Source organism: Kitasatospora sp. NPDC048722, from assembly GCF_040650235.1.
Classification (GTDB): Bacteria; Actinomycetota; Actinomycetes; order Streptomycetales; family Streptomycetaceae; genus Kitasatospora.
On the sequence record NZ_JBEZGX010000006.1, the window covers coordinates 1 to 56,215 of the forward strand.

Genomic DNA, 56,215 nt, shown 5'->3' on the forward strand with positions numbered 1-56,215 from the left:
GTACCCCCGACTACTCCGCCAGACGAGATTTTTCCCTGTGTGAATGGTTTTCAGCCGTGTCATCGTCCGCTCCGGACCGCCGCGGCGGACCCCTCCGTCGTCGTGCGTCACGTGCGGTGCGGGCGCAGGGCGGCGCGCAGGCGGGGGTCGGCGAGGGCGGCGGGGCCGTTCATGGCGACGGCGGTGAGGAGTTCGCGCTCCTCGTCGTCCCCGAGGCCGTGCTGGCGGGCCGGGCGCACCTCGCGCAGGACCTCCTGGCCGATCGGGGAGGCCCAGCGGGTGTACGGGTAGACGTCGACCCGGGCCATCAGCAGGGTGCCGGAGGTGAGCACCAGCGGCAGCGAGAACCAGGCGAGCGCGGCGAGGGCGTCGCCGTCGGTGAAGGACCCGACGGCGAGGGCGGCGGCGAGCAGGGCGAGGCTCAGCAGCAGCGCGTGCCGCACCTGGCGGACCACGACGACGGTGTTGCGCTGGATCAGCGCCGGGGTGGCCAGCCCGGCCAGCGAGAGCCGGGCGCCGATCTCCAGCACGGTCGGGTGCTCTCCCATCGCCCGGCGCAGCCCGTCGGTGCGGCACTGGCCGTCCGGGCCGACGGTGGCGATGACCGCCCGCTCCAGCCGGCTGCGGCCCTTGGGGTCGACGACGGTGGTCCACCCGGTGTGGGCGAGGTGCAGCCGGCCGCGGCCGGCCATCAGGACGAGGGCGAGCTCGACGACCCGGTCCGGGCCGCCGGCCAGGTACGCCGTCTCGTAGAGCCCGATCCCGACGGCCTCCGGCGGGCGCAGGCCGTCCGGCCCGGCGAGGGCGTCGGCGGTGGCGGTCATCCGGACGAGCCGGAGGCAGGAGAGCACCGCGGCCACGCACGCCGGTATGAGGAACAGCAACCACATGGCCTTGTTGTATGCCGCCGCCGACGACCCGGGGAACGGCTTCCGGTGGCGCGATACCGAACTGTGACGTCAGGAACCGCAGCCGGAACCGCAACTCGACCCGCAGCTGGAGCCGCAGCTGGACGAGGACCCGCAGCTGTGGGACGAGCCGCAGCTGTGCGAGGAGGAGGACCCGCAGCTGTGCGACGAGGACCCGCAGTTGTGCGAGGACGACGACGAACCGCCGCTCGACGACCCGCACCCGGAGGACGTCCCGGTGTCCGAGGAGCCACCGCACCAGGACGCCGGGACGCCGCCGCACGACGACGAGCCCGACGAGCCCGACGAGTCGGAGGCGTACGACGCCGAGCAGGAGGACCCCGAGCCGGACGCGCCGCCGAACGCGCCCCGGGCCGCCGCCTGCTGGGCCGCCGCGCCGATCATCGCCTCCTGGAGCTCCTCGTTCGCCAGCTCCGCCCCCGCGACGGCCAGCCCGCCGAGCGCGAGCGCGCCCAGCACCTCGCCGCCGGTCGTGCGCGGGTACAGGCCGGAGCCGGGCGCCCACGGCGTACCGGTGTTCATGAGCGAGAGCTGGCGCTGCCCGGCCGGGGTGATCCGGCCCTTGGCCGGGCGGGAGGCGAGCAGGGTGACCAGGCCGAGCGCCAGCAGGACCACCGGGACCCACACGGCCGGCCGGTCGCCGCGCCCCTCGTCCAGGCCGGAGAGCACGAAGGAGAGCACGGAGAAGAGCACCACGGCGCCCACCGCGAGCCACAGCAGCCGGCGGGCCTTGCGGGCGTCCCGCAGCCGGTCGGGGTGGCGCAGCAGGCCGCGGTCGGCGAGCTCGTCGCCGAGGGCCTGGACGGCGGGGGAGCGCATCACGTCCGCGCGCAGCGGTCCGAGGTCGCGGCTGCCGGTCGGGCCGACGGCCGTCATGATGGCCTCGTCGACGGCGTCGTACGGCCGGTCGTGGGTGAGGGTGACGGTGCCGCCGCGGCTGACCACCGCGCGCTCGGCCAGGTGCATCCGGACGAGCGCGGTGTCGAAGACCCGGCCCGGTCCGCCGGCCAGGAACGCGGCGCTCAGCAGCGAGAGGCCGCGGCCGGGCAGGCCCTTCGGGTGCGCAACGTGCCGGACGCGCCGCGCGGTGTGGTCCACGTACAGGACGGCGGCCACCAGGAGGATGGCGGGAATGATGAAGTAGCTGTTGTCCCACATGGGCGAATTCCCCCGAGAGTGAAGAGTGTTACCGGCACCGCAGGGCCCGGCGCAGGCGGGCCAGCGGTCCCGGTGGGCGGGCGGGTGCCGGGTGCAGCCACTGCTCCAGGGCGCGGCGGCAGTCGGCGGCCAGCGGGCGCGCCTGGGTGAGCGCCCACGCGGCGAAGGCCCGGGCGTCGGCCCGGTAGCCGGCGGTCTGCGGGTGCGTGCGGGCGTAGGTGAGGAAGAGCGGCCCGTACCGCGGGCCGAGCTGCCGGGGCAGCTCGGGCGCGACGCGGGCGACGGTGTCCCGGCGCTTGGCGGCGAGGCCGGCGGACTGGGCGCGGACCTGCGCCGGGTCGAAGCCCGCCGGGACGGGGCCGCCGGCCACCAGGGCGGCCAGCAGCTCCTCCTGACGCCGGGCGAGCTCCTGCCGCGCCGTGGCTGTCCCGGCCGCGCGCTCGCCGCCGGTCCGCTCGGGTCCGATGTCGACGGTCGTCGCTCCGAGGCCCTCGTTCCTCAGGCCTCCTCGCTCCTCTCTTTCGACATCGGCGCTCCCCTTCGGCTCGGCGCGGTTCCGGTCGGCTGCGAGGCGTTCGGTCATGGTCGGATGCTCCCCTCCAGCACCCGGCGGATGGCGTCCAGTTCACCGGCCAGCTCGCTGGGCGGCGGGAAGGCCGCGTCCCGTTCGAGCAGGACGCCGGGCGGGGCGACCCGCGCGCACAGTTCGGCCAGGACCTCCAGCACCGGTTCGGTGACGGGGTGGGCGTGGGTGTCGTGCCAGACGCCGTCGACCATCGTGCCGCCCGCGACGTGCACGTAGGCGATGGATTCCAGCGGCAGGCGGTCGAGTTCGGCGGCCGGGTCGACGCCGAGGTTCACCCGGTTGGTGTGCAGGTTGGCGACGTCGATCAGCAGCCGCACGCCGGTGCGCTCGACGAGCTCGGCGAGGAACTGGCCCTCGGTCAGCTCGTCGTCCGGCCAGGCCAGCTGGGCGGCGATGTTCTCCAGCGCGAGCGGCACCGGGAGCTGGTCCTGGGCGATCCGCACGTTCTCGGCGATCACCCGCAGCGCGTCCCACGAGTACGGGACGGGCAGCAGGTGACCCGCCTCCAGGCCGCCGGCCCGGACGAACGCCAGGTGCTCGGTGACCAGCGGCGAGTCCAGCGCGGCGGCCGTCCCGGCGAGCCGGGCCAGGCGCTCGGGGTCGGGCCGGTCGGCGCCGCCGAGGCCGAGCGAGACGCCGTGCGGAACGACGGTGACGCCGCGCTCGCGCAGCACCGTCAGCGAGGCGGGCAGGTGGCCGGCGCAGACGTTCTCCGCGACGACCTCGACCCAGTCCAGGCCGGGCTGACGTTCCACCACGGTGTCGATCTCGCTGCGCCAGCCGAGGCCGACGCCCAGCCGGGGCGCAGGTGCCGGGCCGGCCGGGGCGCCGTCGCCGGAGGCCGCCCGTGCGGGCAGGTTCAGTGCAGGGGAAGTCATCGGTACGCCCCCTTCGGAGGGCTGGGGTGAGGGGGCCGTCGGGTGGTGCGGGCGCCGTCGCCGGGACCGCCCGTGGGCCGTGTTGCCGAGGATGTCCCCGGGTGGGGTGGCTGCCAAGCCCCACCCGGTCTTCTCAGAGCATTATTTGAGCTTGTCGATGAGGGACTCCCGCCCCGCTCCGATCCGTCCGGGCAGGTGCGGTGGCCCGTGCGCCGGAAATCCGGAGGCGCGGGACAGGAGTCGCGGATAGCGTGCGCCGTGACTTCGAACGGACCGATGATCCGAGACTTCCGCCCCGCCGACGCCGAGGCGGTGGCGTCCGCCCACCGGGCCGGGCGCGAGCACCTGGTGCGGACCGCCGAGGCCCTGCTCTGGGCGAACGCCCGGCAGAACCCCGGCGAGCACTTCCGCACCATCGTCGCCCCGACGGGGCGGACCGCTACTGGTCCGCGTTCACCGCCTGCCGCCGGGAGTTCCGCGGCCGCGGCCTGAGCAAGCCGGCCGAACTGGAGTCGCTGCGGCTCGCCGCGGCGGCGGGCCACCGGCACGCGTACACCAGCAACGACACGACCAATGCGCCGATGCTCGCGATCAACGCCTGGCTGGGGCACGAGCGCTGCGCGGGGGGCGCAAGGGGATCAAGCGCCTTGGGTAACCATCCGTGCAGGGATCGTGACGCTCCGAATCGGCGCGAGTGGGGTATTTCCGGCCACGGGAGGGGACTTAACCAGGGCGCACAGTTCGTGGTCGAGTCTTCCTCCGGGGGATCAAATGGAGATCCTGCTCCAAGTGCTGATCGCATCGGTCCCGGCCGTGATCGGGTTCCTCGCGGCCCGCTCCCTCGCCCGCGCCCGGCTGTTCCTGCGGTACGGCTTCCTCCGGGGGCTGCTCGCGCCGTACAGCCGGGTCCAGATCATCACCCCGAGCATCGAGGCCGCGGAGTTCGCCTTCGCCCGGGACGGCCTGCGGCTGACCGCGCGGGCGCCGAAGAACGTGCTGTTCATGCCGATGGCGGAGGCCAGGGCGATCGCCCAGCTGATCGACCTGCTCCGCAAGGTCGACCGGAAGGCGACGATCGAGCTGGTCGCGGCCGGCGCGCAGGATCCGCGGATGCCGACCTTCTCGATCGGCGGGCCGAGCGTGAACCCGTACACCGAGGGCGTGCTGGACGCGGTGTTCCCGGACTTCCGCATCGAGTACCCGGAGGCGGCGCGGGCCCGGTGGGGCGGGATGACCTTCGAGGCGCTGTACAACGCGTCCGACGAGCTGATCCGGGACCACGGCTTCGTCTTCGTGACCCGAACGCCCCGGCACGCGCCGTGCGTCGTGCTGTGCGGGGTGTTCGCGTTCGGCTCCGCCATGGCGGTGGAGGCGCTCGCGGGGGCGGGCCGGAAATCGCCGCTGGCGGCGCTCTTCCGCTCGGGGGAGAAAGGATTCGTCGCGGTCGAGGGGCGGGTGATCGGCCTGGAGACGGTGGACGTGACGGTCGAGGTGTGCCGGATCCTCCCGCTGCCCTGACGTGGCTGCCCCGGCGACCGGGCGGAGGGTCGCGGCAGTTCGCGGTGTCCACGTACCGTCCCGCCGGATGAGACGACTGGTCTCGACCAGATGGAACGAATCCGGACGGTTCGGGAGCGTCTGGGGCACGAACTCGCGGCGATCGCACAGGTTTTGCCCCGCTCCTGACATATCGTCGGCATAATCGCGCACATGACGATCAACCGTGCCTCCCTGAGCGCGATCGCCGACGACCTCCACGTGTGGCTTCCCCCGAAGCGGGGCTGGGGACTGGCGAACTGCGGGCTGCTGACCTCCCGGAAGACCGCGCTGTGGATCGACACCCCCTACGACCCGGCGCTGGCCTCGGAGTTCCTCGCCGAGAGCCGCCGGGTGCTGGCCGACGGCGTCACCGTCGACCGGGTGATCGTCACGCACGCCAACGGCGACCACCTCTGGGGCGCCGGCGTCGTCCCGGACGCCGAGGTGATCTCCACCCGCGAGGCGCTGGAGCACATCCACTACGAGCCCACCCCGCAGCAGCAGCACGCGCTCGTCGCGGGCGGCGACCCGGACTCCCCGCTCGGCGGCTACCTGCGCGAGCACTTCGGCGGTTTCGACTGGTCGCAGACCGAGCCGGTGCGCCCGGACACCGTCTTCACCGGCGAGCTCGAACTCACGGTGGGGGAGCACCCGGTGCACGTGACCGCCCTGCCCTCGGCCCACACCGGCGGCGACCTGATCGTCCACCTGCCGCGCCAGCGCACGGTGTTCGCCGGCGACGTCATCTTCGGGTCGACCGCCGAGCAGCCCGGCGACCACCCGTCGCACTGGGCCGGCCCGCTGGAGAACATCGTCGCCGCGTGCGAGCGGATCCTCGACACCGGCGCCGAGACCGTCGTCCCCGGCCACGGGCCGGTGCTCGACCGCGACGGCGTCCGCGCCCACATCGCCTACCTCGCATACGTCCGCGAGCGCACCCACGCGCTGCACGCCGCCGGCATCCCCGCGCTGGACGCCGCGCGCCGGGTGATCGCCGAGCAGCGCCACCCCGAACTCGGCCTGCCCGAGCGGCTGGTGCTCACCGTCGCGGCCGAGTACCGGCACCTGGACGGCGGCGAGGCGCCGAACGTCCTGGAGGCCATGACCCAGGTCGCCGTCGTCGCGCGCGAGATCGCCGAGGACTCCGTCCGCGCCCGGCGCTTCTTCCCCGACATCGGCCACCGGGACTGACCGGGCCCGGCCCGCCACCAGCCAGCAGGAAACCCCCGAGGACACCCATGACGCAGATCGCGCTGATCGCGCTGATCACCACGGTGCTGGCCGCCGCGACGGCGGGCGTGCTGGCCCGCGGCCGGGCCCGGGCCACCACCCGGGCGGCCGTCGCCGAGGAGCGCGCCCACGTCGCCGAGCAGCGCGCCCGCGCCGCCGAGGAGCGGCTCGCCCGCGCCGAGCACCGGCTGCACGAGTCGGCCGCCGCCGCCCGCGAGGCCACCGACGAGGCCGAGGCCCGCTACCGGGCCGCCGAGGAACGCACCCGCGACGCCGAACTGCGCGGCCGCGCCGCCGAGGACGCCGCCCGCGACGCGCGGGAGGCCACCCGCGAGGCCGACGGCCGCACCGCCGCCGCCGACACCAGGGCCGCCGAGGCCGAGCGCCGCCTCGCCGTCGCCGAGGAGCGCGGCGCCGCCCTGCTCGCCGAGGTCCGCCACCTCGCCGACGAGCGCCTGCCCGCCACCGCGGTGCGGCTCAGCCACGTCAACGCGCCCGCCGTCGGCCCGCTGTCCGCGCAGGTCGTTGGCCCGGACGCGACCGACGCCCTCCAGGCCGTCCTGGACGCCGCGGCCGGCGCCATCACCGACGAGCGCGAGCGGGTCGACGCCGCCGCCCGCGCCGCGATGCGCGGCGCCACCTCCAAGATCCAGACGCTGCTCTACCAGATCCAGAGCCTGGTCCAGCAGCTCCAGGACGACAACGACGACCCCCGGCTGCTGGAGGTCGACTTCCGCAACGAGGTCGCCCTGCGCCGGATCCAGACCGTCGCCGTCCTCTGCGAGGCCTGGCCCGGCCTCGCCCGCAGCGACTCCCCGCTCGCCGAGGTCGTCGTCGGCGCGCTCTCCCGGGTGCCCGGCTACGCCCGGATCAAGGTCGCCAACCACCTGCGCGAGAACCGCCTCGCCGTGGTCGCCCGCGCCGCCGAGCCGCTCGCCATCACCGTCGCCGAACTGCTCGCCAACGCCACCGCCTACTCGCACCCGGAGACCGACGTCCCGGTCACCGTCCAGCAGGGCGGCCGCGGCGCGCTGGTGATCATCGACGACAGCGGCATCGGCATGGACGACGACCAGCTGCGCCGCGCCCGCCGCCTGCTGGCCGGCCCGCCCGACGTCCTGCTCACCGAGCTCGGCAACCCGCCCAAGACCGGCTTCGCGGTGATCGGCAAGCTCGCCCGCCAGTACGGCTTCTCCTGCCACATCGAGCCCTCGCCGTACGGCGGCATGCGGACGATCCTGCGCATCCCGGCCGCGCTCGTCACCGTCGTCGACGACGAGCAGCCGCTGTCGGTGCTCACCCCGCTGCCGCTGCGGGCCGGAGCCGGGCCCGCCCCCGCGCCCACCGTCCAGGCCGTCCCGCCGATGCGCGACGCGGGCGAGGACACCGGGCTGCCCCCGCTCGCCGACCGGCACCACCAGCCGGGCCCGCACCCGGCGCCCGCCATGCACGTCGTGCCGTCCGCCGCCGCCGGACGGCCCGTCGCGGGGCGGCCCGACACCGCCCGCCCCGGCGACGACAGCGGCCTGCCCAGCCGGCGCCGGCGCCAGCCGCTCGCGGCCCCCGCGGCCGGGCCCGCCGAGGCCCCCGCCCGTCCCGCCGGGCCCGGCCCGGCCGAGGCCCCCGGGGCGCCGGCCCGCACCCCGGAGCGGGCCGCCCGGCACTGGAGCGCGCTCCAGCAGGGCACCGGCGAGGGCCGCGCCGCCGTGGCCGCCGCCCGCGACGGTGCCGCCCCCGGCAGCGCCGCACCCGACGGCGTCGCCCTGCCCTCGGGCGAACCCCAGTCCACGGGCGAAGCCCCGACCCCCCAAGGAGCCGAGCAGTGAGCAGCACGCCCAGCCCGACCGCCACCGACGAGATCTCGTGGGTGCTCACCCCGCTGCTGGAGCTCCCGGGGGTGCTGCACGCGGTCATCGCCACCGGGGACGGCCTCGTCGAGGGCGCCTCGGACGGCCTCGGCCGCGCCTCCGCCGAGCGGGTCGCCGCGATGACCGCCACCGTCCACGCCGCCGCCCGGGCCTTCACCAGCGCCTTCACCGACACCGCCCAGCCCCGGCTGGCCCAGACCGTCGTCGAGTCCGACCTCGGCTACGCCGTCGTCGTCCCGGCCGGCGAGAACACCTCGCTCGCCGTCTTCACCTCGCCCGAGGCCCAGCTCGGCAACGTGGCCTACCAGATGCAGGTCCAGGTCGCCGCCCTGGGCCGCGCGCTCGCGAGCCCGGCCCGGCAGCCCGACGGCACGCCCCGGTCATGACCGGCGTACCCCGCAGGCGGATGGTGCCCGCCTACCTCGCCACCGGCGGCCGCACCCGCCCCGGCAGCGCCGGCTTCGAGCGGCTGACCGTGCTGTACGCGGCCCGCGCCGAACCGCCGCACGGGCTGGAACACGAACACGAACGGCTCTGGGAGCTGCTGCGCCCCGGCGCGCTGACCGTGGTGGAGGCCGCCGCGCACCTGCGCCTGCCGGTCAGCGCCACCGTCTTCCTCGCGGCCGATCTGGTCGAGGCGGGCTGCCTGAACGCCCGCGCGCCGATCCCGCGCGCCCAGCAGACCGACCGCTCCATCGTCGAGAGGCTCCTCGTTGGACTTCGCACTCTCCGGTAACCCGGCCCCCGGCGGCCCGGCCGACCGGCCCAGCCGGGTGGGCTACCTGCCCGACCCGGACCAGACGCTGATGAAGGTCGTCGTGGCCGGCCCGTTCGGGGTCGGCAAGACGACGCTCATCCGCACCCTCTCGGAGATCGCCACCCTGCACACCGAGGAGGCGATGACCGAGACCGGCCGCCCGGTCGACGACCTCGCCGACCTGCCGGAGAAGACCACCACCACGGTCGCCGTCGACTTCGGCCGGCTCACCCTGCCCGGCAACGTCGTGCTCTACATGTTCGGCACCCCCGGCCAGCGCCGCTTCTTCCCGCTCTGGCAGGACATCGCCCGCGGCGCCCTGGGCGCCCTGGTGCTCGCCGACACCCGCCGGCTCGCCGACTCCTTCGAGATCATGGACATGGTCGAGGAGCAGGGCCTGCCCTACGCCGTCGCCGTCAACGGCTTCCCGGACGCGCCCGTCCACTCCGTCGAGGTCCTGCGCGCCCACCTCGACCTGCACCCCGACACCCCGCTCGTGCTCTGCGACGCCCGCGAGCGCGGCGCCAGCCTCGACGCGCTGATCGCGCTCACCGAGCACGTCCTGCACGGCCTGCCGGCCGGCCCGGACCCCCAGGAGGGACCGTGACCACCGAGACCCGACCGACGCCGATCCACGGGCCGGTGTTCGCCGCCGACCCGCACCTGGTCTACGACCGGCTGCGCCGCTACGGCGCGGTCGCCCCGGTCGAGGTCGCGCCCGGCGTGGAGGGCCTGCTCGTCACCGACTACCAGGCCGCGCTGGACCTCCTGCGCGACACCGACACCTTCTCCAAGGACTCCCGGGCCTGGCAGCGGACCGTCCCGCCGGACTCCCCGCTCCTGGTCGTGCTCGGCTACCGCCCCACCGCCCTGTTCAGCGACGGCGAGGTCCACGACCGCTACCGCGCGGTGATCACCGACGGCCTCAGGCTGCTCGAACCGCACGTGCTCCAGCGCCGCGTCGGCGAGGTCGCCCACCGGCTGATCGACCGCTTCGAGGCCGCCGGCACCGCCGACCTCATCGCCGAGTACGCCCGCCAGCTGCCGGTCTTCGTCTTCAACACCTGGTTCGGCGTGCCCGAGGAGCACAGCGACCGCCTGGTGGCCGGCATCTCCGAGATGATCGAGTCCACCGAGAAGGCCGTGGCCGCCTACGGGGACCTCCTCGCCGTGGTCACCGAGATGGTCGCCGACCGGCGCCGGCGGCCCCGGCACGACCTCACCTCCTGGTTCGTCACCCATCCGGCCGGGCTGGACAACGACGAGGTGATCCGGCAGATCACCCTGACCATGATCGCCGGGCACGAGCCGACCACCAACCTGATCGGCAACGCCCTGCTGCGCCTGCTCACCGACGAGCGCTACGCCGGCTCGCTGTTCGGCGGCGCGATGACCGCCTACCAGGCGATCGACGAGGTGCTGTGGCACGAGCCGCCGCTGGCCAACCTCTCGGCGCACTACCCGCGGTACGACATCACCTTCCACGGCCGCGAGATCAAGGCCGGCACGCTGATGCTGGTCTCCTACGCGGCGGCCAACAACCAGGCGGCGCCGCCGACCGACGGCGCCGAGCTGCGCAGCGGCGAGAGCGCCCACCTGGCCTGGGCGGCGGGCCCGCACGCCTGCCCGGCCCGGGACCCGGCCCTGCTGATCGCGATCTCGGCGATCGAGCAGCTGACCAGCCGCCTGAGCGACCTCGAACTCACCTTGCCCACGCAGGAGTTGCTCTGGCGCCCGGGCCCGTTCCACCGCGCCCTGGTGAACCTGCCGGTCCGCTTCGCCCCGGTCGTCTGACCACGCGAAGGGCCCGGACATCCGCCCGCGCTGGGACGTCCGGGTCCTTCGCGGACGGTCAGTCCTCGACCGGCTTCAGCGTCAGCGAGACGCTGTTGATGCAGTAGCGCTGGTCGGTCGGCGTGCCGTAGCCCTCGCCCTCGAAGACGTGCCCGAGGTGCCCCCCGCAGCGCGCGCACCGCACCTCGACCCGGCGCATGCCGAGCGAGGTGTCCTCGATGTACTGGACCCGGTCCCCGGCCAGCGGCGCGTAGTACGAGGGCCAGCCGCAGTGGCTGTCGAACTTGGTCGCGGAGCTGAACAGCTCGGCGCCGCAGGCCCGGCAGGCGTAGACGCCGACCGTCTTCGTGTCGGTGTACTCGCCGGTGAACGGGCGCTCGGTGCCCGCCTCGCGGAGCACGTGGTACTCCTCGGGGCTGAGCTGCTCGCGCCACTCGGCCTCGGTCTTCTCGATCTCGTAGCTCATCACGGCTCCCGTCGGCGTGCGTCAGACGTTGGAGGCAACGTTCACGAGGTGCTTGAGAATTTCTGGGCCGAGGTTGGTGACGTCCCCGGCGCCCATCGTGAGCAGCAGGTCGCCCGGGCGGGCGAGGCCGGCCAGCACGGCGGGGGCGGCGGCGAAGTCGTGCTCGGGGGTGACGTCGGCGCCGGCCCGGCGGGCCGCGTCGATGATCAGCTCGCTGGTCACGCCCGGGATCGGGTCCTCGCGGGCGGGGTAGATGTCCAGCACGACCGAGGCGTCGGCCAGCGCCAGCGCCTGCCCCATCTCCTCGGCGAGCTGCTGGGTGCGGCTGAACAGGTGCGGCTGGAAGACCACCAGGACGCGGCCCTCGGCGGCGCCGCGGATCGCCTCCAGGTCGGCGGTCATCTCGGTCGGGTGGTGGGCGTAGGAGTCGATCACCTGGACGCCGCCCGCCTCGCCCTTGAGCTGGAGCCGGCGGCGCACCCCGGTGTAGGCGCCGAGCGCCTTGGCCAGGTCGGCGGCCGGCACGCCGAGCGCGACGCCCGCGGCCAGCGCGGCGACGGCGTTGTGCGCGTAGTGGCGGCCGGGCACCGAGACGGTGAAGGTCAGCTCGGCGCCGTCCAGCAGGACGGTGACCTCGCTGGTCATGCCGCGGGCGACCACCGACAGGACGCGCAGGTCGGCGTCCTCGGCGGCGCCGACGGTGACGACGTTCAGGCCCTCGCGCGCGGAGACCCGGGCGGTGAGCTCGCGGGCGCCGTCGTGGTCGGCCGAGACGACCAGGGTGCCGCCCGGGGTGATCCGGCCGACGAAGGTCTCGAACGACTGGTGGATCTCCTCGATCGACGCGTAGTTGGCGTGGTGGTCGAGCTCCACGTTGAGCACGATCGCCACCTCGGGCGCGTACTTGTGGAAGCTGCGGTCGCTCTCGTCGGCCTCGGCGACGAAGATCTCGCCGGTGCCGTGGTGGGCGTTGGAGCCCGGCGCGTCGAGGTCGCCGCCGATCGCGTAGGACGGGTCCAGGCCGAGCTCGCCGAGGGCGACGGCGAGCATGCTCGTGGTGGTCGTCTTGCCGTGGGTGCCGGCGACGGCCAGGGCGCGGCGCCCGCCCATCAGTGCGGCCAGCGCGTCGGAGCGGTGCACCACGGGGATGCCGCGCTCGCGGGCCGCGGCCAGCTCCGGGTTGTCGGCACGGATCGCGCTGGAGACGACCACGCTGCTGGTGCCGTCCGGCACGTGCTCGGCCGCGTGGCCGACGTGGACGGTCGCGCCGAGGGCGCGCAGGGCGAGGACGGTCTCGGACTCCTTGGAGTCGCTGCCGGAGACGCTGGCACCGCGCACCGCGAGGATCTTCGCCAGGCCGGACATGCCGGCGCCGCCGATGCCGATGAAGTGCGGGGCGTGCAGGTCGTGCGCGGCGTCGTTCAAGGCGGGGCTCCGTTGGGGCGGGGGCTGGGTGGGCGGGCGGGCGCCGCCCGCGGGGGCGACGTGCGAATCGTCCTCGCGGACGGACCGCAAGGACGATTCTGCACCAAGGTCGGGGTCGGGTCGGTCGGCTCAGGAGTCGCTGGCGAACAGCCGCAGCACCGGGACGCCGACCTTGTGCCGGGCCTGCGAGGCCCAGTCCCGGTGGAAGAACTCCTCGACGAAGTGCGGGGAGGTGAGCACGACGACCTCGTCGGCCTCCTGGTCGTGCACCACCGCCTTCAGCCGTTCCAGCGGCTTGTCCTCGACCAGCTCGCCGACCGCCTCGGCGCCGGCCCGGCGCAGGTGGCGCAGGCTGTGTTCGAGCGACTCGGACGCCACCGTCGGCCCGCTCTCGGACTCGTCGTGCTCGTGCACCACCTTGTCCAGGTGGCCGAGGGCGACGTCGTCCAGCGCCCGCAGCAGCTCGTCCTGCCGGCCGCGCGGCTGCATCAGGACGACGAAGGAGACCTTCTCGTCGCTGTGGAGCGTGGTGACGAGCTCCACGTCCGCGTCGGAGAGCGCCTTTTCGATCATCAGTACCGTCTTGAACACGTGAGTCCCTTCCAGTGGCCGGCCCCCGGGCCCCGGCATCGCATCCCATAGTGCCCGGCAGAGGCTTTCGGCTCGCTGCACACCCGGCACGCGGGCCGCGCGGACGAAGGCCCCCAAGGGGAACGGGATCGCGATCAGGGGGTCACGGGGTCATCCGAACGCAGGTGACGCAGGTAGCGGGTGAAGAGGAATCCTTTCTGCTCGATCAATGAGACCAGCCGCATCGTCCGCACGTCAGGCATTTCCGCATCGTGGATGATGCGCGGCGCGTCGCCGCCCGTGATCAACGGGGCCAGCGACAGGCACAACTCGTCCAGCAGGCCCGCCGCCGCCAGCTGCCCCAGCAGGCGCGGGCCGCCCTCGGTCAGCAGCCGCGTCCAGCCCCGCTCCACCAGGGCGGACACGGCCGCCCGCAGGTCCACCGAACCCTCCCCGGCCAGCACCAGGTCGGCCACCGCGGCCACCGCCCGCCGGCGCTCGGCCGGAGCGTCCTCGGTGGTGATCACCACCGTCCGGACCAGCGGCCCGGTGAACAGCGGCGCGTCCAGGTCCAGCGCCAGCGACCGGCTCACGATCGCGATCGCCGGGGCCGGGGCCTGCCCGGCCGCCGCCCGCGCCGCCGCGAACTCGGTCCGGGCCCGGGCCGGGCGGTAGCCCTCCGCGCGGACCGTCTCGGCCCCCACCAGCACGACGTCCGACAGCGCGCGCAGCACTCCGAAGATCCGCTTGTCGGCGTCCCCGGAGAGGCCCTCGGACAGGCCGTCGAGCTTCGCGCCGCCGTCCAGTCCGGCCACCATGTTGGCGCGCAGCCAGGGCCGGCCCCGATTCACCTGGTCGGGGTACGCGTAGAGGGCGGCGAGCGACTCCAGCGAGCTCGGGTCGGCGACCGGCTCGGTCAGCGGGCTGATCAACAGGTGCATACCGCCAGTGTTCCACCGGCCGTCCCCGGCGCGGGGTCGGAGGGGCCCGGGAGCAGGCGTACCCTCTACTAACGTGCCCGCAGCTCCCCGCCCCGCCACCGCGACCGAATCCATAGCCGCCGCGCCCGCGCCCGGCTCCCCGGTCGCGCTGACCGACCGCCGCCCCGTCGTGCCCGCCGAGCGCCTGGTCGCCGAGATGGTCCCCCCGCCCCGGTTCGCCGAGGTGAGCTTCGGGACGTACATCCCGGACCAGACCCAGCCGAGCCAGTACGAGGCCGTCCAGGTCCTGGAGCAGTTCGCCGGCACCCTGGGCGGGGGAAACGGTTCCGCGCCCAAGCGCGGCTGGTTCCGCCGCAGCGCCCCCGTGCCCACCGGCCCGGCCGGCGTCTACCTCGACGGCGGCTACGGCGTCGGCAAGACCCACCTGCTCGCCTCGCTGTGGCACGCCGCCCCCGGCCCCAAGGCGTTCGGCACCTTCGTCGAGCTGACCAACCTGGTCGGCGCGCTCGGCTTCCAGCAGGCCGTCCAGACCCTCTCCGGGCACACGCTGCTGTGCATCGACGAGTTCGAGCTCGACGACCCGGGCGACACCGTCCTGGTCTCCACCCTGCTCGGCCGACTTGTCGACAACGGCGTCAAGCTCTGCGCCACCTCGAACACGCTGCCGGAGAAGCTCGGTGAGGGCCGCTTCGCCGCCGCCGACTTCCTGCGCGAGATCCAGGGCCTGTCCGCGCACTTCCGCCCGATGCGGATCGACGGCCAGGACTACCGCCACCGCGGCCTGCCGGACGCCCCGCCGCCGTACCCGGACGAGACCGTCGACGCCGTCGCCGCGCGCACCCCCGGTGCCTCCCTGGACGACTTCGACGCCCTCCTCGCCCACCTCTCCGCCGTCCACCCCAGCCGCTACGGCGCCCTGCTGGACGACGTCACCGCGGTCTGCCTGCGCGGCGTGCGCCAGGTCGACGACCAGTCCACGGCGCTGCGCCTGGTCGTCCTCGCGGACCGAATGTACGACCGCGAGCTGCCCATCACGGCCTCCGGCCTGCCCTTCGACCGGGTCTTCCCCGAGGACATGCTCCGCGGCGGCTACCGCAAGAAGTACCTGCGGGCGGTCTCCCGCCTCGTCGCCCTCGCCCGGGACAGCGCGAAGTAGGCACCGCTTGTCGGTGGTGGGTCGTACGGTGGACACGTGCGACCCATCACGAGTATTGAGCGGTCAGTGGCGCCCTTCGAGGTCGTCAGTCCCTTCCAGCCCAACGGGGACCAGCCGGCGGCGATCGCCGAGCTGGAGCGGCGGATCACGGGCGGGGAGAAGGACGTCGTCCTGCTCGGCGCCACCGGCACCGGCAAGTCGGCCACCACGGCCTGGATGATCGAGAAGCTGCAGCGGCCCACCCTGGTGATGGCGCCGAACAAGACGCTGGCCGCCCAGCTGGCCAACGAGTTCCGCGAGCTGCTGCCGAACAACGCGGTCGAGTACTTCGTCTCGTACTACGACTACTACCAGCCCGAGGCGTACGTCCCGCAGACGGACACCTACATCGAGAAGGACTCCTCGATCAACGAGGAGGTCGAGCGGCTGCGGCACTCCGCGACGAACTCGCTGCTCACCCGCCGGGACGTGATCGTGGTCGCGTCCGTCTCCTGCATCTACGGCCTCGGCACGCCGCAGGAGTACGTCGACCGGATGGTGCCGCTCAAGGTCGGCCAGGAGATCGACCGGGACGTGCTGCTGCGCCGCTTCGTCGACATCCAGTACGCGCGCAACGACGTCGCCTTCACCCGCGGCACCTTCCGGGTGCGCGGCGACACCATCGAGATCTTCCCGGTCTACGAGGAGCTCGCGGTCCGGATCGAGATGTTCGGCGACGAGATCGAGGCGCTCTACACCCTGCACCCGCTCACCGGCGAGATCATCAGCCAGGACGACTCGGTCTACGTCTTCCCCGCCTCGCACTACGTGGCCGGCCCCGAGCGCATGGAGCGGGCGGTCGCCGGCATCGAGAAGGAGCTGGAGGAGACGCTCGCCCGGCTGGAGAAGCAGGGCAAGCTGCTGGAGGCCCAGCGGCTGCGGATGCGCACCACCTACGACATCGAGATGCTGCGCCAGATCGGCACCTGCTCGGGCGTCGAGAACTACTCGATGCACTTCGACGGCCGCGAGCCCGGCTCCCCGCCGAACACGCTGCTGGACTACTTCCCCGAGGACTTCCTCCTCGTCATCGACGAGTCGCACGTCACCGTCCCGCAGATCGGCGCGATGTACGAGGGCGACGCCTCGCGCAAGCGCACGCTGGTCGAGCACGGATTCCGCCTGCCGTCCGCGATGGACAACCGCCCGCTGAAGTGGGAGGAGTTCCTCGGCCGGATCGGCCAGACGGTGTACCTGTCGGCCACCCCGGGCGCGTACGAGCTGTCCCGCGGCAACGGCCAGGTCGAGCAGATCATCCGCCCGACCGGCCTGATCGACCCCGAGGTGATCGTCAAGCCGACCGAGGGCCAGATCGACGACCTGGTGCACGAGGTCCGCAAGCGGGTCGAGCGCGACGAGCGCGTCCTGGTCACCACGCTGACCAAGAAGATGGCCGAGGACCTCACCGACTACATGCTCGGCCTGGACATCAGGGTCCGGTACCTGCACAGCGACGTGGACACCCTGCGCCGCGTCGAGCTGCTGCGCGAGCTGCGGGCCGGGCGGTACGACGTGCTGGTCGGCATCAACCTGCTCCGCGAGGGCCTCGACCTGCCCGAGGTGTCCCTGGTGGCGATCCTGGACGCGGACAAGGAGGGCTTCCTGCGCTCCGGCACCTCGCTGATCCAGACGATCGGGCGTGCCGCCCGGAACGTCTCGGGCCAGGTGCACATGTACGCGGACAAGATCACCCCCGCGATGGAGAAGGCCATCGACGAGACGAACCGCCGCCGCGCCGTCCAGCAGGCCTACAACAAGAAGCACGGGATCGACCCGCAGCCGCTGCGGAAGAAGATCGGCGACATCCTGGACACCCTCGCCCGCGAGGACGTCGACACCGACGAGCTGCTCTCCAGCGGCTACCGGGGCCAGGGGAAGGGCAAGGCCCCGGTGCCGGCGCTGGGCGCCGAGCGCAAGCCCGCCAAGTCGATGCCGGCCGCCGAACTGGCGGAGCTGATCCAGGAGATGACCGACCGGATGCACGCGGCCGCGGCCGACCTCCAGTTCGAGGTCGCGGCCCGGCTGCGCGACGAGGTCAAGGAGCTCAAGAAGGAGCTGCGCCAGATGCGGGAGGCCGGGGTCGCCTGAGGCGCGGCCCGGGCACCGTCGGCCTGGCCGGATTGGCACCGGTCAACGCCGACGGTGTCTCAGCCTTGCCACAAACCGGCGAACGCTTGGGGTTCGCGGGTGCCGCAGGCCCTAGGCTGGCCTGCGGCATTCGCGCTCCCGGGACGGAGTGGCGGGCCGGAAGACGAGGGGGCCTCAGCCGGGGGACGGCGACGGGGTGTTCCAGCAGGGAGCCGCGCGCGGACCGGGCGCGCGGCCGGGCAGAGAGGACAACGTCGTGTCGGTGAGCCTTGCCAAGGGCCAGAGGGTCAGCCTCCAGAAGGGCTCGGGCGGTGAGCTGACCGTGGTCCGGATGGGCCTCGGCTGGCAGGCCGCGCCCAAGCGGGGCCTGTTCGGCACCCGTACCCGGAAGATCGACCTGGACGCCTCGGCCCTGCTGTACGCCGAGCGGACGCCCTCCGACGTCGTGTTCTTCCAGCACCTGGAGTCCACCGACGGCTCGATCCGGCACACCGGGGACAACCTGGAGGGCGGCTCGGGCACGGACGACGACGAGGCGATCCTGGTCGACCTGCTGCGCGTGCCGGCGCACATCACCCAGGTCGTCTTCACGGTGAGCTCCTACACCGGCCAGACCTTCGCCGAGGTCCGGAACGCGCACTGCCGCCTGGTGGACGAGACGACCGGGGTGGAGCTGGCCCGCTACGAGCTGGCCGGGGGAGGGCCGCACACCGGCCAGATCATGGCGAAGGTCTTCCGCGACGGCTCGGGCGGCTGGGCCATGCAGGCGATCGGCGCCCCGGCCCGCGGACGGACGTTCCAGGACCTGCTCCCGGCGATCGAGCCGTTCCTCTGATCCTTCCGGCTCCGACCACTCCTTTACCTTCTTTACCTTCCCTTGTCGCTCCTGTTACTCTCGATGGCAGCGGAGGGGAGTATTCCCCGTAGCAGTAGCCCCGTCATCACGGGCGCCCGTCGTGGCGCCCCGGGGCGCTGGTCCGGCCCGGGCGCGTCCCGGCGGGCGGAAGAGACCTCCGGCAGTGACGATGACCGTCTCGCCTAGCTGCCGGAGGAGCAGTAATGGACGTTTCCGTAACCATGTGGGCCACCACGGTCGGTGTGCTGATCGCACTGATCGTGGCGGACTTCTTCATCGGAGGGCGAAAGCCGCACGAGGTCTCGATCAAGGAGGCCGGGATCTGGACCGCGGTCTGGGTCGTGCTGGCGGTGCTCTTCGGCGGCTTCCTCTGGTGGCACTCCGGGGCACAGCCGGCGGGTGAGTTCTTCGCCGGCTACATCACCGAGAAGTCCCTCAGTGTCGACAACCTCTTCGTGTTCATCCTGATCATGGGCAAGTTCGCGGTGCCCAGGGTCTACCAGCAGCGCGTGCTGATGTTCGGCGTGATCATCGCGCTGGTGCTGCGGGCGCTGTTCATCGCCGGCGGCGCGGCCCTGGTGACGCAGTTCTCCTGGGTGTTCTTCATCTTCGGCGGCTTCCTGATCTGGACCGCCTGGAAGCTGATCAAGGAGGCGCGGGCCGGCGAGGAGACCGGGCCGGACGGAGAAGCGGCGGAGTTCGAGGAGAACCGCCTGCTCAAGTCGATCGAGCGGCGCTTCCCGTCGACCGACAGGTACCACGGCACCAAGCTCTTCGTCCGGGAGAACGGCCGCCGGCTGATGACCCCGATGCTGATCGTCATGCTGGCGATCGGCACCACGGACGTGCTGTTCGCGCTGGACTCGATTCCGGCCATCTTCGGCCTGACCCAGGACCCGTACATCGTGTTCACCGCCAACGCCTTCGCGCTGATGGGCCTGCGCCAGCTGTACTTCCTGATCGGGGGCCTGCTGAAGAGGCTGGTCCACCTGTCGTACGGCCTGTCGGTGATCCTCGGCTTCATCGGCGTGAAGCTGGTGCTGCACGCGCTGCACGAGGCCGGCGCGCACGTGCCGGAGATCGGCATCCCGTTCTCGCTGGGCTTCATCGTGGTGGTGCTGGCCGTCACCACGGTGACCAGCCTGACGGCCTCCAGGAAGCAGGAGCAGGCCGAGCGGGAGAAGCTCGACGCCTGACCCTCCGCGCGCACGCCAGGAGCCCCCGGGACGCCGTCCCGGGGGCTCCTGGCCGTTCGGGGCCTACCAGCCGCGCTCGCGCCACTCGGCGAGGTGCGGGCGCTCGGCGCCGAGGGTGGTGTCGTTGCCGTGGCCGGGGTAGACCCAGGCCTCGTCCGGGAGGACGTCGAAGATCTTCTCGTTGACGTCCCGGAAGAGGGTCCGGAAGGCCTCCGGGTCCCCCCAGGTGTTGCCGACGCCGCCCGGGAAGAGGCAGTCGCCGGTGAACACGTGCGGGTGGCCCTGCGGGTCGTCGTAGACCAGCACGATCGCGCCGGGGGTGTGCCCGACCAGGTGCCGGACGGTCAGCTCGGCCCGGCCGACGAGCAGCTTGTCGCCGTCGGCGAGCCGCAGCTCGGTGGGGACGTCGATGCCCTCGGCGTCGTACTCCCCGGCGGCGGTGCGGGCGCCGGTGGTGGCGACCACCTCGGCGAGCGCTCCCCAGTGGTCGTGGTGCCGGTGGGTGGTGACGACCGTGGCCAGGTCGTCGCCGATGGTCTCCAGCAGCGCCGGGGCGTCGGCGGCGGCGTCGATCAGCAGCTGTTCGTCGGTGGCCGGGCAGCGCAGCAGGTAGGCGTTGTTGTCGTACGGGCCGACGGCCACCTTGGTGATGATCAGGTGGGCCAGCTCGCGCACGTCCGGGGGCCCGCCGACCTTGACCGCTCCGTGGTACGTCATCCGTCCGCTCCTCGTCGTGTCGGTCCTGGGATCATCCTCGCCCCCTCAGCCCAGCGGGGGAAGCTGGGGGAGCGCGGTGTCGGGAGTGCGCTTCAGGTCTGCGCCGTCGGAGCGGCCGGAGAGCCAGGCGAGCAGGGCGCGGACCGATCCCCGGACGGTCAGGGCGGGTTCGCCGGTGCCGATCAGGCCGCGGTCCCCGGTGTCCTCGGCGACCAGCTCGACCCCCGGCAACCCGGTGCCGTGCAGCTTGACGGCGAGCTTGTGGAACTCGACGACCGCGAACACCTCCGGCCACCGGGCCGGGCCGTAGCCGGCGTCCAGGTCGACCAGGTGGTACTCCAGCTCGCCGAGGCGCTTCCAGACCAGGTCGACGGCCGGGAAGACGGCGCCGGAGCGGTGGTGGACGTCGGTGGCCCAGTCCTCGTCGGTCATCAGCGCGGCGGCCGCGGCGAAGCGCTCGTGCGACTCGCGCAGGTCGGCGAGCTGGGCCTCCAGCGGGCGCCCGGCGCCGTCCCGGATCTCCTGGTCGCGGGCCTCCTCGCTGGCGTACTGCGGGATGTCGGTGCCGGTGCGGGCGCCGGTCAGCAGGTTGACCAGGGAGTCGGCGTTGCGGGCGAGGTGGGCCAGCACGTGGCCGCGGCTCCAGCCGGGGAGCGCGGAGGGCTCGGCGACGGCCGCGGGCTCCATCCCGGCGACGGTCTCCAGCATGCTCCGGGTGCTCTCCCGGACCAGGCTCAGCCGCTCGGCGGCGACGGCGGCGGACTGCGGGTCGGTCATCGATTCTGCCTTCGGTGCGAAGCGGTGCGTTGCCCCACGGGGGCTCCGCTCGTTGACCAGTCGACGCTACCGCCGACTCCGGGGCCTGAGCAGGGGCTTTTTCGGTCCGGGTACGGACGGCCCCGGGGCGGTCCTCACTCGTTCGGGTGGTCTCGGGTGGACAAAGTCGAGATTCGAACGTCTGAGCTATAGGCTGGCTGCCGCATCCTGGAAGAAGCACCCAATCTCACCGCAAGCCCTCTCGCCCCGGAGAAAGGCGCCAGAAGCAGTGGCCGACCGCCTCATCGTCCGCGGTGCTCGCGAGCACAACCTCAAGAACGTCTCGCTCGACCTGCCCCGCGACTCCCTCATCGTCTTCACGGGCCTCTCCGGCTCCGGCAAGTCCTCGCTCGCCTTCGACACGATCTTCGCCGAGGGCCAGCGCCGCTACGTCGAGTCGCTGTCCTCGTACGCCCGCCAGTTCCTCGGGCAGATGGACAAGCCCGACGTGGACTTCATCGAGGGCCTCTCCCCGGCCGTCTCGATCGACCAGAAGTCCACCAACCGCAACCCCCGTTCGACCGTCGGCACCATCACCGAGGTCTACGACTACCTGCGCCTGCTGTTCGCCCGGATCGGCAAGCCGCACTGCCCGCACTGCGGCCGCCCGATCGCCAAGCAGTCCCCGCAGGCGATCGTCGACAAGGTGCTGGAGCTCGCCGAGGGCACCCGGTTCCAGGTGCTCAGCCCGGTGGTGCGCGAGCGCAAGGGCGAGTTCGTCGACCTCTTCGCCGACCTCCAGTCCAAGGGCTACTCGCGCGCCCGGGTGGACGGCGAGACGGTCCAGCTCGCCGAGCCCCCGAAGCTCAAGAAGCAGGAGAAGCACACCGTCGAGGTGGTCATCGACCGCCTGACCGTCAAGGAGAGCGCCAAGCGGCGGCTCACCGACTCGGTGGAGACGGCCCTGCGGCTGTCCGGCGGCATGGTCGTGCTCGACTTCGTCGACCTCCCGGAGGACGACCCGGAGCGCGAGCGCATGTACTCCGAGCACCTCTACTGCCCGTACGACGACGTGTCGTTCGAGGAGCTGGAGCCGCGCTCGTTCTCGTTCAACTCGCCGTTCGGCGCCTGCCCGGACTGCTCGGGCCTGGGCAACCGGATGGAGGTCGACCCGGAGTTGGTCGTGCCGGACGTCGAGCGCTCGCTCGACGAGGGCGCCATCCACCCGTGGTCGGCCGGCCACGCCAAGGAGTACTTCCAGCGCCTGATCGACGCGCTCGCCCAGGAGCTGGGCTTCCGCACCGACATCCCGTGGGCCGGGCTGCCGGCCCGCGCCAAGAAGGCGCTGCTGTACGGGCACAAGCACCAGGTGGAGGTCCGCTACCGCAACCGCTTCGGCCGCGAGCGCTCGTACAGCACCGGCTTCGAGGGCGCGGTCCCGTTCATCCAGCGCCGGCACACCGAGGCGGAGAGCGACAGCAGCCGCGAGCGCTTCGAGGGCTACATGCGCGAGGTGCCCTGCCCGACCTGCCAGGGCACCCGGCTCAAGCCGGTCGTGCTCGCGGTCACCGTCCAGGACAGGTCGATCGCCGACGTCTCCTCGATGTCGATCAGTGACTGCGCCGAGTTCCTGGGCGCGATGAAGCTCAGCGCCCGGGACAAGCAGATCGCCGAGCGGGTCCTCAAGGAGGTCAACGAGCGGCTGCGCTTCCTGGTCGACGTCGGCCTGGACTACCTCTCGCTCGACCGCGCGGCCGGCACCCTGTCCGGCGGCGAGGCCCAGCGCATCCGGCTGGCCACCCAGATCGGCTCCGGCCTGGTCGGCGTGCTCTACGTGCTGGACGAGCCGTCCATCGGCCTGCACCAGCGGGACAACCACCGGCTGATCGAGACGCTGGTGCGGCTGCGCGACATCGGCAACACCCTGATCGTCGTCGAGCACGACGAGGACACCATCAAGACGGCGGACTGGGTGGTCGACATCGGCCCGGGTGCCGGCGAGCACGGCGGCAAGGTGGTGCACTCCGGTTCGCTGAAGCAGCTGCTCGCCAACAAGGAGTCGCTGACCGGCCAGTACCTGTCGGGCAAGCGGTCCATCCCGATCCCGGCGGCCCGCCGCGAGCGGGACAAGAAGCGCCAGCTGACCGTCCACGGCGCCCGCGAGCACAACCTCAAGGACGTCACGGTCGGCTTCCCGCTCGGCACCTTCACCGCGATCACCGGCGTGTCCGGCTCCGGCAAGTCGACGCTGGTCAACGACATCCTCTACACCCACCTCGCCCGGGAGCTGAACGGCGCCCGCAGCGTGCCGGGTCGGCACACCCGGATCACCGGCACCGACCTGGTGGACAAGGTGGTGCACGTCGACCAGTCGCCGATCGGGCGCACCCCGCGCTCCAACCCGGCCACCTACACCGGGGTGTTCGACCACGTCCGCCGGCTCTTCGCGGAGACGCAGGAGGCCAAGGTCCGCGGCTACCTGCCCGGCCGGTTCTCCTTCAACGTGAAGGGCGGCCGCTGCGAGAACTGCTCCGGCGACGGCACCATCAAGATCGAGATGAACTTCCTGCCGGACGTCTACGTGCCGTGCGAGGTCTGCCACGGCGCCCGGTACAACCGGGAGACGCTGGAGGTGCACTACAAGGGCAAGTCCATCGCCGAGGTGCTGGACATGCCGATCGAGGAGGCGCTGGCCTTCTTCGAGGCCGTCCCGGCGATCGCCCGCCACCTCAGGACGCTCAATGACGTCGGCCTGGGCTACGTCCGGCTCGGCCAGTCCGCGCCGACGCTCTCCGGCGGCGAGGCGCAGCGCGTCAAGCTCGCCTCGGAGCTGCAGAAGCGCTCCACCGGGCGGACGGTCTACGTGCTCGACGAGCCCACCACCGGCCTGCACTTCGAGGACATCAGCAAGCTGATCAAGGTGCTCACCGGGCTGGTCGAGAAGGGCAACACGGTGATCGTCATCGAGCACAACCTCGATGTGATCAAGACCGCCGACTGGATCGTCGACATGGGCCCCGAGGGTGGCTCCGGCGGCGGCACGGTGGTCGCCGAGGGCACCCCGGAGCAGATCGCCGCGGTGTCGGAGAGCCACACCGGCAAGTTCCTCCGGGACATCCTCCCGGGCGGCTTCGCCGACGCCCCGGTCGCCGCTCCGGCGAAGCGGGCGCCGCGCAAGCGCGCCGCCGCGGCGAAGAAGTAGCGCACGGGCGCACGGCCGCTCCCACCCCGGGAGCGGCCGTGCGTGCCGCATAGACTTCCGTGGTCCCACGCCGCAGCCCACCCGCAGGAGCGCACCGATGTCCGAGGCCCCCGAGAGCAACTCCGCCACCTCCCGCCGCACCCTGCTGTGCGGCGCCGCGGCCGTCCTGGCGGCGGCCGGCGGCACCGTGGCACTCACCGGCTGCGGTTCGTCCGCCGGTTCGTCCGGCTCCGGCGCCGCCCCCAAGGGCCCGGTGGACCTCGGCCCGGCCTCGGCGGTGCCGGAGGGCGGCGGCAAGGTCTTCCGCGAGCAGAAGATCGTCGTCACCCAGCCCACCGCCGGGCAGTACAAGGCGTTCAGCGCCAAGTGCACCCACGCGGGCTGCATCGTCGACCAGGTGAAGAACCAGCAGATCCAGTGCCCCTGCCACGGCAGCAAGTTCGCCATCGCCGACGGCGCCGTGGCGGACGGCCCGGCCCCCTCCCCGCTGCCCGCCTACACCGTCACGGTCGAGGGCGGGAACCTCAAGGTGACCCCGAGCTGACGCAGTTGACCCCCGCCGAACAGACCCCCACCGCACCGGCGCCCGCCGCACCGATCACCCCTCCGCGCCCCCGGCCCCACTCGGTACGGTGGACCCATGGCTGACCCGAGCACCTACCGCCCGGCCCCGGGCGCGATTCCGACCTCACCGGGCGTCTACAGGTTCCGCGACGCCCACGGCCGGGTCATCTACGTCGGCAAGGCCAAGAGCCTGCGCCCGCGCCTGTCGTCCTACTTCCAGGACCTCGCCGGGCTGCACCCGCGCACCGCGACCATGGTCACCACCGCGGCGTCGGTCGAGTGGACGGTGGTGGCCACCGAGGTCGAGGCGCTGCAGCTGGAGTACTCCTGGATCAAGGAGTTCGACCCGCGGTTCAACGTCAAGTACCGCGACGACAAGAGCTATCCCGAGCTCGCCGTCACGCTCAACGAGGAGTACCCGCGCGTCCAGGTGATGCGCGGCGCGCACAAGAAGGGCGTGCGCTACTTCGGCCCGTACGGGCACGCGTGGGCGATCCGCGAGACGGTCGACCTGCTGCTGCGCGTCTTCCCCGTCCGCACCTGCTCCAACGGCGTGTTCAAGCGCGCGCAGCAGGTCGGTCGGCCCTGCCTGCTGGGCTACATCGGCAAGTGCGCCGCGCCCTGCGTCGGCAAGGTCACCGCCGACGAACACCGGGCGCTGGCCGAGGACTTCTGCGACTTCATGGCCGGGCGCACCGGCAACTACCTGCGCCGCCTGGAGGACCGGATGCAGGAGGCCGCGGCGGAGATGGAGTACGAGAAGGCGGCCCGCCTGCGGGACGACATCGGCGCCCTCAAGCGCGCGATGGAGAAGAACGCCATCGTGCTCGCCGACGCCACCGACGCCGACCTCCTGGCCCTGGCCGAGGACGAGCTGGAGGCCGCCGTCCAGATCTTCCACGTGCGCGGCGGCCGGGTCCGCGGCCAGCGCGGCTGGGTCACCGACAAGGTCGAGGACGTCGACACCGCGGGCCTGGTCGAGCACGCCCTCCAGCAGCTCTACGGCGGCGCCACTGCCGACGAACGCAGCGAGAGCGTCCCGCGCGAGGTGCTCGTCCCGGCCCTGCCCGAGCCGGACGGGCCGGTCCGGGAGTGGCTGAGCGGTCTGCGCGGCAGCCAGGTCGACCTGCGCGTCCCGCAGCGCGGCGACAAGAAGGACCTGATGGCCACCGTGCAGCGCAACGCCCAGCAGGCGCTGGCCCTGCACAAGACCAAGCGCGCCTCCGACCTCACCACCCGCAGCCGCGCCCTCCAGGAGATCGCCGAGGCGCTGGAGCTGGACTCCGTCCCGCTGCGCATCGAGTGCTTCGACATCTCCCACCTCCAGGGCGAGGACGTGGTCGCGTCGATGGTCGTCTTCGAGGACGGCCTGGCCCGCAAGAGCGAGTACCGGCGCTTCCAGATCAAGGGCTTCGCGGGCCAGGACGACGTCCGCTCGATGCACGAGGTGATCAGCCGGCGCTTCCGCCGCTACCTCCAGGAGCGCGAGCAGACCGGCGAGTGGGCCGTCGTCGAGTCCGAGGACGACCAGCCCGAGGACGGTCCGCGCACCGAGGACGGCCGCCCCAAGCGCTTCGCCTACCCGCCGCAGCTGCTCGTCGTCGACGGCGGCCGGCCGCAGGTCGCCGCCGCCAAGCGGGCCCTGGACGAGCTCGGCATCGACGACGTCGCCCTGTGCGGCCTCGCCAAGCGGCTGGAGGAGGTCTGGCTGCCGGGTGAGGACGACCCCGTCGTCCTGCCGCGCAGCAGCGAGGGCCTCTACCTGCTCCAGCGCGTCCGCGACGAGGCCCACCGCTTCGCGATCGGCTACCAGCGCACCAAGCGTTCCAAGCGACTCACCGCCGGGGAACTGGACTCCGTCCCGGGCCTCGGCGAGACTCGCCGCCAGGCGCTGCTCAAGCACTTCGGCTCGCTGAAGAGGCTCCGGGCCGCCACCGTCGACGAACTCTGCGCCGTACCCGGCATCGGACGCCGTACGGCGGAGACTGTTGCGGCGGCGTTGTCCTCCCGTACACCCGCCGCACCCGCGGTCAACACCGCGACCGGCGAGATCATCGAGGACGGGGCCGACCAGGCCACCGCGCCGGTGGCCGCAGCACCCACGACCGCACCATCCCAGGAGACGCCATGACGGCCGACGCCGCCCGTCAGCCGGCGCGCCCGGCCGCCGACCGCCCCGGCGGACCGGCGCCGTACGGCCGCGCCATGCGCGTGCTCCCCAGCAGAAAGACCGAGAGCGGGGAACCGAAGTGACCGTGTCAGACGTGGCCGAGAACGTCCCGGAGCTGGTGATCATCTCCGGCATGTCCGGAGCCGGCCGCTCCACCGCGGCCAAGTGCCTGGAGGACCTCGGCTGGTTCGTGGTGGACAACCTGCCACCGGCCCTCATCCCGACCATGGTCGACCTCGGGGCCCGCTCCCAGGGCAACGTCGCCAGGATCGGCGCCGTCGTGGACGTCCGCGGCCGCCAGTTCTTCGACGACCTGCTCACCTCGCTCGACGAGCTGGAGAAGCGCGGAGTCCGGCTCCAGGTCGTCTTCCTGGACTCCTCCGACGAGGCCCTGGTCCGCCGATTCGAGAGCGTGCGCCGCCCGCACCCGCTCCAGGCCGACGGCCGGATCGTCGACGGCATCGCCCTGGAGCGCGACCTGCTGCGCGAGCTGCGCGGCGAGGCCGACCTGGTGATCGACACCTCCAACCTCAACGTGCACCAGCTGCGCGCCAAGCTCGACGCCCAGTTCGCCGACCACGACGAGCCCGAGCTGCGCGCCACCGTGATGTCCTTCGGCTTCAAGTACGGCCTGCCGGTCGACGCCGACCTCGTGGTGGACTGCCGCTTCCTGCCCAACCCGCACTGGGTCCCCGAGCTGCGGGCCCGCACCGGCACCGACTCCGACGTCGCCGACTACGTGTTCCGGCAGCCCGGCGCCAACGAGTTCCTCAACGGCTACGCCGAGCTGCTGCGCATCGTCACGGAGGGCTACCGCCGGGAGGGGAAGCGCTACATGACGCTTGCCGTAGGCTGCACCGGTGGCAAGCACCGCAGCGTCGCGATGTCCGAGCGCCTGACCAAGCGCCTCATCGCCGACGGCGTCGAAACGGTGCTGGTCCACCGAGACATGGGACGGGAGTAACCGCCGCCTCCTCGCCGGGCCGCCGGCCGGGCGGCCGCGGGCGAAGAGGAACGCGAGGTGGGTGTGACGGGATACGTGCCCGGACGGCAGCCGCACCACAAGAACGGCGACCGGACCGGGGTCCCGGCGAGGACCCCGGCTCCCAGCAAGCCGCGCAGCAGCCCCGCCCGGGCCAACCCGGCCCCCCGGATCACCGCCCTCGGCGGCGGCCAGGGCCTGTCCGCGTCGCTGTCGGCCCTGCGCCGGCTCACCAGCGACCTGACCGCCGTGGTCACCGTCGCCGACGACGGCGGCTCCAGCGGGCGGCTGCGCACCGAGCTGGGCGTGCTGCCCCCGGGCGACCTGCGCAAGGCCCTGGCGGCGCTGTGCGGGGACGACGACTGGGGCCGCACCTGGTCCGAGGTGATCCAGCAGCGCTTCACCGGCAGCGGCGACCTCGGCGGCCACGCCGTGGGCAACCTGCTGATCGTCGCGCTGTGGGAGAAGCTCGGCGACCCGGTCGCCGCGCTGGACTGGGTCGGCCGGCTGCTGAACGTCCAGGGCCGGGTGCTGCCGATGTCGGCGGTGCCGCTGGACATCGAGGCCACCGTCCGCGGCCACGACCCGGCCCACCCGGGCGCGGTCACGGCCGTTCGCGGCCAGGCCAGCGTCGCGGTCACGCCGGGCACCGTGCAGTCGATCCGGCTCCTGCCGGAGGAGCCGCCGGCCGTCCCGGAGGCCGTCGCTGCCGTGCGCGAGGCGGACTGGGTGGTGCTCGGCCCGGGTTCCTGGTTCACCAGCGTCCTGCCGCACCTGCTGGTGCCGGACCTCGCCAAGGCCCTGGTCGAGACCCGCGCCCGCCGCCTGCTCACGCTCAACCTGGCCCCCCAGCCCGGCGAGACCGAGGGCTTCACGCCGCAGCGCCACCTGGAGGTCATCGCCGACCACGCCCCGGGGCTCGCCGTGGATGCGATCCTGGTGGACGAGCGGGCCGTCACCGGGGGCGCTTTCGGCCAGGCCGACCTGGACGGCCTGGAGAAGGCCGCCGAGCGGATGGGCGCGGCCCTGGTGCTCGGCCGGGTGGCCCGCACCGACGGCACCCCGCGACACGACCCGGAGCTGTTGGCGGCAGCGTACGACCGGATTTTCCGGACACATGGAAGGATCGGGCCATGGCGATGACTCCAGCGGTGAAGGACGAGATCAGCCGGCTCCCGGTCACCCGGGCCTGCTGCCGCAAGGCGGAGGTGTCGGCGATCCTGCGGTTCGCAGGCGGGCTGCACATCGTGAGCGGCCGGATCGTGATCGAGGCCGAGCTCGACACGGGGGCGGCCGCGCGGCGCCTGCGCAAGGACCTGCTGGAGATCTTCGGGCACTCCTCCGACCTCGTCGTGATGGCCCCCGGCGGGCTGCGCCGCGGCAGCCGGTTCGTCGTGCGCGTGGTCAAGGACGGCGAGCTGCTCGCGCGCCAGACCGGCCTCGTCGACGGTCGCGGGCGCCCCATCCGGGGCCTGCCCCCGGCGGTCGTCTCCGGGGCGACCTGCGACGCCGAGGCGGCCTGGCGCGGGGCCTTCCTCGCGCACGGGTCCCTCACCGAGCCCGGCCGCTCGTCCTCGCTGGAGATCACCTGCCCCGGCTCCGAGGCGGCCCTCGCCCTCGTCGGCGCCGCCCGCCGGCTCGGCATCCCCGCCAAGGCCCGCGAGGTCCGCGGGGTGGACCGGGTCGTCATCCGGGACGGTGACGCGATCGGCGCGCTGCTGACGCGCCTGGGCGCGCACGAGTCGGTGCTCGCCTGGGAGGAGCGCCGGATGCGGCGCGAGGTCCGGGCCACCGCCAACCGCCTCGCCAACTTCGACGACGCCAACCTGCGCCGCTCGGCCCGCGCCGCGGTCGCGGCCGGCGCCCGGGTGGCCCGCGCGCTGGAGATCCTCGGCGACGAGGTGCCCGAGCACCTGGCCGCGGCCGGCCAGCTGCGGATGCAGCACAAGCAGGCCTCGCTGGAGGAGCTCGGCGCGCTCGCCGACCCGCCGCTGACCAAGGACGCGGTGGCCGGCCGGATCCGCCGCCTGCTGGCGATGGCCGACAAGCGGGCGTCCGAGCTCGGCCTGCCGAGCACCGAGGCGAACCTCACCGACGAGATGGCGCTCAACTGACGATCTGACGATCACGGTTCGTGACCGATTCGCGGCCGGTGTCCGGATTCCGGGCACCGGCCGCCGTCGTGTCCGGACGGGTTCGCGCGCGTCCGTGCCGTCCGGCCCCGCTTGGCAAATTGGTAGAGACCACTCGATCGGGGCCAACTGCCCTCCGGGTCAAGGACGGAAGGCCTGAAATGGGGTTTGGGCCGCGCCACGCCAAGTCTCGCCAATTGGTGCGATGTGCCCTCCCAGGCCCCGGAGGGGTAGGGTCATAGGCGGTCGGGGACTTCCCAAATCTCACCCCCGTCGGCTTAGCTCCGGCGTACCTAACGAGGAGATCGGTTCGTGACGATCCGGGTAGGCATCAACGGATTCGGCCGCATCGGCCGCAACTTCTTCCGCGCGGTCAAGGCCCAGGGCGCGGACATCGAGATCGTCGGTGTCAACGACCTGACTGACACGAAGACCCTGGCTCACCTGCTCAAGTACGACACCACCCTGGGCACCTTCCAGGGCGAGGTCTCGCACACCGAGGACAGCATCACCGTCGACGGCCACACCTTCAAGGTGACGGCCGAGCGCGACCCGGCGAACCTGCCGTGGGCCGCCCTGGGCGCCGACATCGTCGTCGAGTCCACCGGCATCTTCACCAAGGCCGAGGCCGCGAAGAAGCACCTCGCCGCCGGCGCCAAGAAGGTCATCATCTCGGCGCCCGCCACCGACGAGGACGTCACCATCGTGATGGGCGTCAACGACGACAAGTACGACGCCGCGAGCCACGACATCATCTCCAACGCCTCGTGCACCACCAACTGCGTGGCGCCGATGGCCAAGGTGCTGAACGAGAGCTTCGGCATCGTCAAGGGTCTGATGACCACCGTCCACGCGTTCACCAACGACCAGGTGACCCTGGACTTCCCGCACAAGGACCTGCGCCGTGCTCGTGCGGCCTCGCAGAACATCATCCCGACCTCGACCGGTGCGGCCAAGGCGACCGCCCTGGTCCTGCCGGAGCTCAAGGGCAAGCTGGACGGCACCTCGCTGCGCGTCCCGGTCCCGACCGGCTCCATCACGGACCTGGTCGTCACCCTGGAGCGCGAGGTGACCAAGGACGAGGTCAACGCCGCCTTCCAGAAGGCCTCGCAGGAGGGTCCGCTCGCGGGCATCCTGACCTACACCGAGGACCCGATCGTCTCCTCGGACATCGTCAACGACCCGGCCTCCTGCATCTTCGACTCCCAGCTGACCATGGTCCAGGGCAACCAGGTCAAGGTGCTCGGCTGGTACGACAACGAGTGGGGCTACTCGAACCGCCTCGTCAACCTGACCACCCTCGTCGGTGGCCAGCTCTGACGCAGTGGGAGCTGACGTGATGTGAGGGCGAGGGCCCGGACGGCGCACGATGCCGACCGGGCCCTCGTTCTGCGTACAAGAACCTTCCGGGCGGCCCCTGCGCCGTGCCGCCCACCTGCGCATCCCCCCATCTCCCCAGGAGACCGAAGAACCCGTGAAGACCATCGAAGACCTCGACGTCACCGGCAAGCGCGTCTTCGTCCGCGCCGACCTGAACGTGCCGCTGGACGGCGCCACGATCACCGACGACGGCCGCATCCGCGCCGTCGCCCCGACCATCGCCAAGCTCCTGGAGCGCGGTGCGAAGGTCGTCGTCGCCTCCCACCTCGGCCGTCCGAAGGGCGAGCCGGAGGCGAAGTTCTCCCTCGCCCCGGTGGCCGAGCGCCTCGGCGAGATCCTCGGCAAGGACGTCGCCTTCGCCACCGACACGGTGGGCGAGAGCGCCGCGGCCGCCGTCGCCGGCCTGGCCGACGGTCAGGTCGCGCTGCTGGAGAACCTGCGCTTCAACGCCGGCGAGACCAGCAAGGACGACGCCGAGCGCAAGGCCTTCGCCGAGCAGCTGGCCGCCCTGGCCGACCTGTACGTCGGCGACGGCTTCGGCGCGGTGCACCGCAAGCACGCCTCGGTGTTCGACCTCCCGGCCCTGCTGCCGCACGCCGCCGGCGACCTGATCGCCACCGAGGTCGGCGTGCTGAAGAAGCTCACCGACGAGGTCGCGCGGCCGTACGTCGTCGTGCTCGGCGGCGCCAAGGTGTCCGACAAGCTCGGCGTGATCGACAACCTGCTGAAGAAGGCCGACCGCATCCTGATCGGCGGCGGCATGGCGTACACCTTCCTCGCGGCCCAGGGCCACGAGGTCGGCATCTCGCTGCTCCAGGAGGACCAGAAGGGCCGCTGCCTGGAGTACCTGGCCGAGGCCGAGAAGCGGGGCGTCGAGTTCGTCCTGCCGGTCGACGTCCTGGTGTCGGCCGAGTTCCCGGACCTCAAGGGCAAGACCCCGGCGACCTTCGACCTCGTCTCCTCGGACGCCATCCCGGCCGACAAGGAGGGCCTGGACATCGGCCCGAAGACCCGCGAGCTGTACGCGGAGAAGCTGGCCGACGCCGGGACGGTGTTCTGGAACGGCCCGATGGGCGTCTTCGAGCACCCCGACTACGCCAACGGCACCAAGGCCGTCGCGCAGGCACTGCTCGACAGCCCCGGCTTCACCGTGGTCGGCGGCGGCGACTCCGCCGCGGCCGTCCGCATCCTGGGCTTCGACGAGAACGCCTTTGGACACATCTCGACCGGCGGTGGCGCGAGCCTGGAGTACCTGGAGGGCAAGCAGCTCCCGGGTCTCACCGCCCTGGAAGGCTGAACGCAATGACCGAACGTCTCCCGCTCATGGCGGGCAACTGGAAGATGAACCTCAACCACCTTGAGGCCATCCAGCACACCCAGAAGCTCGCCTTCACCCTGAACGACAAGGACTACGCGGCCGTCGAGGTCGCCGTCCTGACCCCGTTCACCGACCTGCGCTCGGTGCAGACGCTGGTCGAGACGGACAAGCTGAAGATCAAGTACGGCTCGCAGGACATCTCGGAGCACGACTCCGGCGCCTACACCGGCGAGGTCTCCGGCCCGATGCTGGCCAAGCTCCGCTGCACCTACGCGGTGATCGGCCACTCGGAGCGCCGCCAGTACCACGCCGAGACCGACGAGATCGTCAACGCCAAGGTCAAGGCCGCCTACCGGGCCGGGATCACCCCGATCCTGTGCATCGGCGAGCCGCTGGAGGTCCGCAAGGCCGGTACCCACGTCGAGCACACGCTGGCCCAGCTGGACGGCGGCCTCAAGGACGTCCCGGCCGAGCAGGCCGAGACCGTCGTGATCGCGTACGAGCCGGTCTGGGCGATCGGCACCGGCGAGGTGGCCACCCCGGAGGACGCGCAGGAGGTCTGCGCCGCCATCCGCAAGCGGATCGCCGAGCTGTACGACGGTGCGCTGGCCGACAAGGTCCGTGTGCTGTACGGCGGTTCGGTCAAGTCGTCGAGCGCGGCCGGCCTGATGGCCAAGCCCGACATCGACGGCGGCCTGATCGGCGGTGCTTCCCTGGACGCCGCGGAGTTCGCCAAGATCGTGCGCTACCGTGACCAGGCAGTAGGCTAACGCCGCCGCAGCAACGTAGGCTTTGGGGCCGGACCGCCGGACGCGGCCCGGCCCCTTCGCCGAAGATACGAGAGAGTTGGTCCCGTCGTGGTTCTCGGGTTCTCGATTGCCCTGATCATCTTCAGCCTGCTGATGATCCTGCTCGTGCTGCTGCACAAGGGGAAGGGCGGCGGTCTGTCCGACATGTTCGGCGGTGGCGCGATGTCCACCGGCGGCGGCTCCGCGGTGGCCGAGCGCAACCTCGACCGCATCACGATCGTGGTCGGCCTGGGCTGGTTCGCCTGCATCATCGTGCTGAGCCTGCTGCTCAAGTACAAGGGCTAGGACCGGCCGCACACCTCTGCTGGTACCGGAGCCCGCACAAGCCTGACGCCCCGTCGCCCGAGCGCCTATCCTGGGACGGTCGGGGGCGGAGGCGATGGTGGCGCACCCTTAACTCCTGCTTACACTAGGACGACTTTCGCCACCGACGCGCACCGCGGCGGGTCGGCGTACCAGCACGCAGGGAGTCAGACCGTGGCAAGTGGCAACGCCATCCGTGGCAGCAGGGTCGGAGCCGGCCCGATGGGCGAGGCGGAGCGCGGCGAGTCCGCCCCGCGCAACCGGATCTCCTTCTGGTGTGCCAACAAGCACGAGACCCGTCCCAGCTTCGCCGCCGAGGCCGTCATCCCGGACACCTGGGACTGCCCGCGCTGCGGCTTCCCGGCCGGACAGGACGAGCACAACCCGCCCGCCCCCTCGCGCAACGAGCCGTACAAGACCCACCTCGCCTACGTCCGCGAGCGGCGCACCGACGCCGACGGCGAGGCGATCCTCGCCGAGGCGCTGGCCAAGCTGCGCGGCGAGATCTGAGCCGGAAGACCGAAGGGCGCCACCGTCAACGACGATGGCGCCCTTCGGCGTTGAGTGGCTACGCCGAGGCCGGCGGGTACAGCTGCGGCGGGATCCGCTCGGCGGCGGCCCGGTCCAGCAGCCACAGCGTGCGGCCGCGGCCGTACGCGCCGGAGGCGGGCGCCTGGATCTCGCCGGGGCCGGACAGGGCCAGCGCGACCGCGCCCGCCTTGTCCTCGCCGGCGGCCAGCAGCCAGACCTCGCGGGCCGCCCGGATCGCCGGGAGGGTGAGCGAGATCCGGGTCGGCGGGGGCTTGGGGGCCCCGCGCACGCCGACCACCGTCAGCTCGGTCTCCCGCACGCCCGGGTGCTCCGGGAACAGCGACGCGACGTGGGTGTCCGGGCCGACGCCCAGCAGCAGCACGTCGAAGGCCGGCACGCCGGTCCGGTCGCCCGGTCCGGCCGCCTTCGCCAGCTCCTGCGCGTAGCGGGCGGCGGCGGCCTCGACGTCCGAGCCGTCCACGCCGTCCGAGGCGGGCATCTCGTGCACCCGCGCCGGGTCGAGCGGGACGGCGTCGAGCAGCTCGGCGCGGGCCTGGACGGCGTTGCGGTCCGGGTTCGCGGCGGGCACGAAGCGCTCGTCGCCCCACCAGAGGTCCAGCCGCGCCCAGTCGACGGCGTCGCGCGCCGGGGAGGCGGCGATCGCGGCCAGCAGGGCGTTGCCGTTGCGGCCGCCGGTGAGCACCACCGAGGCGGTGCCGCGGGCGGCCTGGGCGTCCACGATCCGGGTGATGAGCCGGGCCGCGGCCGCCTGGGCCATCAGCTCCTTGTCGCGGTGGACGACGAGCTGCGGGGTGGCGTTGGTCATGCGCTGTCCCCGGCGGCCTGCTCGTCGGCCTTCTCCGCGGCCTTCCTGGCGGCCTTCTTCGCCGCGGGCTTCTTCTCGGCGGCGGCCGTCACCCGGTCGGGGTTGGCCACCGGCACGTCGGAGACCGCCTGGGCGACCCGCCCGGCGGCCACCGTCTCGGCGTTGGAGGGCTCGTGGAGGCGGTCCACGGGCGTGCGCACGGCCGTCGAGTAGATGTCGTCCGGGTCGAGCCGGCGCAGCTCCTCGGCGATCAGCTCCGAGGTCTCGCGGCGCTTGAGCGCCACCTGGCGGTCCGGCGAGCCGGGCATCGACAGGGTGCCCATCAGGCCGTCCGGGCGGTCCAGGGTGATGTCCCCGTCCTTGGTGCGCAGGTGCACCGCGGTGATGCCGGGGCCGCCGGTGACGACGCGCTCGACCGGGACGTGCAGGCGGTTGTGCAGCCACAGGCCGAGCAGCTCGACGCTGGGGTTGTACGACTCGCCCTCCACCACGGCGGAGACGATCTGCGACGGGCGCTGGTCGAGCGCCGCGGCGAGCATCGAGCGCCAGCCGGTGATCCGGGTCCAGGCCAGGTCGGTGTCGCCCGGGGTGTAGCTCTGGGCCCGCTGGGCGAGCTGGCCGACCGGGGACTCGGCGGTGACCGCGTCGGTGATCCGGCGCTGGGCGATCGAGCCGAGCGGGTCCTGCGCCGGGTGGAGCGGCGCGTTGTCCGGCCACCAGACGACGACCGGGGCGTCCGGCAGCAGCAGCGGCAGGACGACGGACTGGGCGTGCGCGGCGAGTTCGCCGTGCATGCGCAGGATGACCGTCTCGCCGGAGCCGGCGTCCGAGCCGACCAGGATCTCGGCGTCCAGGCGGGTCTCGGCGCGGGCCCGGGGCGAGCGCCCGGCGCGCTTGATCACCGCGAGGGTGCGCGAGGGGTGCTCGCGGGAGGCGTCGTTGGCGGCCTTGAGGGCGTCGTAGGCGCTGCCCTCGTCGGTCACGATCACCAGGGTGAGCACCATGCCGGCGGCGGTGCTGCCACCGACCCGGCGCGCCTCCATGAGCGCGGCGTTGATCTTGCTCGACGTCGTGTTGGTGAGGTCGATCTTCATGGCCGGCGCCAGCTCCTGCCGTCTCGTGCGAGCATCTCGTCCGCCTCGACGGGGCCCCAGGTCCCCGCCGCGTACTGGGCGGGCTTGCCGTGGGTGTCCCAGTACCTCTCGATCGGGTCGAGGATCTGCCAGGAGAGCTCGACCTCCTGGTGGCGCGGGAACAGGTTGGCGTCGCCGAGCAGCACGTCGAGGATGAGCCGCTCGTAGGCCTCGGGGCTGGACTCGGTGAAGGACTCGCCGTAGGCGAAGTCCATCGTGACGTCGCGGACCTCGAAGGAGGTGCCCGGCACCTTGGAGCCGAAGCGCACCGTCACGCCCTCGTCCGGCTGGACCCGGATGACCAGGGCGTTCTGCCCGAGCTCCTCGGTCGCGTAGGAGTCGAACGGCAGGTACGGGGCGCGCTGGAAGACGACCGCGATCTCGGTGACGCGGCGGCCGAGGCGCTTGCCGGTGCGCAGGTAGAACGGGACGCCCGCCCAGCGGCGGTTGTTGATCTCCAGCTTGATGGCCGCGTAGGTGTCGGTCTTGGAGTCCGGGTCGATGCCGTCCTCGTCGAGGTACCCGACGACCTCCTCGCCGCCCTGCCAGCCGGCCGCGTACTGGCCGCGCACGGTGTGCCGGCCGAGGTCGGCCGGGAGCTTGACGGCGCTGAGCACCTTCAGCTTCTCGGCGACCAGCGCCTTGGGGTGGAAGGAGGCGGGCTCCTCGATGGCGGTGAGCGCCATCAGCTGGAGCAGGTGGTTCTGGATGACGTCGCGGGCGGAGCCGATGCCGTCGTAGTAGCCGGCGCGGCCGCCGATGCCGATGTCCTCGGCCATCGTGATCTGCACGTGGTCGACGTAGGACCGGTTCCAGATCGGCTCGAACATCTGGTTCGCGAAGCGCAGCGCCAGGATGTTCTGGACCGTCTCCTTGCCCAGGTAGTGGTCGATCCGGAAGACCTCGTCGCGCGGGAAGACCTCGTGGACGACCTTGTTGAGCTCCTGCGCGCTCTCCAGGTCGTGGCCGAAGGGCTTCTCGATGACGGCGCGGCGCCAGGAGCCCTGCGGGGGGTCGGCCAGGCCGTGCTTCTTGAGCTGCTGGACGACGGTCGGGAAGAACTTCGGCGGGACGGACAGGTAGAAGGCGAAGTTGCCGCCGGTGCCCTGGGCCTTGTCGAGCTCCTCGATGGTCTGGCGGAGCTTGTCGAAGGCGTCGTCGTCGTCGAAGGTGCCCTGGACGAAGCGCATGCCCTTGGCGAGCTGCTGCCAGACCTCCTCCCGGAACGGGGTCCGGGCGTGGTCCTTGACCGCGTCGTGGACCTCCTTGGCGAAGTCCTCGTCCTCCCACTCGCGGCGGGCGAAGCCGACGAGCGAGAAGCCCGGCGGCAGCAGTCCGCGGTTGGCGAGGTCGTAGATCGCCGGCATCAGCTTCTTGCGGGACAGGTCGCCGGTGACCCCGAAGATGACCAGGCCCGACGGCCCCGCGATGCGCGGGAGCCGTCGGTCTGCGGGGTCACGAAGCGGGTTGACGGGGGTGGCCGGGAGATCGTCCGCGTCCGACACCGGTGTCAACTCGGGGAAATCAGTGCTCACTTGATGGGCTCCGCTTTCGTGCGCTGGCTGTGAGCAGGGGTCACTTCTCGTCGGCGAAGGACGCGAGCGAGGCGGTGACGGTGTCGAGCAGCTCGGACCAGGACTGCTCGAACTTCTCGACGCCCTCGTCCTCCAGCACCTGGACCACGTCGTCGTAGTCCACGCCGGCGGCCGCGATGGCGTCCAGGACGGCCTTGGCGTCGGCGTAGTTGGGGACGATGGTGTTGCCGGTGACCACGCCGTGGTCGGCGGTGGCGTCCAGGGTGGCCTCGGGCATCGTGTTCACGGTGCCGGGGGCGACCAGCTCGGTGACGTACAGGGTGTCCGGCAGGGCCGGGTCCTTGACACCGGTGGAGGCCCAGAGCGGGCGCTGCGGCTTGGCGCCGGCGGCCTCCAGGGCCTTCCAGCGGGCGCTGCCGGCGGTCTTGCCGTCGACGCTGCCGAAGACGTCCTCGTACGCCTGGTAGGCGAGGCGGGCGTTGGCCAGGGCGGCCTTGGAGCGCAGGTTCCTGGCGTCGCCGCCGATCTTGTCCAGGCGCTTGTCGATCTCGGTGTCCACGCGCGAGACGAAGAAGGAGGCGACGGACTCGATCTGGGAGAGGTCCAGGCCCTTGGCCTTGGCGGCCTCCAGACCGGTCAGGTAGGCGTCCATGACGGCCTTGTAGCGGTCCAGCGAGAAGATCAGCGTGACGTTGACGCTGATGCCCTTGCCGATGACCTCGGCGATGGCGGGCAGACCGGCCTTGGTGGCGGGGATCTTGATGAAGACGTTCGGGCGGTCGACCAGCCACCACAGCTGCTTGGCCTCGGCGACGGTCGGGGCGGTCTCGTGCGCCAGGCGCGGGTCGACCTCGATGGAGACGCGGCCGTCGCGGCCGTTGGAGGCGTCGTAGACCGGGCGCAGCACGTCGGCGGCGTCGCGCACGTCCGAGGTGGTGATCATGCGGATCGCCTCGTCGGTGGTGACCTTGCGGACGGCGAGGTCGCGCAGCTGGCCGTCGTAGGAGCTGTCGCCGCTGCCGGCGATGGCCTTCTGGAAGATGGTCGGGTTGGTGGTGACGCCCACCACGTGCTTGTTCTGCACCAGCTCGGCCAGGTTGCCGGAGTTCAGCCGCTTGCGGCTGAGGTCGTCCAGCCAGATCGCCACGCCTTCGTCGCTGAGGCGCTTGAGTGCGTCGGTCATGGTGCTCAGTCCTTCTTCTTCTGTCTTCGTGGGGTCGTCAGAGGGGCCGCGTACCCGCGTGCGGGCGGGTACGCGGCCCGAGGGGCTAGCGGTTGACGGCTTCGAGGGAGCGCAGGGCGTTGTGGGCCTCGGCCACCACGCGCTCGGCGGTCAGGCCGAACTCCTCGAACAGCACCTGGTAGTCCGCGGAGGCGCCGAAGTGCTCCAGCGAAACGATCCGGCCGTGGTCGCCGACCAGCTCGCGCCAGCCCTGGGCGATGCCGGCCTCGACCGAGACGCGGGCCTTGACCGACGGCGGCAGCACGCTGTCGCGGTAGGCCTGGTCCTGCTCCTGGAACCACTCGAAGGACGGCAGCGAGACGACGCGGGTGGCGATGCCCTCGGCCTCCAGGACCTCGCGGGCCTTGACGGCCAGCTGGACCTCGGAGCCGGTGCCCAGGAGGATCACCTGCGGGTCGCCGTTGCCGGCCTCGGCCAGGACGTAGCCGCCCTTCGCGGTGCCCTCGGCGGAGCCGAAGACCTCGCGGTCGAAGGTCGGGACGTTCTGGCGGGTGAGCGCCAGGCCGACCGGGCCGGGGTGGCTGGTCTGCCGCTCGATGACGGTGCGCCAGGCGACGGCGGTCTCGTTGGCGTCGGCCGGGCGGACCATGGACAGGCCCGGGATGGCGCGCAGCGAGGCCAGGTGCTCGACCGGCTGGTGGGTCGGGCCGTCCTCGCCGAGGCCGATGGAGTCGTGCGTCCAGACGTAGGTGACCGGCAGCTTCATGAGCGCGGCCAGGCGGACGGCCGGGCGCATGTAGTCCGCGAAGACCAGGAAGGTGCCGCCATACACACGGGTCCTGCCGTGCAGGGCGATGCCGTTCATGGTCGAGCCCATGGCGTGCTCGCGGATGCCGAAGTGGATCGTCCGGCCGTACGGGCTCGCCGACTTCAGCGGGTTGCCCTCGGGGAGGAAGGAGCTCTCCTCGTCGATGGTGGTGAGGTTGGACTCCGCGAGGTCGGCCGAGCCGCCCCACAGCTCCGGGATCACCGCGCCGATCGCCTTGAGGGTCTCGCCGGAGGCCTTGCGGGTGGCGACGTCCTTTCCGGCCGGGAAGGACGGGACGGTCTTCTTCCAGCCCTCGGGCAGCTCGCCGGCCTGGATGCGGTCGAACTCGCGGGCCCGGTGCGGGTTGGCGGCGCGCCAGGCCTCGAAGGAGCCCTGCCACTCGTCGCGGGCGGCCTTGCCGCGCTTGATCACCAGGCGGGCGTGCTCGATGACCTTGTCGGAGACCTCGAAGGTCTTCTCCGGGTCGAAGCCCAGGACCTTCTTGGTGGCGGCGATCTCGGCGGCGCCGAGGGCGGAGCCGTGGGCCTTGGCGGTGTTCTGGGCGTCCGGGGCCGGCCAGGCGATGATCGTGCGCATAGCGATCATCGACGGGCGGGCGGTCTCGGCCTTGGCGGCGGCCAGCGCGTCGGCCAGGGCGGCGACGTCGATGTCACCGTTCGCCTTCGGGGCGACCCGCTGGACGTGCCAGCCGTACGCCTCGTAGCGCTTGAGGACGTCCTCGGAGAAGGCCGTCTCGGTGTCGCCCTCGATCGAGATGTGGTTGTCGTCGTACAGGGCGACGAGGTTGCCCAGCTGCTGGTGGCCGGCCAGCGAGGAGGCCTCGGCGGAGATGCCCTCCTCCAGGTCGCCGTCGGAGACGATGGCCCAGATCGTGTGGTCGAACGGGGACTCGCCGGCCGGGGCGTCCGGGTCGAAGAGGCCGCGCTCGTAGCGGGCGGCCATCGCCATGCCGACCGCGTTGGCGATGCCCTGGCCGAGCGGACCGGTCGTGGTCTCGACGCCGGCGGTGTGGCCGTGCTCGGGGTGACCGGGGGTGCGGCTGCCCGCGACGCGGAAGGCCTTGAGGTCGTCCAGCTCCAGACCGTAGCCCGAGAGGTAGAGCTGGGTGTAGAGGGTCAGGCTGGTGTGCCCGGGGGAGAGGACGAATCGGTCGCGGCCCACCCAGGAGGGGTCGGTGGGGTCGTGCCGCAGGAAACGCTGGAAGATCAGGTAGGCCGCCGGGGCCAGCGACATGGCCGTCCCGGGGTGTCCGTTGCCGACCTTCTGGACGGCGTCCATGGCCAGGACCCGGGCCGTGTCAACCGTGCGCTCATCCAGTTCGGACCACTCGAATGTGTTCGTCGGCGTCGTGCTCACCCTGTCTCAGGGCTCCTTCCGTTGTGAAGAGTGACCCCGTGAAGGGGACCCGGTCGGCCACGGCGCTGTGGTCCCGACGCTGGTGGTGCCGGTCACGGAGGGTAGATCCCGCTTCTGTGTGCGAGCCTACCGTCCGGCCCGGGGCTCACCCTGCGTGCTGGGACAACCGGAATTCGGGTATGGCGATTCCCACGATGCCGCTCTGGGGCGTTTTGTCCCAGGCTCTCCTGTTTTGACGTGCCCTGCCCCTCCGATGAGCAGGACGGGGGAGGCGGGGCCGACTGGTCGTAGTTCGTGGGTTCACCCAGGGGTGTGCGTTCCGCCCCGCCGGGGGACCCCGGAGCCGGTGGGGAGATATGGAGCGTCTAAGGTGGCGTGGTACGCGCAGAGCGGACGATTCGGGACCTTCGTTTCCTTCGACGCCTGCGAGGATTCATCTTCAGTTGGGGTGTTAGTGACCGCCGTCGAAACCCGTCCCGCCGGGGTCACCGGGGCGACTCCTGCGCACCGGCCCATCGGGGCCCGTGTCGGCGCGTTCGTCGCACTGACCAAGCCGAGGATCATCGAACTGCTGCTGATGAGCACGGTTCCGGTGATGTTCCTGGCCCAGCAGGGCGTCCCGAACATGCTGCTGGTGCTGAAGGTCGTGGTCGGCGGCTACCTCTCGGCGGGCGGCGCCAACGCCCTCAACATGTACATCGACCGCGACATCGACGCGGTGATGTCGCGCACCGAGCGGCGCCCGATCGTCACCGGCATGGTGTCGCCGCGCGAGGCGCTGGTGTTCGGCATCGTCCTCGCGGTCGTCTCGACGCTGCTGCTCGGTTTCGGCGTCAACTGGCTGTCCTCCGGACTCGCGCTCGGCGCCCTGCTGTTCTACGTCTTCGTCTACACGCTGGGTCTCAAGCGGCGCACCTCGCAGAACATCGTCTGGGGCGGCATCGCGGGCTGCATGCCGGTGCTCGTCGGCTGGTCCTCCGTCACCAACTCCCTGTCCTGGGCGGCGGTCGTCCTCTTCCTGGTGGTGTTCTTCTGGACGCCGCCGCACACCTGGGTGCTGTCGATGAAGGTGCGCGACGACTACCTGCGCGCCGGCGTGCCGATGCTGCCGGTGATCAAGGGCAACGTGGCGGTGGGCAAGCAGGTCGTCGTGTACTCCTGGGTCATGGTGGCCGTCTCGCTGGCGCTGTGGCCGCTGGGGCACATGAGCTGGCTGTACCCGGTCGCCGCGGTGGTGCTCGGCGCGGCCTGGCTGCGCGAGGCGCACGCGCTGTACGCGCGGGCCAAGGCCGGGGTCGTCGGCGCGAAGCTCAAGGAGATGCGGCTGTTCCACTGGTCGATCACCTACCTGTCGCTGCTGTTCGTGGTCTGCGCGATCGACCCGTTCGTGAAGTAGCCGCCGCCGTGCGGAAGAAGAGCCCCGGTCCGGGTGGACCGGGGCTCTTCCGCGTTCATCGTGTCGGGAGTTCGGACGGGCCGACGTGGCCGTCCAGCCAGTCCCTGAGCGGCTGGGAGGCGCGCAGGAAGGCGGCGATCCGGGCCTGCGCGGTGCGGGTGCCCAGCCACTGCGCGGGCGGCCACTCCTGCCAGGCCACGAGGCCCTTGTGGCGCAGCAGCTCGATCCTGGGGTGGTCCCTGGGGTAGCCGCGCGGCGCGGACTTCAGGCTGTCGCGGCCGAAGACCCGCGGGCCGTCCTTCTCCACCCGGGCGATCACGCGCTCCAGTTCGGCCCCGGAGACGTCCTCGGCGACGGCCGCGCGGTAGCGCTCCAGCTGGTCCGCGGCGAGCCGGTACATGCCGTTGCCGCAGGCCAGGCCGTCGGCGGAGAGCTGGACGTAGCCGCCCGCCTCCAGGTGGGCGCCGATGTGCGTCTTGTACGGGGACTTGTCGGCGCTGAAGCGGACGTCGCGGTTGGGGCGGAAGATCTTCCCCGGCCCGAACTCCGGCTCCAGCTCGGCCAGCAGTTCCTCCATGGGCGCGCGCACGGCCTCGTCGTAGCGGTCCTTGTGGGCCTGCCAGAAGGTCTTCGAGTTGTCGGCCTCCAGGTGCTCGTAGAATTCGAGCGCCTCGGCCGGCCAGCCGGAGAAGGTCACGTCTCCAGTATGTGGCCCGGTGCACAGGGTGCTCCCGTCGCCAGCGCCGCTACCGGTGGGTAGCATGCGGGCATGAGCGCAGAGACCTCTCCCGCCGCGTCGGACGCCCGCACCGAGCGCCGCGCCAAGCGCATCGCCAAGAACCTGACCAGCTTCGCCGCGCAGCACGGCGGCAGCGCCGACGCGGTCGTCGAGTACGTCGGCGCCGTGGCCACCCGCATCGTCGTGGTCGGCGCGGACGGTGCCTGGGGCGACCAGGTGGCCCCGAGCTACGCGGTCGGCCGCCGGGCCGCCGAGCTGGCCGGGCTGACCCTGCACGACGACTTCGAGGGCGAGCTGGCCCTCAAGGTGAAGACGGGTCCGTACGAGTGGAAGCGGATGGCCGGCATCCAGCTCGGCGGCTGACCGCCAGGCCCCCGTACGGCGACGGCCCGGTTCCCCGACGAGGGGGACCGGGCCGTCGTGCGTGCCCGGCGGGGTCAGACCGAGGCGGTCCGCGGGGTCTGCGCGGGCAGTTGCTCGGGGGCTTCCTCGACCCCGCGGGTGCGCAGGGCGACGGGGATGCGCAGGGCGGCGATCCAGGTCAGCGTGGCCAGGAACATGTGCAGGCCGACCATCAGCTCGGGGGCGTCGGTGAAGTACTGGACGAAGCCGAGCACGCCCTGGAGCAGGAGTACGGCGAGGAGTTCCTTGGCCCGGGCGCGGGCGGGCTGCGGGGCCTTCACGGCGGTGAAGACGAAGATCACCGCGATGGCCAGGCCGACCGAGACGAAGGCGAAGTCGGCGTGGAACTGCGCGAGGCGGTCGTAGTCGATCGGGATGCGCGGCACGATCTTGTTGTCCTGGGGCGTGCCCGGGTGGTGGCCGGCGCCGGTGACCAGGGTGCCGGCGGCGACCAGCAGGCCGATCACGGTGACCAGGACGTAGGAGAGCCGGTGGATCGGGCGGGCCACGGACGGCTCGGCCGGGCCGTCGCCCTCCTTGCTGCGCTCCCACATCAGCAGCGCGACCCAGACCAGGGCCATCGCGGCGATCATGTGCAGCGCCACGGTGTACGGGTTGAGGCCGGTCAGCACGGTGATGCCGCCGAGGACGGCGTTGCTCATCACCAGCCAGAACTGCGCCCAGCCCAGCCTGGTCAGGCTGCGGCGCCAGGGGCGGTGGCAGCGCGCGGCCAGGATCGCCCAGCCGACCGCGGCGCTCAGCACGTAGGTGAGCATCCGGTTGGTGAACTCGACGATGCCGTGGAAGCCCATCTCGGCGGTGGGCGTCAGGCTCTCGTCGGTGCAGCGGGGCCAGGTGGTACAGCCGAGGCCGGAGGCGGTGAGCCGGACGGCGCCGCCGGTGACGACGATCACCACGCTCATCACCAGCGCGGCGAACGCGGCGCGCCGGACCATCGCGGCGGACGGCTGCCAGCGGTCGGCGAGCAGGGAGAAGGGGTTCAGCACGCGGTCAATCGTAGGCGGCCTTACAGGTGATCTTGGGGTGGGGCGCGGGTAGGGGCCGGGGAGCGCAAAAACGGACCTTCCGGTCAACGCGGTCAGTGGTCTTGACCATTCACCCGTCGGGCGGAAAGAGTGCGGATTGGTCCATACCTTTTTCGGGCCGCCTCCACTCCTCCCGCACGTAAGCGGAGCTCTGCACATGCGCATATCCACGTCCGTCGCCGCGCTCGCGGTCGGCGGCTCGCTCGCACTGGCCGGCCTCGTCGCGCCGGCCGCCCAGGCCGTCGGCGCCGACCAGGAGTGCCGCGGCCTCGGGGTCGCCAACCTCTACGGCGAGTTCGTCGAGGGCGACGATCATCACGTTCCCGACGCCGAGGGTGCCGTGGCCGTGGGCGGCGACGCGTACTTCGGCGGCGGCTTCTCGGTCGGCCAGGAGCTCACCGCCGCCGAGGTCGACGCGCTGCCCGGCAAGAACGCGCTGGTCGTGGCCGGCCGCATCAACGGCAGCAACACCCAGGTCATGAAGGGCAACGGCGTCTACGGCTCGAAGGCCGACGGCGCCGTCGTCCAGGCCCACCAGGGTTCGATCGCCCAGGGCCCCTCCCCGATCGACTTCAAGGCCGAGTTCGCCAAGCTGCGCGCCGCCTCGGCCGCGCTGGCCGCCGTGCCGCAGACCGCCGGGGCCATCGTCCGGGCCGACGGCGGCAAGCTGACGCTGACCGGCGCGGACGCGGCGTACAACGGCTTCACCGTCGACGCCGCCGTGCTCCAGGGCGCCAAGGACGTCTACCTCAAGGTGCCGGTCGGCGCGGTCACCGTGGTCAACGTGACCGGCGGCGCCTACGACATGGCGGCGGCCGGCACCACCGGGTTCTTCGTGTGGGACGAGGCCAAGGCGTCGTACGTCCTGGACGACAAGCTGCAGAGCGCGGCGGGCGGGGCGATCCGGGCCAAGCTGCTCTGGAACTTCCCGTCCGCGACCACGGTGGTCAAGAACGGCAAGGCCGCCTGGGCCGGTACCGTGCTGGCCCCCAACGCGGCCTTCGACCTCGGCAACGGCGGCCCGGTCAACGGCTCGGTGATCGCCGCCTCGCTGACCGGCAGCGGCGGCGCCGAGACGCACCACTACCCGTTCACCGGCTGCCTGCCGGCCGTCCTCCCGACGCCGTCCGCGACCCCGACCGTGCCGCCGACCGGGAAGCCGACCGTTCCGCCGGTGGTGCCGACCGGTACGCCGTCGACGCCGGGCACCACCGCGCAGCCGTCCGGCACGCCCTCGGGCCCGGTGAGCGGGAAGCCGAGCGGGGGCGCGTCACCGAGTGCGTCCGCCTCGCCGTCCACCAGTGCACCGGCGGCCTCCGCGTCGGCGAGCCCCTCGGCGTCGGCGAGCACCGGCGGCGGGCTCGCGCACACCGGCTCCGGGCCCGTCCTGCCGCTGGCCATCGGCGGCGCGGTGGTGCTCGCGGCCGGCGGTGGAATCGTCGTGGCGACGCGTCGTCGGGCGGCGAGGAAGGCCTGACCGTTCACCGGCTGATCGAAGCCGCGCCCCCGGTGATTGAACCTGATCATCGGGGGCCGCGTTTTTTCAGTCAGGTGACGAAGTCCATTCAGGTTCGCTGATTCCGCGTTGTGCGTGGTGGCGCCTGTGATGGGCTGGTCATGCACATCCATCGTGAGACCGACAGACGAAATCCGGTCGTACGGCGGGGTGTGGCGAGGTGCGGGAGTGCCGGTAGAGTCCCCCGGACAGCCGTAGCGGGCCACCGCGAAGCACTCAACACGCCTGCTGCACAAGACCGTTCGGAGGGGAACAGGGCAATGGCACGACAGCAGCGGCACTTCGGGATCGGAGCGGCGGCACTCGCCGGTACGGTGGCGGCCGGAATCCTCCTGCCCCTGAGCCTGGCAGGGCCGGCCTCGGCCCACGTGCCGGCGTGGAAGGTGGACTGCGACAAGATCGTGATCGATCTGGTCAAGTACAGCGAGAAGGACACCGTGACGAACAACGTCACGCTCACCATCGACGGCGAGAAGGTGCTGGACAAGCGGTTCGGCAAGGAGTTCCACGGCACCTTCCCGGTGAAGGACCACTCCGCGCCGATCAAGGCGACCTTCGTGGTGACCACCACGGAGACCCCGGCTGAGCCCGGTTGGAACATCAACGAGTCCGAGACGATCCAGCCCTGCCACACGCCGACGCCGACCCCCACGCCCACGCCCACCAAGACGCCCACCCCCACGCCGACGCCGACCCCGACGACGACGCCGACCACCACGCCGACGCCGGTGCCGAGCGTGACGCCGACCCCGAGCACCACCCCCTCGGGCACGGCGGCCCCGTCGGTGACGCCGCCCGCGAGCAAGGCCCCGGCCCCGACGCCGAGCGCCGGCGGCCCGGCCCTCGCCGAGACCGGCGGCAGCTCGGCCACCCCCGTCATCGCGGCGGCCGGCGCCGGGGTGCTGCTGCTCGGCGGCGCGATCGTGCTGTTCGCCCGCAAGCGCCGTGGCGGCAGCCAGAGCTGACGGTCCACCGGCAGCGCGCGACAGCGCCCCCCGGCCTCAGGTGGCCGGGGGGCGCTGTCGCGTTGACCGCCGGGACTACTCCCAGCGGAAGAAGCGCGCGGCGGCGGCCAGGCCGACGGCGGCCCAGCCGGCCAGGATTCCGAGGTCCGACCACGGCACCCCGGCGCCGGTCTGCAGGACGGACCGCAGGCCGTCCGAGAGCGCCGCGATCGGCAGGAACTCCAGCACCGACTGCACGGCGGACGGGAACTTCGTCAGCGGCACGATCACCCCGCCGCCCAGCAGCAGCAGGATGAACACGAGGTTCGCGCCGGCCAGCGTCGCCTCGGCCTTGAGCGTGCCGGCCATCAGCAGGCCGAGCCCGGAGAAGGCGGCCGTGCCGACGACCAGCAGCGCGGCCACCGAGAACGGGTCGCCGTGCGGGGACCAGCCGAGCGCCAGCGCGATCACCGACAGCAGCGCGACCTGCAGCGCCTCGGTGACCAGCACGCAGCCGGTCTTGGCGGTCAGCAGCGCCCAGCGCGGCAGCGGGCTCGCGCCGAGCCGCTTCAGCACGCCGTAGCGGCGCTCGAAGCCGGTGGCGATGGCCTGGCCGGTGAACGCGGTGGACATCACGGCGAGCGCCAGCAGACCCGGTGCCAGGAAGTCGACCCGCTTGCCGGGGCCCTCCACGGCGACGACGTCGACGGCGGAGAACAGCACCAGCAGGACGGTCGGGATGACGACGGTGAGCAGCAGCTGCTCGCCGTTGCGCAGCAGCATCCTGGTCTCGAACGCGGTCTGCGCGAGCAGCATCCGGCCGACGGGGGCCGCGCCGGGCTTGGGGGCGTATTCGGTGGTGCTCACGAGCGCAGGTCCCGTCCGGTCAGGTCGAGGAAGACGTCTTCGAGGCTGCGGCGCTGCACGGCGAGCCGCTCGGGGAGGATGCCGGAGGCCGCGCACCAGGACGTGACGGCGGCCAGCAGCTGCGGGTCCACGGTCGCGGCCTCGACCCGGTAGCTGCCGGGGGCCGTCTCGCTGGCCGCGGTGCCCTCGGGCAGCTCCTTGAGCAGCGGGCCGAGGTCGAGGCCGGGCGGGCCGTCGAAGCGCAGCGCGTTCTTGGCGCCGCCGCGGCACAGCTCCTCGGGGGTGCCGGTGGCGATGACCTTGCCGCGGTCGACGACGGCGACGTGGTCGGCGAGCTGCTCCGCCTCGTCCATGTGGTGCGTGGTGACGACCACGGTGACGCCGTCCCGGCGCAGGTCGCGGACCAGCTCCCAGGTGGCGCGGCGGGCCTGCGGGTCGAGGCCGGCGGTGGGCTCGTCGAGGAAGACCAGCTCGGGGCGGCCGACCACCGCCATGGCGAGGGCGAGCCGCTGCTGCTGGCCGCCGGAGAGGCGGCGGTAGGCGGTGCGGCCGCAGGAGCCCAGGCCGAGCCGCTCGACCAGGGCGTCGACGTCCAGCGGGTGGGCGTGCAGCTTGGCGGTGTGCCGCAGCATCTCGACGGCGCGGGCGCCCGCGTACACGCCGCCGGATTGCAGCATGACGCCGATCCGCGGGCGCAGCGCGGCGTGCTGGGCGACCGGGTCGAGGCCGAGGACGCGGACGGTGCCGGCGTCGGGGCGGCGGTAGCCCTCGCAGGTCTCGATGGTGGTGGTCTTGCCGGCGCCGTTGGGGCCGAGGACGGCGGTGATCGCGCCGCGCGCGATGGTGAGGTCGAGGCCGTCCACCGCGGGCTTGTCACCGTAGTGCTTGACCAGCCCGGCGATCTGGACCGCGGGTTCGGAGTGCATACCGGCGAGTGTAAGAGGGCCTCACACCGGGCCCCGCCGGGGCCTCGGTGATCGTTTTCGCAGGTCAGGTAAGCCTTACCTGCGTGACAGATGACACGGGTGAGGCCTGGGTCACGGCTTGTCCTGCCGGAAGTAATTACGCAACACTGGTGTTGTGAAAAACATGCGCGAGCACGCCACGCACCAGGAGGCCGAGCCGGCCCCCGACTGCGACGTGCCCGTGACGGCGGCCGAGGTGCTGCTGGAGGGCCACCGGGCCACCCGCGACCGGGTCGCCCGGTCGATCCTGGACCACGGCCCGTCCTCCGCCGCCGACCTCGCGAGCCGGCTCGGTCTCACCGCCGCCGCCGTGCGCCGCCACCTCGACGGACTGGCCGCGGCGGGCCTGGTCGAGTCCCGCGAGCAGCGGGTCTACGGCAGTCGCGGCCGGGGCCGTCCGGCCAAGGTCTTCGCCCTCACCGACGGCGGCCGGGACGCCTTCTACCAGGCGTACGACCAGCTCGCCGCCGACGCGCTGCGCTGGATCTCCGACTCGGTGGGCGGCGGCAAGGCGGGCGAGGAGGCGGTCGCCGCCTTCGCGCGCGCACGCTTCGGAAAGCAGGGCCAGAAGTACCTGGAGACCCTGCGAACGGCCGAGGCCTCCGAGCGCACCGAGGCGCTCGCCCAGGCGCTGAGCGCGGACGGGTACGCTGCCACGGTGCGGCGGGTCCCGTCGGCCGCGGCCAAGGCCCCGGCGGGCGCCCAGCTCTGCCAGCACCACTGCCCGGTCGCGCACATCGCCGAGCAGTTCCCCCAGCTCTGCGAGGCGGAGACCGAGGTCTTCTCCCAGCTCCTGGGCACCCATGTGCAACGGCTGGCCACCATCGCCCACGGCGACGGGGTCTGCACCACCTATGTGCCGGCACCCGGTGCCGCATCGTCGTCCGCCGCGCGCAGTGCGCGGCCGGGTCCCGATGCAGTGCCGACTGCCGGTACGTCCACCGAAGATTCAGCGTCCGCGCGTTAGGAAGCTCGCATGACTGACACCGTTTCGCACCCCGAGCTCGAAGGCCTCGGCAATTACGAGTACGGCTGGGCCGACCCGGACACCGCCGGTGCCGCGGCCAAGCGCGGGCTCAGCGAGGACGTCGTCCGCGACATCTCGGCGAAGAAGAGCGAGTCCGAGTGGATGCTGAACCTGCGGCTCAAGGGCCTGAAGCTGTTCGGCAAGAAGCCCATGCCGACCTGGGGCTCCGACCTCTCCGGCATCGACTTCGACAACATCAAGTACTTCGTCCGCTCGACCGAGAAGCAGGCCGAGTCCTGGGAGGACCTGCCCGCGGACATCAAGGCCACCTACGACAAGCTGGGCATCCCGGAGGCGGAGAAGCAGCGCCTGGTCGCCGGTGTCGCCGCCCAGTACGAGTCCGAGGTCGTCTACCACCAGATCCGCGAGGACCTGGAGGAGCAGGGCGTCATCTTCCTGGACACCGACACCGCCCTGCGCGAGCACCCGGAGCTGTTCAAGGAGTACTTCGGCACCGTCATCCCGGCCGGCGACAACAAGTTCGCGGCGCTGAACACGGCGGTCTGGTCCGGCGGGTCCTTCATCTACGTGCCCAAGGGCGTCCACGTCGACATCCCGCTCCAGGCCTACTTCCGGATCAACACCGAGAACATGGGCCAGTTCGAGCGGACGCTGATCATCGTCGACGAGGACGCGTACGTCCACTACGTCGAGGGCTGCACCGCGCCGATCTACTCCTCCGACTCGCTGCACTCGGCGGTCGTGGAGATCATCGTCAAGAAGGGCGGCCGCTGCCGCTACACGACCATCCAGAACTGGTCGAACAACGTCTACAACCTGGTCACCAAGCGTGCCGTGGCGTACGAGGGCGCGACCATGGAGTGGGTCGACGGCAACATCGGCTCCAAGGTCACGATGAAGTACCCGGCCGTCTACCTGATGGGCGAGCACGCCAAGGGCGAGACCCTGTCGATCGCCTTCGCCGGCGAGGGCCAGCACCAGGACGCCGGCGCCAAGATGGTGCACATGGCGCCGAACACCTCCTCGCACATCGTCTCCAAGTCGGTGGCGCGCGGCGGCGGCCGGACCTCCTACCGCGGTCTGATCGAGATCGGCGAGGGCTCGCACGGCGCCAAGTCCAACGTCCTGTGCGACGCGCTGCTGGTCGACACCATCTCCCGCTCGGACACCTACCCCTACGTGGACGTCCGCGAGGACGACGTGTCCATGGGCCACGAGGCGACCGTCTCCAAGGTCAGCGAGGACCAGCTGTTCTACCTGATGAGCCGCGGCCTGACCGAGACCGAGGCCATGGCGATGATCGTGCGCGGCTTCGTCGAGCCGATCGCGCGCGAGCTGCCGATGGAGTACGCGCTGGAGCTCAACCGGCTGATCGAGCTGCAGATGGAGGGCGCGGTCGGCTGACCCCCGGCCGAGCACCCGCCGTCCACTGAATTCCGAGGAAGAGAGCACTACGAACAGCCATGGCTGACGTTCAGAACACCACCGGCTCCACCACCGCCGGTTCGATCGAGGTCGGCACCGCCGGTGCGGGCGCGCAGCTCGCCGGCCCCGGCACCGGCCGGGCCACGGTCCAGCAGCCGATCGACGCGCGCGTCGCGGTCAAGCCGTCCTTCGACGTGAACGACTTCCCGGTGCCGCACGGCCGCGAGGAGGACTGGCGGTTCACCCCGCTGCACCGCCTCGGCGGGCTGCACGACGGCACCGCGGCCGCTATCGCCGAGCGAGGCGGCGCCGGTGCCGACAAGGTCGAGTTCGCGCTGCCCGAGGGCGTCACCGCCGAGACGGTCGGCCGCGACGACGCCCGCCTGGGCAAGGCCGGCAAGCCGGTCGACCGGGTCGCCGCCCAGGCGTTCAGCGCCTTCGAGCAGGCCCTGGTCGTCACCGTGCCCAAGGACGCGGTGCTCAGCGAGCCGGTCCGGATCGACGTGCGCGCCGAGGGCGGGGTCCGCTTCGCCCACGTGGTGATCGACGTCAAGCCGTTCGCCGAGGCCGTCGTGGTGCTCAACCACGTCGGCACCGGCACCCGCGCCGCCAACGTCGAGCTCCTGGTCGGCGACGGCGCGAAGCTCACCTTCGTCTCCGTCCAGGACTGGGACCGCGACGCCGTCCACGCCGCGCAGCACAACGCGCTGGTCGGCCGCGACGCCTCGTTCAAGTCCGTCGTGGTCACCTTCGGCGGCGACCTGGTCCGCCTCCACCCGCGGGTCAACTACGCCGGCCCCGGCGGCGAGGCCGAGCTGTTCGGCCTCTACTTCGCCGACGCCGGCCAGCACCTGGAGCACCGCCTCGTCATCGACCACGACACGCCGCACTGCCGGTCCAACGTGGCCTACAAGGGCGCGCTGCAGGGCCAGGACGCCCACGCGGTCTGGGTCGGCGACGTGGTGATCCGCGCCGCCGCCCTCGGCACCGACACCTACGAGCTCAACCGCAACCTGGTGCTCACCGACGGCGCCCGGGTCGACTCGATCCCCAACCTGGAGATCGAGACCGGCGAGATCGTCGGCGCCGGCCACGCCTCCGCCACCGGCCGCTTCGACGACGAGCAGCTGTTCTACCTGCAGGCCCGCGGCATCCCCGCGGACGAGGCCCGCCGCCTGGTCGTGCGCGGCTTCTTCGCCGAGCTGCTCCAGCAGATCGGCGTGGCCGAGATCCAGGACCAGCTCATGGAGAAGATCGAGGCCGAGCTGGAAGCGGCGGTCTGACCCCGATGACCTATCTCCGTGCCTGCGCGCTGAGCGACCTCCAGGAGGACGTCCCCAAGCGCGTCGACCTCAACGGCGTGCCGGTCTCCGTCGTCCGCACCGACGAGGGGGTGTTCGCGATCAACGACACCTGCTCGCACGCGAACGTCTCGCTCTCCGAGGGCGAGGTCGAGGACTGCATGATCGAGTGCTGGCTGCACGGCTCCAGCTTCGACCTGCGCACCGGCAAGCCCTCCGGCCTGCCCGCCACCAAGCCGGTCGCTGTCTACCCCGTAAAGATCGAAGGGGACGATGTGCTCGTCTCCGTCAACCAGGAGTCCTGAGTACACATGGCAACCCTTGAAATCCGCGACCTGCACGTCTCCGTCGAGGCCGAGAACGGCCCGCGCGAGATCCTGAAGGGCGTCGACCTGACCGTGAAGCAGGGCGAGACCCACGCCATCATGGGTCCGAACGGCTCCGGCAAGTCCACCCTGGCCTACTCGCTGGCCGGCCACCCCAAGTACACCGTCACCGGCGGCTCCGTGCTGCTGGACGGCGAGGACGTCCTGGAGATGTCCGTCGACGAGCGCGCCAAGGCCGGCGTGTTCCTCGCCATGCAGTACCCGGTCGAGGTCCCGGGCGTCTCGGTGAGCAACTTCCTGCGCACCGCCGCCACCGCGGTCCGCGGCGAGGCCCCGAAGCTGCGCCTGTGGGTCAAGGAGGTCAAGGAGGCGATGGCCGCCCTCCAGATGGACCCGGCCTTCGCCGAGCGCAACGTCAACGAGGGCTTCTCCGGCGGTGAGAAGAAGCGCCACGAGATCCTCCAGCTGGAGCTCCTCAAGCCGAAGATCGCGATCCTCGACGAGACCGACTCCGGCCTCGACGTCGACGCGCTGCGGATCGTCTCCGAGGGCATCAACCGGGTCCGCGCCACCGGCGAGGTCGGCACCCTCCTGGTGACCCACTACACCCGCATCCTGCGGTACATCAAGCCCGACTACGTCCACGTGTTCGCGGGCGGCCGCATCGTCGAGTCCGGCGGCGCCGAGCTCGCCGACAAGCTGGAGAACGAGGGCTACGAGACGTACGTGAAGGGCGGCGCTTCCGAGTGACCCATACGCTGACCGGTCTGCTCGACACCGACGCGATCCGCAAGGACTTCCCGGTCCTGCAGCGCGTGCTGCACGAGGACAAGCCGCTGGTCTACCTGGACAACGCGGCGACCTCGCAGAAGCCGCGCCAGGTCCTGGAGGCCCTGAACGCCTACTACGAGCGGCACAACGCCAACGTCCACCGCGGCGTGCACGTGCTCGCCGAGGAGGCCACGGCGCTGTACGAGGGCGCGCGCGACAAGGTCGCGGCGTTCGTCAACGCGCCGAGCCGCAACGAGGTGATCTTCACCAAGAACGCCTCGGAGTCGCTCAACCTCGTCGCCAACATGCTCGGCTGGGCCGACGAGCCGTACCGGGTGGACGCCGACTCCGAGATCGTCATCACGGAGATGGAGCACCACTCCAACATCGTCCCGTGGCAGCTGCTCTCGCAGCGCACCGGCGCGAAGCTCAAGTGGTTCGGGCTGACCGACGAGGGCCGGCTCGACCTGTCGAACATCGACGAGCTGATCACCGAGAAGACCAAGGTGGTCTCCTTCACCCTGGTCTCCAACCTGCTCGGCACCGTCAACCCGGTCGAGACGATCGTGCGCAAGGCCCAGTCGGTCGGCGCGCTGGTCGTCATCGACGCCTCGCAGGCCGCACCGCACATGGTGCTGGACGTGCAGGCGCTGGAGGCCGACTTCGTCGCCTTCACCGGCCACAAGATGCTGGCCCCGACCGGCATCGGCGTGCTCTGGGGCCGCCAGGAGCTGCTGGAGGACCTCCCGCCGTTCCTCGGCGGTGGCGAGATGATCGAGACCGTCACCATGGGCTCGTCCACCTACGCCCCGGCGCCGCACAAGTTCGAGGCCGGCACCCCGCCGATCGCCCAGGCGGTCGGGCTCGGCGCGGCCATCGACTACCTCCAGGGCGTCGGCATGGAGAAGATCGCCGCGCACGAGCACGCGATCACCGCCTACGCGGTCGAGCGCCTGCTGGAGGTCCCGGACCTGCGGATCATCGGTCCGCGCACGGCCGTCGACCGCGGCGCCGCGATCTCCTTCACCCTCGGCGACATCCACCCGCACGACGTGGGCCAGGTGCTGGACGAGCAGGGCATCGCCGTGCGCGTCGGCCACCACTGCGCGCGGCCGGTGTGCCTGCGGTACGGAATTCCGGCGACCACGCGGGCGTCGTTCTATCTGTACTCGACGCCGGGCGAGGTCGACGCGCTGATCGACGGCCTGCACCACGTCCGGAACTTCTTCGGCTGACGGGACAGGCGCAGGACATGAAGCTCGACTCGATGTACCAGGAGATCATCCTGGACCACTACCGCAACCCCCACGGCAAGGGGCTGCGGGACGGCGACGCCGAGGTGCACCACGTCAACCCGACCTGCGGCGACGAGATCACCCTTCGGGTGAAGCTCGACGGCGCGAAGATCGCGGACGTGTCCTACGAGTCCCAGGGCTGTTCGATCAGCCAGGCCAGCGCCTCGGTGCTGAACGACCTGGTGGTCGGCAAGACCGTGGGCGAGGCGCAGGCCGTCCAGGAGGCCTTCCTGGAGCTGATGCAGAGCAAGGGCCAGGGCGAGGGCGACGAGGAGGTGCTGGAGGACGCGGTCGCGTTCGCCGGCGTCTCCAAGTACCCGGCCCGCGTCAAGTGCGCGCTGCTGAGCTGGATGGCCTGGAAGGACGCCACCGCCAAGGCGCTCGCCGAGCACCCCGCCGTGAACGACTGACCCGAGCAGAGGAGGACCAACCATGAGTGACGAGACCCCCTCCGCCGCGGAGGAGCAGCCGGGCGGCATCGTCGGCACCACCGCCGGCACCGTCTCCGTCGAGGACCTGACCGAGGCCCTGATGGACGTCGTCGACCCCGAACTGGGCATCGACGTCGTCAACCTGGGCCTGATCTACGGCATCCACATCGACGAGTCGGACGTGGCCACCATCGACATGACGCTCACCTCGGCGGCCTGCCCGCTGACCGACGTCATCGAGGACCAGGCCAAGACCGCCACCGACGGCCTGGTGCAGGACCTGCGGATCAACTGGGTCTGGATGCCGCCGTGGGGCCCGGACAAGATCACCGACGACGGCCGCGAGCAGCTGCGCGCGCTGGGCTTCAACGTCTGAGCCGTCGACGCCCGAACGCCGCTGCCCGGGACTCCGAAAGGGGTCCCGGGCAGCGGCGTTCAGGCCGTCACACCGCGGTGACGGGGGGCGGTGCAGGCTGGGCGCAGGTTCTTCGAGGAGGTGCCAACGATGAGTACTCGACGGATCCTGCGAACCGGGGCGACCACGGCGATGGCCGCGGTCCTGGCCTTCGGCGGCGCCGCGCTGGGGGCGGGGGCGTCCTCG

General features: G+C 72.1%; 54 protein-coding genes and 2 pseudogenes (1 of these 56 cut by a window edge). 38 read left to right on the forward strand and 18 right to left on the reverse strand.

Annotation, left to right across the window (positions count from 1 at the left end):
• Positions 1 to 107 precede the first annotated feature (107 nt).
• The 3 genes and pseudogenes from AB0C76_RS06805 to AB0C76_RS06815 form a co-directional block, all read right to left on the reverse strand.
• Entirely contained in the window at positions 108 to 890 is a 783-nt protein-coding gene (locus tag AB0C76_RS06805) for a TIGR04222 domain-containing membrane protein (RefSeq protein ID WP_359960747.1), read from the reverse strand.
• A 69-nt stretch (positions 891 to 959) separates the two neighbouring features.
• Positions 960 to 2,087 (reverse strand): TIGR04222 domain-containing membrane protein, encoded by a 1,128-nt coding sequence (locus AB0C76_RS06810; protein ID WP_359960750.1) that lies wholly within the window; start codon positions 2,085 to 2,087, stop codon positions 960 to 962.
• 28 nt (positions 2,088 to 2,115) lie between these two features.
• A pseudogene (locus tag AB0C76_RS06815) lies at positions 2,116 to 3,530 on the reverse strand (DUF692 domain-containing protein).
• Positions 3,531 to 3,827: 297 nt separating this feature from the next.
• Here AB0C76_RS06815 and AB0C76_RS06820 point away from each other — a divergent pair.
• The 9 genes and pseudogenes from AB0C76_RS06820 (at position 3,828) to AB0C76_RS06860 (ending at position 10,739) form a co-directional block, all read left to right on the forward strand.
• Entirely contained in the window at positions 3,828 to 4,043 is a 216-nt protein-coding gene (locus AB0C76_RS06820; protein WP_359960753.1) for a hypothetical protein, read from the forward strand.
• A pseudogene (locus AB0C76_RS06825) lies at positions 4,019 to 4,174 on the forward strand (GNAT family N-acetyltransferase); the annotation flags it as partial. The gene AB0C76_RS06820 and the pseudogene AB0C76_RS06825, both read left to right, overlap by 25 nt.
• Before the next feature lie 166 nt (positions 4,175 to 4,340).
• Positions 4,341 to 5,069: a hypothetical protein gene (locus AB0C76_RS06830; RefSeq protein WP_359960756.1), complete on the forward strand. Its 729-nt coding sequence runs from the start codon at positions 4,341 to 4,343 to the stop codon at positions 5,067 to 5,069.
• A 192-nt stretch (positions 5,070 to 5,261) separates the two neighbouring features.
• On the forward strand, positions 5,262 to 6,281 hold the full coding sequence (locus AB0C76_RS06835; protein ID WP_359960759.1) for an MBL fold metallo-hydrolase: 1,020 nt from the start codon (positions 5,262 to 5,264) through the stop codon (positions 6,279 to 6,281).
• A 47-nt stretch (positions 6,282 to 6,328) separates the two neighbouring features.
• The gene (locus AB0C76_RS06840; RefSeq protein ID WP_359960762.1) at positions 6,329 to 8,146 is read left to right on the forward strand and encodes an ATP-binding protein; all 1,818 of its coding nucleotides are present in this window, start codon (positions 6,329 to 6,331) and stop codon (positions 8,144 to 8,146) included.
• The gene (locus AB0C76_RS06845; protein WP_359960765.1) at positions 8,143 to 8,574 is read left to right on the forward strand and encodes a roadblock/LC7 domain-containing protein; all 432 of its coding nucleotides are present in this window, start codon (positions 8,143 to 8,145) and stop codon (positions 8,572 to 8,574) included. The genes AB0C76_RS06840 and AB0C76_RS06845 overlap by 4 nt, the downstream gene beginning before the upstream one ends.
• Positions 8,571 to 8,924 (forward strand): DUF742 domain-containing protein, encoded by a 354-nt coding sequence (locus AB0C76_RS06850; protein WP_359960768.1) that lies wholly within the window; start codon positions 8,571 to 8,573, stop codon positions 8,922 to 8,924. The genes AB0C76_RS06845 and AB0C76_RS06850 overlap by 4 nt, the downstream gene beginning before the upstream one ends.
• Before the next feature lie 70 nt (positions 8,925 to 8,994).
• Positions 8,995 to 9,552 carry an ATP/GTP-binding protein gene (locus tag AB0C76_RS06855; protein WP_359961171.1) on the forward strand — a complete coding sequence of 186 codons (558 nt, stop codon included), beginning with the start codon at positions 8,995 to 8,997 and terminating at the stop codon, positions 9,550 to 9,552.
• Positions 9,549 to 10,739 carry a cytochrome P450 gene (locus tag AB0C76_RS06860; RefSeq protein ID WP_359960771.1) on the forward strand — a complete coding sequence of 397 codons (1,191 nt, stop codon included), beginning with the start codon at positions 9,549 to 9,551 and terminating at the stop codon, positions 10,737 to 10,739. Before AB0C76_RS06855 ends, AB0C76_RS06860 begins: the two co-directional genes overlap by 4 nt.
• A 58-nt stretch (positions 10,740 to 10,797) precedes the next feature.
• Here AB0C76_RS06860 and msrB read toward each other — a convergent pair whose 3' ends face one another.
• From msrB to AB0C76_RS06880, 4 genes are all read right to left on the reverse strand, one after another.
• The gene (msrB, locus tag AB0C76_RS06865; RefSeq protein WP_359960774.1) at positions 10,798 to 11,205 is read right to left on the reverse strand and encodes a peptide-methionine (R)-S-oxide reductase MsrB; all 408 of its coding nucleotides are present in this window, start codon (positions 11,203 to 11,205) and stop codon (positions 10,798 to 10,800) included.
• Between the two features lie 21 nt (positions 11,206 to 11,226).
• A complete protein-coding gene (gene murC / locus AB0C76_RS06870; protein WP_359961174.1) occupies positions 11,227 to 12,609 on the reverse strand; it encodes a UDP-N-acetylmuramate--L-alanine ligase in 1,383 nt (460 codons plus the stop codon).
• A gap of 150 nt (positions 12,610 to 12,759) precedes the next feature.
• Positions 12,760 to 13,221 carry an indole-3-glycerol phosphate synthase gene (locus AB0C76_RS06875; protein ID WP_359960777.1) on the reverse strand — a complete coding sequence of 154 codons (462 nt, stop codon included), beginning with the start codon at positions 13,219 to 13,221 and terminating at the stop codon, positions 12,760 to 12,762.
• 134 nt (positions 13,222 to 13,355) lie between these two features.
• Positions 13,356 to 14,141, reverse strand: a complete 786-nt coding sequence (locus tag AB0C76_RS06880; RefSeq protein WP_359960779.1) for a pyrimidine reductase family protein — start codon at positions 14,139 to 14,141, stop codon at positions 13,356 to 13,358.
• 112 nt (positions 14,142 to 14,253) lie between these two features.
• Here AB0C76_RS06880 and zapE point away from each other — a divergent pair, with 112 nt between their 5' ends.
• The 4 genes from zapE (at position 14,254) to AB0C76_RS06900 (ending at position 19,476) form a co-directional block, all read left to right on the forward strand.
• Positions 14,254 to 15,297 (forward strand): cell division protein ZapE, encoded by a 1,044-nt coding sequence (zapE, locus tag AB0C76_RS06885; protein ID WP_359961177.1) that lies wholly within the window; start codon positions 14,254 to 14,256, stop codon positions 15,295 to 15,297.
• A gap of 36 nt (positions 15,298 to 15,333) precedes the next feature.
• Positions 15,334 to 17,424: an excinuclease ABC subunit UvrB gene (gene uvrB / locus AB0C76_RS06890; protein ID WP_359960782.1), complete on the forward strand. Its 2,091-nt coding sequence runs from the start codon at positions 15,334 to 15,336 to the stop codon at positions 17,422 to 17,424.
• Between the two features lie 256 nt (positions 17,425 to 17,680).
• A complete protein-coding gene (locus AB0C76_RS06895) occupies positions 17,681 to 18,259 on the forward strand; it encodes a TerD family protein (RefSeq protein ID WP_359960785.1) in 579 nt (192 codons plus the stop codon).
• A gap of 224 nt (positions 18,260 to 18,483) precedes the next feature.
• A complete protein-coding gene (locus tag AB0C76_RS06900) occupies positions 18,484 to 19,476 on the forward strand; it encodes a TerC family protein (protein WP_359960788.1) in 993 nt (330 codons plus the stop codon).
• Between the two features lie 63 nt (positions 19,477 to 19,539).
• On the opposite strand, the gene AB0C76_RS06905 is transcribed toward AB0C76_RS06900, so the two are convergent.
• Both AB0C76_RS06905 and AB0C76_RS06910 read right to left on the reverse strand, forming a co-directional pair.
• Entirely contained in the window at positions 19,540 to 20,193 is a 654-nt protein-coding gene (locus AB0C76_RS06905) for an MBL fold metallo-hydrolase (protein ID WP_359960791.1), read from the reverse strand.
• 45 nt (positions 20,194 to 20,238) lie between these two features.
• On the reverse strand, positions 20,239 to 20,970 hold the full coding sequence (locus AB0C76_RS06910; RefSeq protein WP_359960794.1) for a maleylpyruvate isomerase family mycothiol-dependent enzyme: 732 nt from the start codon (positions 20,968 to 20,970) through the stop codon (positions 20,239 to 20,241).
• Between the two features lie 268 nt (positions 20,971 to 21,238).
• On the opposite strand from AB0C76_RS06910, the gene uvrA reads away from it, so the two are divergent.
• From uvrA to AB0C76_RS06970, 12 genes are all read left to right on the forward strand, one after another.
• Positions 21,239 to 24,151 (forward strand): excinuclease ABC subunit UvrA, encoded by a 2,913-nt coding sequence (gene uvrA / locus AB0C76_RS06915; protein ID WP_359960796.1) that lies wholly within the window; start codon positions 21,239 to 21,241, stop codon positions 24,149 to 24,151.
• A 97-nt stretch (positions 24,152 to 24,248) separates the two neighbouring features.
• Positions 24,249 to 24,695 (forward strand): Rieske (2Fe-2S) protein, encoded by a 447-nt coding sequence (locus tag AB0C76_RS06920; protein ID WP_359960799.1) that lies wholly within the window; start codon positions 24,249 to 24,251, stop codon positions 24,693 to 24,695.
• A 96-nt stretch (positions 24,696 to 24,791) separates the two neighbouring features.
• Positions 24,792 to 26,846, forward strand: a complete 2,055-nt coding sequence (gene uvrC / locus AB0C76_RS06925) for an excinuclease ABC subunit UvrC (protein WP_359960802.1) — start codon at positions 24,792 to 24,794, stop codon at positions 26,844 to 26,846.
• Complete coding sequence (locus AB0C76_RS06930; protein ID WP_359960805.1) at positions 26,843 to 26,968, forward strand: hypothetical protein; 126 nt, start codon at positions 26,843 to 26,845, stop codon at positions 26,966 to 26,968. Before uvrC ends, AB0C76_RS06930 begins: the two co-directional genes overlap by 4 nt.
• Positions 26,965 to 27,849, forward strand: coding sequence for an RNase adapter RapZ (gene rapZ, locus AB0C76_RS06935; RefSeq protein ID WP_359960808.1), 885 nt, complete (start codon positions 26,965 to 26,967; stop codon positions 27,847 to 27,849). Before AB0C76_RS06930 ends, rapZ begins: the two co-directional genes overlap by 4 nt.
• A 189-nt stretch (positions 27,850 to 28,038) precedes the next feature.
• The gene (yvcK, locus tag AB0C76_RS06940) at positions 28,039 to 29,010 is read left to right on the forward strand and encodes a uridine diphosphate-N-acetylglucosamine-binding protein YvcK (RefSeq protein ID WP_359961180.1); all 972 of its coding nucleotides are present in this window, start codon (positions 28,039 to 28,041) and stop codon (positions 29,008 to 29,010) included.
• On the forward strand, positions 29,001 to 29,981 hold the full coding sequence (whiA, locus tag AB0C76_RS06945) for a DNA-binding protein WhiA (RefSeq protein WP_218199523.1): 981 nt from the start codon (positions 29,001 to 29,003) through the stop codon (positions 29,979 to 29,981). Before yvcK ends, whiA begins: the two co-directional genes overlap by 10 nt.
• A 330-nt stretch (positions 29,982 to 30,311) precedes the next feature.
• A complete protein-coding gene (gene gap / locus AB0C76_RS06950; protein ID WP_359960811.1) occupies positions 30,312 to 31,319 on the forward strand; it encodes a type I glyceraldehyde-3-phosphate dehydrogenase in 1,008 nt (335 codons plus the stop codon).
• Between the two features lie 154 nt (positions 31,320 to 31,473).
• Positions 31,474 to 32,676: a phosphoglycerate kinase gene (locus tag AB0C76_RS06955; RefSeq protein WP_359960814.1), complete on the forward strand. Its 1,203-nt coding sequence runs from the start codon at positions 31,474 to 31,476 to the stop codon at positions 32,674 to 32,676.
• Positions 32,677 to 32,681: 5 nt separating this feature from the next.
• Positions 32,682 to 33,467, forward strand: a complete 786-nt coding sequence (tpiA, locus tag AB0C76_RS06960) for a triose-phosphate isomerase (RefSeq protein WP_359960816.1) — start codon at positions 32,682 to 32,684, stop codon at positions 33,465 to 33,467.
• An 87-nt stretch (positions 33,468 to 33,554) separates the two neighbouring features.
• The gene (secG, locus tag AB0C76_RS06965; protein ID WP_359960819.1) at positions 33,555 to 33,791 is read left to right on the forward strand and encodes a preprotein translocase subunit SecG; all 237 of its coding nucleotides are present in this window, start codon (positions 33,555 to 33,557) and stop codon (positions 33,789 to 33,791) included.
• Positions 33,792 to 33,983: 192 nt separating this feature from the next.
• A complete protein-coding gene (locus AB0C76_RS06970; RefSeq protein ID WP_035841977.1) occupies positions 33,984 to 34,319 on the forward strand; it encodes an RNA polymerase-binding protein RbpA in 336 nt (111 codons plus the stop codon).
• Between the two features lie 58 nt (positions 34,320 to 34,377).
• On the opposite strand, the gene pgl is transcribed toward AB0C76_RS06970, so the two are convergent.
• The 5 genes from pgl to tkt form a co-directional block, all read right to left on the reverse strand.
• Positions 34,378 to 35,166, reverse strand: a complete 789-nt coding sequence (gene pgl, locus AB0C76_RS06975) for a 6-phosphogluconolactonase (RefSeq protein ID WP_359960822.1) — start codon at positions 35,164 to 35,166, stop codon at positions 34,378 to 34,380.
• The gene (gene opcA, locus AB0C76_RS06980) at positions 35,163 to 36,260 is read right to left on the reverse strand and encodes a glucose-6-phosphate dehydrogenase assembly protein OpcA (RefSeq protein WP_359960824.1); all 1,098 of its coding nucleotides are present in this window, start codon (positions 36,258 to 36,260) and stop codon (positions 35,163 to 35,165) included. The genes pgl and opcA overlap by 4 nt, the downstream gene beginning before the upstream one ends.
• A complete protein-coding gene (zwf, locus tag AB0C76_RS06985) occupies positions 36,257 to 37,804 on the reverse strand; it encodes a glucose-6-phosphate dehydrogenase (protein WP_359961183.1) in 1,548 nt (515 codons plus the stop codon). The genes opcA and zwf overlap by 4 nt, the downstream gene beginning before the upstream one ends.
• A 70-nt stretch (positions 37,805 to 37,874) precedes the next feature.
• Positions 37,875 to 39,017 (reverse strand): transaldolase, encoded by a 1,143-nt coding sequence (gene tal, locus AB0C76_RS06990; protein WP_359960827.1) that lies wholly within the window; start codon positions 39,015 to 39,017, stop codon positions 37,875 to 37,877.
• Positions 39,018 to 39,102: 85 nt separating this feature from the next.
• Positions 39,103 to 41,202: a transketolase gene (gene tkt / locus AB0C76_RS06995; RefSeq protein ID WP_359960834.1), complete on the reverse strand. Its 2,100-nt coding sequence runs from the start codon at positions 41,200 to 41,202 to the stop codon at positions 39,103 to 39,105.
• 448 nt (positions 41,203 to 41,650) lie between these two features.
• On the opposite strand from tkt, the gene AB0C76_RS07000 reads away from it, so the two are divergent.
• Positions 41,651 to 42,598, forward strand: coding sequence for a heme o synthase (locus AB0C76_RS07000; RefSeq protein WP_359960837.1), 948 nt, complete (start codon positions 41,651 to 41,653; stop codon positions 42,596 to 42,598).
• Positions 42,599 to 42,653: 55 nt separating this feature from the next.
• Here the strand turns inward: AB0C76_RS07000 and AB0C76_RS07005 are convergent, their stop codons facing one another.
• Entirely contained in the window at positions 42,654 to 43,295 is a 642-nt protein-coding gene (locus AB0C76_RS07005; protein ID WP_359960840.1) for a DUF2461 domain-containing protein, read from the reverse strand.
• A gap of 72 nt (positions 43,296 to 43,367) precedes the next feature.
• Here AB0C76_RS07005 and AB0C76_RS07010 point away from each other — a divergent pair, with 72 nt between their 5' ends.
• Entirely contained in the window at positions 43,368 to 43,700 is a 333-nt protein-coding gene (locus AB0C76_RS07010; protein ID WP_359960842.1) for a hypothetical protein, read from the forward strand.
• A 74-nt stretch (positions 43,701 to 43,774) separates the two neighbouring features.
• Here the strand turns inward: AB0C76_RS07010 and AB0C76_RS07015 are convergent, their stop codons facing one another.
• Positions 43,775 to 44,695, reverse strand: a complete 921-nt coding sequence (locus AB0C76_RS07015; RefSeq protein WP_359961186.1) for a COX15/CtaA family protein — start codon at positions 44,693 to 44,695, stop codon at positions 43,775 to 43,777.
• A gap of 247 nt (positions 44,696 to 44,942) precedes the next feature.
• Between AB0C76_RS07015 and AB0C76_RS07020 the strand changes: the two genes are divergently transcribed.
• Together AB0C76_RS07020 and AB0C76_RS07025 are read left to right on the forward strand one after the other, a co-directional pair.
• The gene (locus AB0C76_RS07020; protein WP_359960844.1) at positions 44,943 to 46,262 is read left to right on the forward strand and encodes a choice-of-anchor A family protein; all 1,320 of its coding nucleotides are present in this window, start codon (positions 44,943 to 44,945) and stop codon (positions 46,260 to 46,262) included.
• A 299-nt stretch (positions 46,263 to 46,561) separates the two neighbouring features.
• Entirely contained in the window at positions 46,562 to 47,266 is a 705-nt protein-coding gene (locus AB0C76_RS07025; RefSeq protein WP_359960847.1) for an LPXTG cell wall anchor domain-containing protein, read from the forward strand.
• 75 nt (positions 47,267 to 47,341) lie between these two features.
• On the opposite strand, the gene AB0C76_RS07030 is transcribed toward AB0C76_RS07025, so the two are convergent.
• Entirely contained in the window at positions 47,342 to 48,061 is a 720-nt protein-coding gene (locus tag AB0C76_RS07030) for an ABC transporter permease (RefSeq protein ID WP_359961189.1), read from the reverse strand.
• 47 nt (positions 48,062 to 48,108) lie between these two features.
• On the reverse strand, positions 48,109 to 49,038 hold the full coding sequence (locus tag AB0C76_RS07035; RefSeq protein WP_359960849.1) for an ABC transporter ATP-binding protein: 930 nt from the start codon (positions 49,036 to 49,038) through the stop codon (positions 48,109 to 48,111).
• A gap of 163 nt (positions 49,039 to 49,201) precedes the next feature.
• Here AB0C76_RS07035 and AB0C76_RS07040 point away from each other — a divergent pair, with 163 nt between their 5' ends.
• From AB0C76_RS07040 to AB0C76_RS07080, 9 genes are all read left to right on the forward strand, one after another.
• Complete coding sequence (locus AB0C76_RS07040; RefSeq protein WP_359961192.1) at positions 49,202 to 50,044, forward strand: helix-turn-helix domain-containing protein; 843 nt, start codon at positions 49,202 to 49,204, stop codon at positions 50,042 to 50,044.
• Positions 50,045 to 50,053: 9 nt separating this feature from the next.
• Positions 50,054 to 51,469, forward strand: coding sequence for a Fe-S cluster assembly protein SufB (sufB, locus tag AB0C76_RS07045; protein WP_359960852.1), 1,416 nt, complete (start codon positions 50,054 to 50,056; stop codon positions 51,467 to 51,469).
• Between the two features lie 59 nt (positions 51,470 to 51,528).
• On the forward strand, positions 51,529 to 52,773 hold the full coding sequence (gene sufD / locus AB0C76_RS07050) for a Fe-S cluster assembly protein SufD (protein WP_359960855.1): 1,245 nt from the start codon (positions 51,529 to 51,531) through the stop codon (positions 52,771 to 52,773).
• 5 nt (positions 52,774 to 52,778) lie between these two features.
• On the forward strand, positions 52,779 to 53,096 hold the full coding sequence (locus tag AB0C76_RS07055; protein WP_329928500.1) for a bifunctional 3-phenylpropionate/cinnamic acid dioxygenase ferredoxin subunit: 318 nt from the start codon (positions 52,779 to 52,781) through the stop codon (positions 53,094 to 53,096).
• Positions 53,097 to 53,102: 6 nt separating this feature from the next.
• Complete coding sequence (sufC, locus tag AB0C76_RS07060; protein WP_359960858.1) at positions 53,103 to 53,867, forward strand: Fe-S cluster assembly ATPase SufC; 765 nt, start codon at positions 53,103 to 53,105, stop codon at positions 53,865 to 53,867.
• Complete coding sequence (locus AB0C76_RS07065; protein ID WP_359960861.1) at positions 53,864 to 55,123, forward strand: cysteine desulfurase; 1,260 nt, start codon at positions 53,864 to 53,866, stop codon at positions 55,121 to 55,123. Before sufC ends, AB0C76_RS07065 begins: the two co-directional genes overlap by 4 nt.
• A 17-nt stretch (positions 55,124 to 55,140) precedes the next feature.
• Positions 55,141 to 55,593, forward strand: a complete 453-nt coding sequence (gene sufU, locus AB0C76_RS07070; RefSeq protein WP_359960863.1) for a Fe-S cluster assembly sulfur transfer protein SufU — start codon at positions 55,141 to 55,143, stop codon at positions 55,591 to 55,593.
• Positions 55,594 to 55,615: 22 nt separating this feature from the next.
• A complete protein-coding gene (locus tag AB0C76_RS07075; protein WP_359960866.1) occupies positions 55,616 to 55,990 on the forward strand; it encodes a metal-sulfur cluster assembly factor in 375 nt (124 codons plus the stop codon).
• Positions 55,991 to 56,119: 129 nt separating this feature from the next.
• Positions 56,120 to 56,215, forward strand: partial view of a hypothetical protein gene (locus AB0C76_RS07080; RefSeq protein WP_359960868.1) — the start only. 561 nt of this gene lie beyond the right edge of the window; 96 of the gene's 657 nt are visible here — the first part of the coding sequence; the start codon lies at positions 56,120 to 56,122; its stop codon lies beyond the right edge, outside the window.

Excerpts from the sequence above, each read along its gene's own strand:
- AB0C76_RS06805 (WP_359960747.1), bottom strand. The coding sequence starts at position 890 with ATGTGGTTGCTGTTCCTCATACCGGCGTGCGTGGCCGCGGTGCTCTCC.
- AB0C76_RS06810 (WP_359960750.1), bottom strand. The coding sequence starts at position 2,087 with ATGTGGGACAACAGCTACTTCATCATTCCCGCCATCCTCCTGGTGGCC.
- AB0C76_RS06820 (WP_359960753.1), top strand. The coding sequence starts at position 3,828 with ATGATCCGAGACTTCCGCCCCGCCGACGCCGAGGCGGTGGCGTCCGCC.
- AB0C76_RS06835 (WP_359960759.1), top strand. The coding sequence starts at position 5,262 with ATGACGATCAACCGTGCCTCCCTGAGCGCGATCGCCGACGACCTCCAC.
- AB0C76_RS06840 (WP_359960762.1), top strand. The coding sequence starts at position 6,329 with ATGACGCAGATCGCGCTGATCGCGCTGATCACCACGGTGCTGGCCGCC.
- AB0C76_RS06850 (WP_359960768.1), top strand. The coding sequence starts at position 8,571 with ATGACCGGCGTACCCCGCAGGCGGATGGTGCCCGCCTACCTCGCCACC.
- AB0C76_RS06855 (WP_359961171.1), top strand. The coding sequence starts at position 8,995 with ATGAAGGTCGTCGTGGCCGGCCCGTTCGGGGTCGGCAAGACGACGCTC.
- msrB (WP_359960774.1), bottom strand. The coding sequence starts at position 11,205 with ATGAGCTACGAGATCGAGAAGACCGAGGCCGAGTGGCGCGAGCAGCTC.
- AB0C76_RS06880 (WP_359960779.1), bottom strand. The coding sequence starts at position 14,141 with ATGCACCTGTTGATCAGCCCGCTGACCGAGCCGGTCGCCGACCCGAGC.
- AB0C76_RS06900 (WP_359960788.1), top strand. The coding sequence starts at position 18,484 with ATGGACGTTTCCGTAACCATGTGGGCCACCACGGTCGGTGTGCTGATC.
- AB0C76_RS06905 (WP_359960791.1), bottom strand. The coding sequence starts at position 20,193 with ATGACGTACCACGGAGCGGTCAAGGTCGGCGGGCCCCCGGACGTGCGC.
- AB0C76_RS06910 (WP_359960794.1), bottom strand. The coding sequence starts at position 20,970 with ATGACCGACCCGCAGTCCGCCGCCGTCGCCGCCGAGCGGCTGAGCCTG.
- AB0C76_RS06920 (WP_359960799.1), top strand. The coding sequence starts at position 24,249 with ATGTCCGAGGCCCCCGAGAGCAACTCCGCCACCTCCCGCCGCACCCTG.
- uvrC (WP_359960802.1), top strand. The coding sequence starts at position 24,792 with ATGGCTGACCCGAGCACCTACCGCCCGGCCCCGGGCGCGATTCCGACC.
- AB0C76_RS06930 (WP_359960805.1), top strand. The coding sequence starts at position 26,843 with ATGACGGCCGACGCCGCCCGTCAGCCGGCGCGCCCGGCCGCCGACCGC.
- whiA (WP_218199523.1), top strand. The coding sequence starts at position 29,001 with ATGGCGATGACTCCAGCGGTGAAGGACGAGATCAGCCGGCTCCCGGTC.
- tpiA (WP_359960816.1), top strand. The coding sequence starts at position 32,682 with ATGACCGAACGTCTCCCGCTCATGGCGGGCAACTGGAAGATGAACCTC.
- pgl (WP_359960822.1), bottom strand. The coding sequence starts at position 35,166 with ATGACCAACGCCACCCCGCAGCTCGTCGTCCACCGCGACAAGGAGCTG.
- opcA (WP_359960824.1), bottom strand. The coding sequence starts at position 36,260 with ATGAAGATCGACCTCACCAACACGACGTCGAGCAAGATCAACGCCGCG.
- tal (WP_359960827.1), bottom strand. The coding sequence starts at position 39,017 with ATGACCGACGCACTCAAGCGCCTCAGCGACGAAGGCGTGGCGATCTGG.
- AB0C76_RS07010 (WP_359960842.1), top strand. The coding sequence starts at position 43,368 with ATGAGCGCAGAGACCTCTCCCGCCGCGTCGGACGCCCGCACCGAGCGC.
- AB0C76_RS07015 (WP_359961186.1), bottom strand. The coding sequence starts at position 44,695 with ATGGTCCGGCGCGCCGCGTTCGCCGCGCTGGTGATGAGCGTGGTGATC.
- AB0C76_RS07020 (WP_359960844.1), top strand. The coding sequence starts at position 44,943 with ATGCGCATATCCACGTCCGTCGCCGCGCTCGCGGTCGGCGGCTCGCTC.
- AB0C76_RS07025 (WP_359960847.1), top strand. The coding sequence starts at position 46,562 with ATGGCACGACAGCAGCGGCACTTCGGGATCGGAGCGGCGGCACTCGCC.
- AB0C76_RS07030 (WP_359961189.1), bottom strand. The coding sequence starts at position 48,061 with ATGCTGCTCGCGCAGACCGCGTTCGAGACCAGGATGCTGCTGCGCAAC.
- AB0C76_RS07035 (WP_359960849.1), bottom strand. The coding sequence starts at position 49,038 with ATGCACTCCGAACCCGCGGTCCAGATCGCCGGGCTGGTCAAGCACTAC.
- AB0C76_RS07040 (WP_359961192.1), top strand. The coding sequence starts at position 49,202 with ATGCGCGAGCACGCCACGCACCAGGAGGCCGAGCCGGCCCCCGACTGC.
- sufB (WP_359960852.1), top strand. The coding sequence starts at position 50,054 with ATGACTGACACCGTTTCGCACCCCGAGCTCGAAGGCCTCGGCAATTAC.
- sufD (WP_359960855.1), top strand. The coding sequence starts at position 51,529 with ATGGCTGACGTTCAGAACACCACCGGCTCCACCACCGCCGGTTCGATC.
- AB0C76_RS07055 (WP_329928500.1), top strand. The coding sequence starts at position 52,779 with ATGACCTATCTCCGTGCCTGCGCGCTGAGCGACCTCCAGGAGGACGTC.
- sufC (WP_359960858.1), top strand. The coding sequence starts at position 53,103 with ATGGCAACCCTTGAAATCCGCGACCTGCACGTCTCCGTCGAGGCCGAG.
- sufU (WP_359960863.1), top strand. The coding sequence starts at position 55,141 with ATGAAGCTCGACTCGATGTACCAGGAGATCATCCTGGACCACTACCGC.
- AB0C76_RS07075 (WP_359960866.1), top strand. The coding sequence starts at position 55,616 with ATGAGTGACGAGACCCCCTCCGCCGCGGAGGAGCAGCCGGGCGGCATC.